Raw genomic sequence first — 57,671 nt, 5'->3', positions numbered from 1 at the left:
AAAAACGGCGCGGCGCAGATCGGGAAAATAACCGATAGCCAGATCGACCCGTCCGCTTTCCAGCGCCTCTTCCAATTGCGCCGGGGCCAGCTCATGGCTGACCACCGCCATCCCTGGGGCCACCTTAGCCAGGTGGTTAATCAGGGGAGGTAAAAAATACTGCTCGCCGATGTCCGGCATACAGAGCGTCAACGTTCTGCGGCTAGCCGCAGGATCAAATCCCACCGGTTGCAAAACATCATCGCGGATCATCGACAGCACCCGTTCGACGGACGGCATCAGTTCGCTGGCCCGGTCAGTCGGGCACATTTCGTTATTAATCCGCACAAACATCGGATCGTCAAACAGCTGCCGCAGGCGAGCCAGCGCATGGCTCACCGCTGGCTGGCTGATGCCCAGCAACTGCCCCGCCAGGCCGACGCTCCGCTGGCGAAAGATAGCGTCAAACACCACCAATAAATTTAAATCGACGTTCTTCAAATTCATTTTTCTTATTCGCCCAATAAATCACATTCGATTGATTGATTGTAGGCAGCAGATATTCTCCCAGTACATAGGAATTTTCATTTCATTAACAAAAATGCATCACAGGAGCGGTTATGCAGACAGGTGACCAGACCCACTCAGCCAGGCCAAAAGCACTGCACTGGATCGATGGCCAATGGCAGGATTCGACCAAACAAGGCATCAGTATCAGCCCGACGGATGGCTCCGAACTGGGAGAATTTGCCGACGGCGGCACCGAGGAAGCCGCGATGGCGATTGCCGCAGCCCAACGCGCATTTGTGCCGGCATGGAGCCGCGACCGACAGCTGCGGGCCCGCTGCCTGAATCAAATGGCCGATCGATTTGAACAGCATGCGGAAACCCTGGCCCGGATCCTGGCGCAAGACAACGGTAAACCACTGAGCGAAGCCCGCTTTGAGGTTCAGTTCATTCCCAGCAAACTGCGCTACGCCGCCGCACTGGCGCTGACCACTTATGGGCGTGCCATGGAGATCCAACCCGGCGCCTTATCCCGGGTACTGTACGAACCGCTGGGCGTGGTCGGGGTGATCACTCCGTGGAATTCACCGGCCATTCTTACCATCAGATCGCTGGCCCCGGCGTTGGCCGCGGGCAATACCGTCGTGATCAAACTGCCGGCTCAGACCGCTCAGGTTAACGCCGCATTCGCCCGCATTCTGGCCGAAGTCGACAGCCTGCCGCAGGGGGTGGTGAACCTGTTCACCGAAAGCGGCAGTGACGGCGCCATGTTACTGGTCAGCAGCCCGGCAGTCCCGGGCATCAGTTTTACCGGCAGCACCCGCACCGGACGTACATTGGCGGCCAACGCCATGCAGCGGGTCAAACGCATCTCGCTGGAATTGGGTGGGAAAACGCCGCACCTGCTGTTCGAAGACGCCGACCTGGATCGCGCCTTGCCGATGATCGTGCGTTCACTCACCACCTTCAGCGGTCAATTCTGCGTTACCGGCAGCCGTTTACTGGTACAGCGCGCGATCTATCCGCAGGTTAAAGCCCGCATGGCCGCCTTGCTGGAGGCGGTAAAAATCGGGCCGTCGCTGGAGCCAGGCGTTGAGCTGGGGCCGTTGATCGACCAACAAAGCGTCCTGCGGGTCGATGCCATGGTCACTGCCGCGCTGGCCCAAGGGGCCAAATCTGTAGTTCGCGGTGGGCCGGTCGTGGAAGGTCCATTAGCCAAAGGCGCGTTCTACCGACCTACTCTACTGGAAGTGCCCAACAGCGATATGGACATTGTGCAGCAGGAGGTTTTCGGGCCGGTGCTCACGCTGGAGGTCTTTGACGACGAAGCGCAAGCGATCGCCTCCGCCAATCATAGCGACTACGGACTGGCCGCCAGTATCTGGTCGATGGATGCCAACCGCCCGCATCGGGTAGCGCGGGAAATTCAGGCCGGTAGCGTGTGGATTAACGACTGGGCGCAAATTCACGATGAGTTCGAAGAGGGTGGGTACAAACAGAGCGGCCTCGGGCGTTTGAACGGTATCGCCTCGCTGGACAGCTTTATGGAATACAAACACGTCTATCAAAATGTGGGGGTTACCGACCCGCAGGGGAATGAATAAATGAACATCGATATTCAGCAACTGCAAAAGAAACACCTGTTCCCACTATGGGAGTCGCTGCATGGCCTGGTCCCCAATCAGCCGGAACCTCAGGCTACGCCTTATCAATGGCATTACGCTGAGGTCAAAGACGCGCTGTTGGATATCGGCTCAAAGATCGACATCGAACGTGCCGAACGTCGCGTGCTGGTCATGGAAAACCCGTCGTTGCCACCGGGTTCGTCACGCATCACCGACACGCTGTATGCCGGGATGCAAATGGTGCTGCCGGGTGAAATTGCCCCCTTACATCGCCACACCCCCACCGCCCTGCGCTTTATTCTGGAGGCCGAAGGCGGTAACACAACGGTGGACGGCGAAAAGACTACGCTGCATCCGGGGGATTTTATCATTACCCCTTCATGGCGTTGGCACCAGCACCAAAATGACACCGATAAACCGATATTCTGGCTCGATGGCCTGGATGCCCCGCTGCTGCACTTTCTCAAGGCCGGGTTTCGGCAAGATCGCCTGCCCGCAGGCCAAACGCTGGAGCCACGTCCGGAGGGCGATGCCCTAGCCCGCTACGGTGCCGGCCTGATGCCGCTGGAGTACCATCCAACGGGGCAGAGCCAGCCCTCGCCGATATTTAACTATCCGTATCAACGCACCCGCGAAGCGCTGGAACAGTTACAGCGCCATAGTGAAATAGACCCGGCCAGCGCCATCAGCCTGCGTTACATCAACCCGGCCAACGGCGATTGGGCCATTCCCACCCTCGGCACCGTCATCACGCTGCTGCCCAAGGGGTTTACCAGCCTCTACCAGCGTGGCAATGCCAGCCAGGTGCTGGTGGTGATGGAGGGAGAGCTGGAGGTCCGGCTAACCGGGGGGATCCGCTTCAGGCTAAAACCGAAAGACATCTTTGCGCTGCCTTCATGGATCAGCTACCAGCTGTCGGCACCTGACGGCGATGCGGTCTGCTTTAGCTTTTCCGATCGTCCGGTGCTGGAAAAACTGGGGATCTGGCGGCATGAGATCACGCCAGAAGGCTGATATCCCCCGTTCAACCGGCCCATTCAGCGGCCAACGCCATCCTATTTTTGCTTTCAGAGGACCTATATCATGAAGATCTGCCGCTTCAATCACGACCGGATAGGGATCATCCGGCAGCAGCGGGTGTACGACATCACGCCGATGTTTCACGACCTCCCTCCCGCCCATTGGCCCGCACCGCCCGCCGACTGGATGATTAGCCATTTCCCCTTCATTGCGAAGGCACTGGGCGAAAATTGGGAACGGCTGGAGAACTACCCGCTGGAGCAGGTAAGCCTGAACGCACCGGTGGCCAATCCAGGTAAAATTGTCGCCGCGCCAATTAATTACCGCGATCACATCGCCGAAGCCAATGCCGACCAGCAAATCAACCATGGCAAGGTCTATACCGATATCAGCGAATACGGCCTGTTTCTCAAAGCCAACAGCTCGCTGTGCGGGCCGAACGAAGTCATACCTCTGCCCATCCCCGGGCGACGTACCGATCCAGAGGTCGAACTGGCAGTGGTCATTGGTCAACGCGCCCGCAACCTGCCTGTCGAGCGGGCGCTGGAGGCAGTATTCGGCTACGCTATCGGCATAGACATGACCGTACGCGGCTCGGAATTTCCCTCTTTCCGTAAATCGGCCGATAACTTTTCGGTATTGGGCCCGTGGATTGTCACCCCCGACGAAATCGGCGACCCGAACACACTGGATCTCAGCATTCGGGTCAACGGCCAGCTCAGGCAGCAGTCCAACACCCGCCACCTGATTTATAACGTACAACGCCTGATCGCCTATGCCTCGGCGATGTTTACCCTGTGGCCGGGGGACGTGATTTATACCGGTACGCCATCAGGGGTCTCCGCGATACAGGCAGGCGACCGCATCGACGTCAGTATCGAGCGCATAGGTGCGATGTCGGTCACGATCGCCGACAGCGTCCCCTGACTGGCCCTATTTTCGATGCCTCTGGCCCCGTATCTGTCGTACACTTCGCGCTATAGGTTCCACTATTGCCACGGTAACAAGGTTGTATGAGAACACCGCTTATTACCCGCGAAGGGTACGAAAAACTGAAACAAGAGCTGGACTACCTCTGGCGTGAAGATCGGCCAGAGGTCACCAAAAAAGTGACCTGGGCGGCCAGTCTCGGTGACAGAAGTGAAAATGCCGACTATCAGTACAACAAAAAACGGCTGCGAGAGATCGATCGCCGGGTGCGTTATCTGACCAAATGCCTCGAACAGTTGAAGGTCGTCGACCACTCGCCGCAGCAGGAAGGTAAAGTGTTCTTCGGCGCCTGGGTGGTGGTGGAAAACGAAGATGGCGAGACCAAACGCTTTCGTATCGTCGGCTATGACGAGATTTTTGGCCGCCGGGACTATATCTCCATCGACTCACCGATGGCCCGCGCCCTGCTGAAAAAAGAAGTGGGAGATGCCGCCACCGTCAACACCCCGGCAGGCGATGCGCTGTGGTATGTGAATGAGATCGAGTACGTTAAATAAGATTTCAGTTTTTTCCGAGCGGCCGCCCACCGCCGCGGTACAGGCCGCTTTGCGCATCATGGCTGCCGAGAGGCGGCCCGCTTCACTGGCATTTTCCGCGCGCAATCCGTATAACTGTCCCCCTGTTTACTAACCATTCTCAACAGATACCAGACCTATGAATGACCCACTGAGCCGCATTATTGCAACAGAACTGCAGGCCCGGCCGGAGCAAGTTGACTCCGCCATCCGTCTGCTGGATGAAGGTAATACCGTGCCCTTTATTGCACGCTATCGTAAGGAAGTCACCGGGGGTTTGGACGATACCCAACTGCGCCAGCTGGAAACCCGCCTGGGTTATCTGCGTGAACTGGAAGACCGCCGTCAGACCATCCTTAAATCGATCGACGAGCAGGGCAAACTGACCGAACAGCTGGCGGGGGCGATCACCGCCACGCAAAGCAAAACCGAACTCGAAGACCTCTACCTGCCGTACAAACCCAAGCGCCGCACCCGTGGGCAGATCGCGATTGAAGCCGGTCTGGAGCCGCTGGCAAACACCCTGTGGCAGGATCCTCAGCAGCAACCTGAACAGTTGGCCGAAGGCTACGTTAACGCCGACAAAGGCGTGGCGGACGTTAAAGCCGCCCTCGACGGCGCGCGTTACATCCTGATGGAGCGCTTCGCCGAAGACGCCGCACTGCTGGCCAAGGTTCGTAATTACCTGTGGAAGCACGCGCATCTGGTATCCAAAGTGGTGGAAGGCAAAGAAGAAGCCGGCGCGAAATTCCGTGACTACTTCGATCACCATGAGCCTATTGCCCAGGTGCCTTCACACCGTGCGCTGGCCATGTTCCGTGGCCGCAACGAAGGCGTGCTGCAACTGGCGCTGAACGCCGACCCGCAGTTTGAAGAAGCCCCGCGCGAAAGCCAGGCGGAACAGATCATCATCAGCCATCTCGATCTGCGCCTGAATAACGCCCCGGCAGATGCCTGGCGCAAAGCGGTGGTCAACTGGACCTGGCGTATCAAGGTGCTGCTGCACCTGGAAACCGAACTGATGAGTACCCTGCGTGAGCGTGCAGAAGACGAAGCAATCAACGTCTTCGCCCGTAACATGCACGATCTGCTGATGGCCGCACCGGCCGGTATGCGTGCAACCATGGGGCTGGATCCGGGCTTGCGTACCGGGGTGAAAGTGGCGGTGGTGGATGCCACCGGCAAGCTGGTCGCCACCGATACCGTCTATCCGCACACCGGCCAGGCCGCCAAAGCCGCCGCCATCGTTGCGGCCCTGTGCATCAAACATAAAGTGGAACTGGTCGCCATCGGCAACGGTACCGCATCGCGTGAGACCGAGCGTTTTTACCTTGATTTGCAACAGCAGTTCGGCGAAGTCAAAGCGCAGAAAGTGATCGTCAGCGAAGCCGGTGCCTCGGTGTATTCCGCCTCTGAACTGGCGGCGCTGGAGTTCCCGAACCTCGACGTCTCGCTGCGTGGCGCCGTCTCCATCGCCCGCCGCCTGCAGGATCCGCTGGCCGAGCTGGTAAAAATCGATCCGAAATCCATCGGTGTCGGTCAGTACCAACACGATGTCAGCCAAAGCCAACTGGCGAAAAAGCTGGATTCAGTGGTTGAAGACTGCGTAAACGCCGTCGGGGTCGATCTGAACACCGCCTCGGTGCCGCTGCTGACCCGCGTGGCCGGCCTGACGCGCATGATGGCGCAGAACATCGTCACCTGGCGTGACGAGAACGGCCGTTTCAGCAACCGCGAGCAACTGTTGAAAGTCAGCCGCCTGGGGCCAAAAGCCTTTGAACAGTGCGCCGGCTTCCTGCGTATCAACCACGGCGACAACCCGCTGGACGCTTCGACCGTTCACCCGGAAACCTACCCGGTGGTCGAACGCATTCTGGCGGCCACCCGCCAGGCACTGCAGGACCTGATGGGTAACCCGGCAACCGTACGCAGCCTGAAGGCCAGCGATTTCACCGACGATAAGTTCGGTGTGCCAACGGTGACCGACATCCTGAAGGAGCTGGAGAAACCGGGCCGCGATCCACGTCCGGAATTCAAAACTGCCACCTTCGCCGACGGCGTTGAAACTCTCAATGACCTGCAGCCGGGGATGATCCTGGAAGGTTCGGTGACCAACGTCACCAACTTCGGGGCCTTTGTCGATATCGGCGTGCATCAGGACGGACTGGTACATATCTCCTCGTTGGCGGACAAGTTTGTCGAAGATCCGCACACCGTGGTGAAAGCCGGCGACATCGTCAAAGTGAAGGTGATGGAAGTTGACCTGCAGCGCAAACGCATCGCGCTGAGTATGCGTCTGGACGAGCAACCGGGTGAAGGTTCACCACGCCGCGGCGGTAACGCCACCCCGGCCAGGGACAACGCCAACCGGGCTCCGGCTAATAAGAGCAAACCGCGCGGCGGCAACAACAACACCTCGGCGGGTAACAGCGCCATGGGTGATGCGCTGGCAGCGGCATTCGGCAAAAAATCCTAACCAGCAGTTATGCCTGGGTACACAGGGCGGAATGAATTCCGCCCTTTCCCAATAAAATATCCCCGCGATTTTTTGACCCGCCTCAATAAACCTGCATTTTTCTCCAATCTTGCCGCCGGCCATAATCCCGCCCTATTTCAGGTCTGAAAATAGCGCCACACCGCCATCGATTAACACCGTTATTAACATCAGGTTCTCATTTTGGTATTTCTCAGAGAAACACAAATAGTTACCGCTCGTATTCAGCCGATGAGATGTTGCCAAATAAAGACCAATCGTGACGCTGCCGGATCATAGCTGTCGAATTTGTCGCTAATTTTTTCAATCTGGAAAAAGTTACTACAATCACGCAACTGATTTAACTCACCATTCTCATTTGCACCGGGCCTGGCCGGGTGATAAAAGTAGTCCCGTCAGGCAATCTCGATCGTTAAATGTGATCGCCACAACCTTTGGTTACCAATACCCCTATTTCTTGTATTGAATACGATAATGATTCTCACTATTATTATTTTGCGTGTTCACTACATTACTTCATGGATTGAAAACGTCGGTGGCGCGTCATGTTTACCACGGCGCTTCCTTTGGAACGTTCTTTTATCATCATCAGCCCAATCAACTGGGCTCAGGGAAGGTTACATGCATCTTCTGCCTAAACGGTCGTATAAGATCGCCGGCTTCGCCAATGAAATCGGCCCAGCCTACCGCCAGAAACTTTTATCGCTCGGCATGCTGCCGGGTTCATCGTTTGAAGTGGTGCGCGTAGCGCCGCTGGGCGATCCCATAGAAATTAAAACCCGCCGCGTCAGCCTGGTGCTGCGCAGGAAAGATCTGGCCCTGATCCTGCTCGACGGCCAATCCTGACGCTGAGCCGCCTTGCCTTGGCCACGCACATTGCCTGGCCCAATTTCCCTTGACTGATATCACGCAAAATTATGAAAAAACTCACTATTGGCTTAATAGGAAATCCTAATTCCGGTAAGACGACGCTGTTTAATCAGCTTACCGGCGCGCGCCAGCGGGTCGGTAACTGGGCGGGGGTGACGGTAGAGCGTAAAGAAGGCCAGTTCACCACGCCGCAATCCCAGGTCAAACTGGTCGATCTGCCCGGCACCTACTCCCTGACCACCATCTCGGAACAAACCTCGCTCGACGAACAAATCGCCTGCCACTACATCCTGAGCGGCGACGCCGACCTGTTGATCAACGTGGTCGACGCTTCCAATCTGGAGCGCAATCTGTACCTGACGCTGCAGCTGTTAGAACTGGGCATTCCCTGCATCGTTGCGCTGAACATGCTGGATATCGCCAGAAGCCAGAAAATTGATATTGATATCGCCGCACTGTCCGCACGCCTCGGCTGCCCGGTGGTACCACTGGTCTCCACCAAGGCCGACGGTATTGGCGTGCTAAAGCAGATGATCGACAATCATCAGTTCAACGAATTGAAAGCGCTGGTGCTCTACCCGCCGGTGCTGCTGAAAGAAATGACCACGCTGAGCGACGCGATGCCGCAAAGCCTGCCGAGCGAACAGCGTCGCTGGTTGGCACTGCAGATGCTGGAAGGCGATATCTACAGTCATACTTTGGCCGGCCCGGCGGCGGCTCTGCTACCGGCAGCCAAAGAGGCGCTGCGACAGCAGCAACAGGAAGACCCGGCACTGGTGATCGCCGATGCGCGCTATCAGTCGATCGCCACCCTCTGTGACGCCGTCAGTAATTCTCAGCAGGCGATGCCAAATCGCCTGACCGAGGCATTGGATAAAGTGATCCTCAATCGCTGGCTGGGGGTGCCGATCTTCCTGCTGGTGATGTATCTGATGTTCCTGCTGGCGATCAACATCGGCGGCGCGCTACAGCCGATTTTCGATATTGGCTCGGCAGCCATCTTTATCCAGGGCATTCAATGGGTGGGCTATAACCTGCATTTCCCGGAATGGCTGACCATTTTCCTGGCGCAAGGGGTCGGTGGCGGTATCAACACCGTGCTGCCGCTGGTGCCACAAATCGGCATGATGTATCTGTTCCTGTCATTCCTTGAAGACTCCGGCTACATGGCGCGAGCAGCCTTCGTGATGGATCGCCTGATGCAGGCGCTCGGCCTGCCGGGTAAATCTTTCGTGCCGTTGATTGTCGGTTTCGGCTGCAACGTGCCTTCGATCATGGGTGCACGCACGCTGGATGCCCAGCGCGAACGCCTGATTACCATCATGATGGCGCCCTTCATGTCCTGCGGTGCCCGGCTGGCAATCTTCGCCGTCTTTGCCGCCGCCTTCTTCGGCCAGGATGGAGCAGGCGTGGTGTTCTCCCTGTATATGCTCGGCATTGTGGTGGCGATCCTCACCGGGCTGGTGCTGAAGTACACCATCATGCGCGGCGAAGCCTCTCCCTTTGTTATGGAGCTGCCGGTCTACCACGTGCCGCACCTGAAAAGCCTGCTGCTGCAAACCTGGCAGCGACTGAAAGGCTTCGTCCTGCGTGCCGGTAAAGTGATCGTGATTGCCAGCATCTTCATTGGCGGTCTGAACAGCTTTTCGTTCAGCGGCAAGCCGGTGGATAACATCAATGACTCCGCTCTGGCATCGGTGTCCAAAGTGCTGACGCCGCTGCTGCAGCCGATGGGCGTACACAATGATAACTGGCAGGCCACCGTCGGCCTGGTCACCGGGGCCATGGCGAAAGAAGTGGTGGTCGGTACGCTGAACACGCTGTACACCGCCGAACACATCAACAACACCGAGTTTGATGCCGCCAACTTTAACCTGCTGGACGAACTGGGCGGCGCCCTGGATACCACCTGGCAGGGTTTGAAAGACACCTTCAGCCTGAGCGTGCTGTCCAACCCGATTGAGGCCAGCAAGGGCGACGGCGAAATGGACGTCGGTTCGATGGGCATGATGAGCAGTAAATTCGGTTCAGGAGTCTCCGCCTACAGCTACCTGATTTTCGTGTTGCTGTACGTCCCCTGCGTCTCGGTCATGGGGGCCATCGCCCGTGAATCCAGCCGCGGCTGGATGACCTTCTCCATTCTCTGGGGGCTGAATGTCGCTTACTCGTTGGCCACGCTGTTTTATCAGGTCGCCACCTTCAGCCAGCACCCGCAGTACAGCCTGACGGCGATAACCATCGTGGTGCTGTTCAATGTATTGATCCTGTTCGGCCTGCGCCGGGCGCGCAGCCGAGTCACGGTGCGTCTGGGCAACGCCACACCCGCAGCCTGCTGTCAGGGTGCCAAGGGCAACTGTCACTGATGGCCGGTCTGTTGCAGATCCGCGATGCCATAGCGCTGCACGGCGACGTGCAGGCGCTTCAGCTCAGCCGTCAGTTGGCGGCCCCGCTGCCGTTAGTGCAGGCAATGCTGGAGCGTTTAATCGCGATGGGGAAAGTGGAACGGATCGAGCAGGATAACAGCGCCTGCCTGAGCGGCAGTTGCAAAAGCTGCCCTGAGGGCCAGGGATGCAGTACGGTAGTCTATCGTTTGAAGTCGTAAGGAAGGATCGGGGCGCGGCACAGGCGCGCCCCTGTTTAATCAGTCGTTATTTCTTGTCTTTATACACGTCAGCAATAGCGCTGAACTTACCGTGTTCACGACCTGCCAGAATAACGTAATATTGGCCGCCTTTTTCATCAGCCAGTTTGGACAGCTCATCTTTTGCGTCCATTGGCGACGTGGTCTGTGCGGTAGTGGTTACTGTCCCCACTTTCTCGTATTTACCCGGATTCTTGTCCAGATCTTCCTTGGTCAGCAGGGTCGCTGCCATGGTGCTGAAAGACACTGAACCTACAACTAACGCGGCAATAATCATTTTCAAAGATTTCATTACAATACCTCTCAATGGATAATTTATTTATTATGAAAACTGTCCAGGGTAAATGCGTCATAACACCGGCTGCCGTGACATCTTCTGACCTCGTTGCTTTCCCTGACGAGAGCCGTTTTCCCAGAGACGAAACGCCAAAGTAAAAAAACCATCAACGGTTTTTTCATTTCCCAGCCAACGCAGTTACCCCCCTAAGTATCGGACAGGTTTATTTTTTATCCACTAAGCGGCTATTTTTTTAACGCTTTATTGTGCGTTTTCGCGGCGGATCCCACTTTCGGCCACAAAGGTGCAGATAATTTCAGCGAATTCATCAGGCTGAGAAATAAATGGCGCGTGGGCTGCTTTCGCAATGATGATTGACGGTGAGTGTGGCCAACTGACGTCGAGTAATTGGGCGACCTTACGCGGCACTAATCCGTCCAGATAACCGTAAACCCGCAACAAGGGTAGCGACAGCTGTGCCAACGGCTGGCGGAGGTCGGCAGTCCGCAATATTTCAAGACCGCCGTTCAGGACTTCAACGCTCGGCGTCGGCTGGTTAAGCACCACCGATTTCAGCAGGCGGGCGTCCTGTCGTGCGCTTTCCGTTCCCAGCGTCTGTAATGCCAGAAAACGCTCTACGGTGCGCTGAAAATCCTGGCTCAGCTGATGCTGAAAACCGCTCAGCACTTCCGGGCGGATCCCTGGCCAGTCATCATTCTGTGCCGCAAAGCATGGCGAAGAAGCCACGGTGATCAACCCATGCACTCGTTGCGGCTGCATCAACGCAATCTGGCTGGCCACCAGCCCACCGAGTGACCAACCCAACCACCAGGCCTGCGCCGGCGCGGCGTCCAACACAATTTCCGCCATTTGCTCGAGCGACATGGCAGCAAACCCCTGGCTGCGGCCATAACCCGGCAGATCGACCAGATGCAGGCGAAAATGCGGCGTCAGCCGCTCAAGCATGCAACTCCACACTTCCGCGTTCAGCCCCCAGCCGTGCAGCAGCACAAGATCGCGATCGCCTTCACCTATTGTTTGCCAGTACAACGCTGTCATCGGTTATTGTCCTTTCATTCTCATCCGTCAGGGAGGACGGCTATGCTATCAATCTACAGCCGCTGTTGGCTATGCCGACAGCCATTACGCCTCAGCCATCATGGCATCTGCAGCTATTGCCTGCGCCACCTGCCGGCCAAACCCTTATGTTGCCCCCGCTGCGGCCTGCCCGCCGGCGATACCGCATTACCCTGTGGCCGCTGTCTGCAGCAACCGCCCCCCTGGCAGGCGCTGGTGTTCGTCAGCGACTACCAGGCCCCGTTGCGTCAGCTAATCAAAAAATTCAAATTTCAGCATACGCCGGAGCTGGCACCGCTGCTGGCTCGGCTAATTTTGCTACACTGGCAACAAGCGCATCGGGAGCAGCATTTGAACAGACCTGATGTGATTTTAGCGGTACCCTTGCAGGCAAAACGTTGCTGGCGACGCGGTTATAACCAGAGCAACCTGCTGGCACGGCCACTGGCTTACTGGCTGGGCTGCGACTACCGCCCCGCGGCCCTGAGCCGGGTACGCAAAACCGCCCCGCAGCAAGGGTTGCCGGCCCGCATGCGGCGGCGTAATCTGCGCGGAGCATTTCGTTGCCATGAGTCCCTCGAGGGCCGACACGTCGCTCTGTTGGACGATGTGGTAACGACAGGCAGTACGGTGGCGGAAATTGCCAGGTTGTTGCAGCGGCAGGGTGTGGCATCAATACAGATCTGGTGCGTTTGCCGCACGTTGTAGTGCCACGGCAATGGGCGTATTATAACCTAGTATAGAAGTCAACTATTTGAACTAACGAGCTAATGCCATGATTCGTATAACAGATACTGCACAGGAACACTTTGCCAAACTGCTGGCAAATCAAGAGGAAGGCACCCAAATCCGCGTATTCGTGATCAACCCGGGTACGCCTACGGCCGAATGCGGTGTCTCTTATTGCCCGCCGGACGCGGTTGAAGCGACAGACACCGAGCTGAAGTTCGAAAAGCTGTCCGCCTATATCGACGAACTGAGCAAGCCTTATCTGGATGATGCCGAAATTGATTTCGTCACCGACCAACTGGGCTCACAGCTGACGCTGAAAGCGCCAAACGCCAAAATGCGCAAAGTAGACGACAATGCCCCGCTGATGGAGCGTGTTGAATACGTACTGCAGTCACAGATCAACCCACAGCTGGCAGGCCACGGCGGCCGTGTGACGCTGATGGAAATCACTGATGACAGCCTGGCGATCCTGCAGTTTGGTGGCGGCTGTAACGGGTGTTCCATGGTCGATGTGACCCTGAAGGAAGGCATCGAGAAAGAGCTGCTGCAGAAGTTCCCTGAACTGAAAGGCGTGCGCGATTTGACCGAGCACCAGCGCGGTGAGCACTCCTACTATTAATCCTCTGTTTTAGGGCCAGATGCCCCACAGCGGATAAAAAAATGCCGGATTCGGTTTACCCAATCCGGCATTTTTACCTCAATTAGCCTACCGATACCTTACGCCGCCGCTTGTCCAAATCCTTCAGTAACCGGTTAACCTGCTGATCGGCAAACATCTCCTCCAGCGTTTGGGTCAATTTACGCCGCCAGTTAGGGTACTGACTGCTGGTACCTGGAATATTGACCGGATCCGCCATGTCCAGCCAGTCTTCCGGCTGCAGACCCAGCAAGGCGCTGGCACTGTCGGCGACATAACGCTGTAAACCCCGGTTAAGCAACGGGCTCATCTGTAACAACGCCGCCTTTTTTCCTACCTTTTGTGGCACACAACCATAGTGGTGCAGCCCGTCAAGCAGGCCCTGCTTGGCTCGTTCACGGTCGGCAAACAGCCCTTTGAGGATCTCCGCATCCGGGTACAGCCCCAGTTGGTTACCCAACTGCAGGTCACCACTTTGCCAATAGCCGCGCAGCGTCGGCAGATCGTGCGTGGTGATGGTCGCCATGGCCTGTACCGGATAGGCCTGCGGTGCACGGAAGTGGTTCTCACCGTCACGTTCGAAGTACAGCACCTTATAGGAATAAACCCCGCTGTCGCGCAGCTTACCGACAATCTCAACCGGCACGGTCCCGAGGTCTTCGCCAATCACCATGCAACGGTGGCGTTGGCTTTCCAGCGCCAGCACCGCCAGCAGATCGTCCACCGGGTATTTCACATAGGCACCGTGAACCGCGGTTTCACCGTAGGGGATCCACCACAGGCGCAGTAACGCCATCACGTGATCAATGCGCAGCGCGCCGCAGCTGGTCATATTGGCACGCAGCAGATCGATAAACGGCTGATAGCCGCGCGCCGCCATCACATGCGGGTCCATCGGTGGCAGGCCCCAGTTTTGCCCGAGCGGCCCAAGAATATCCGGCGGTGCGCCCACCGAGGCTTTCAGACAGTAAAGCTCGCGATCGCACCAGGTTTCCGCCCCCCCTTCCGCCACCCCGACCGCCAAATCGCGATACAGGCCAATTGGCATCTGCTGTTGCTGGCTCTGGCGGAAACAATCGGCGAACTGGCTGGCGGCCAGCCACTGCAGCCACAGGTAAAACTGCACCTGATCCTGCTGTTGCTGACAAAATTGCTGCACCGCAGCGCTATCGCCCTGTTGATATTGCTCCGGCCAGGCCGGCCAGCCCCACAGGCTGCTGTCTTTGGCGGCCAGATGGGCATGCAGCGCATCAAAGGCCGCCTGTTGATACAGGCTGTCACCGCCTTCGAGAACAAACTGCTCAAATGCCTGACGCTGCTCGTCACCCGCTTTACGCGCCTGGAACTGCGGGAATGCCAGCTTCAGCGCCGCCAGCTTCAGCTGCGTCACCGTGCTGTAATCCACCTGTTCAGTGCTACGCGCTGCGGCCAGTTTTTTCTGCGTGGTCGGTTTCAACCACCATTGCTGTGCGGCGTCGTTGCGCTGGAAATCTTCCACCGCGTTCACATCGATATAAATCACGTTCAGCCAGCGGCGCGATGACGGGCTGTACGGGCTGGCGCTTTCCGGATTGGCCGGATACAGCGCGTGGATCGGGTTCAGTCCGACAAAAGCACCGCCCCGTTCGCCGACCTGCTCTACCATCTGGCGCAGATCGCCAAAGTCACCGATGCCCCAGTTACGGTCTGAACGCAGAGTATAAAGCTGGACGCAAGCGCCCCACAGCTTCTTTCCGGTCAACAAAGCGTCCGGTTCAAAGCAGCGTTTCGGTGCCACGATCAGCCGACATTGCCACTGCTGCTCGCCCTGCTTGAGTGTCAGCTGGTGGTAACCCGGCGGTAATTCGCCCGGTAGGGTAAAGGTTTTACGCGCGCTGGCACGTCCCTGTAGCTGGCCACCGTCTTCGCGCTGCAGCGTCCACAGATACTCGCCGCTGCCTGCCGGCAGCAATGCCACCGGTGCCCCCTGATAGAAGACCTTCACCGCCGGTAGTGGCAGCACTGCGGCCTCCAATGGGGTCGTACTGCGCCCCATAGCGTCCAGCAGTCGGCGCTTGGTGTCCTCAGCGATCGCCTGCTGTTGGCCGTGGGCATTAATATAATCGGCAGCGATACCCGCCTGAGCTGCCGCCTGATCGATGACCTTGTGCTCCATTCGTTCTCCTTAACGCTTGGCTTGCCAGATACGCTGCTGGTAGTCACGAATCGAACGATCCGAACTGAACATACCGACACGCGCGGTGTTAAGAATAGTACGACGCGTCCACTCATCACGGTCACGGTAGAGTTCATCTACCTGCTGTTGAGCTTTGCAATAAGAAGCAAAGTCCGCCAGCACCAAATAAGGGTCGCCGCCTTCCAGCAGGCTGTGCAGCATCATGTCGAAAGCATGCTTGTCGCCGTGGCTGAACGCTCCGCTCGCCAGTTCATCCAGGATCGCCTTCAGGTGTTTGTCTTTCTTGCGGTAGCTAAGCGGATCATAGCCTTTTGCCAGCAGCGCCTTCACCTGATCCACGGTGTTACCAAAGATAAAGATATTGTCTTCACCCACCTGCTCGGCGATTTCCACGTTGGCGCCATCCAGGGTGCCGACGGTCAGCGCGCCGTTCAATGCCAGCTTCATGTTGCCGGTGCCGGAAGCTTCTTTGCCGGCAGTGGAGATCTGCTCGGAAATATCCGCCGCCGGGATCATCAGTTCGGCCACAGACACGCGGTAGTCAGGAATAAACGCCACTTTCAGTCGATCCTTCACCAGCGGATCGTTGTTGATCTTTTCCGCCGCCTGGTTGATCGCGTAAATGATGTTTTTCGCCAGGTAGTAGCCCGGGGCCGCTTTGGCGCCGAACAGGAATACCCGCGGCACGATATCGAGTTGCGGGTTATCGCGCAGTTGGCGATACAGCGACAGAATGTGCAGCAGGTTCAAATGCTGGCGTTTGTATTCGTGCAGACGTTTGATTTGTACGTCGAAAATCGCGTCCGGATTGAGCGTCAACCCCATCACGTCGTGCACATAGTTGGCCAATACGACTTTGTTATCGCGTTTGATTTGCTGATAACGCTGGCGGAACGCCGCATCATCGGCGTATTTCTCCAGCCCTTTCAGAGCGTCGAGATCGTTCGCCCACTCCACCTTCAGCGTTTCATCAATCAGCCCTGACAGCGCCGGGTTACACTGCTTCAGCCAGCGGCGTGGCGTAATGCCATTGGTGACGTTATGGAATTTGTTTGGCCACAGCTGGTGATATTCCGGGAACAGGTCCTTCACCACCAGATCGGAGTGCAACTGGGCCACGCCGTTAACCGCAAAGCCGCTGACCACGCACAGGTTAGCCATGCGCACCTGTTTATCATGGTGCACCGCCAGCTTGGCCCACACCGCCTCGTCGCCCGGCCAGTGTTTATCCACCAGCTTTTTGAAGTTGGCATTGATCTGCTTGATGATGGAGAAATGACGCGGCAGCAGGCTTCGCACCAGCTTCTCATCCCAGCACTCCAGCGCTTCCGGCATCAGGGTATGATTGGTGTAGGCGAAAGTTTTGCTGGTAATCGCCCAGGCGGCATCCCAGTCCAACTGATGCTCATCGAGCAGAATGCGCAGCATTTCCGGAATGGCGATGGTCGGGTGGGTATCATTGAGCTGGATCACTTCGTACTTCGGCAGGTCTTCAATCTTGCGGCCCGCCAGATGGTGTTTACGCAGAATATCGGCCACCGAACAGGCACACTGGAAGTATTGCTGCATCAGGCGCAGGCGCTTGCCCGCCTGGTGGTTATCATTCGGGTACAGCACCTTGGTCAGCTTGGCCGCTTCCACGCCCTGTTTCTCCGCCTGCAAGAATTTGCCGTCGTTGAAATCGCTCAGATCAAACGGATGCTGATGGGTGGCCTGCCACAGGCGCAGCGGCTGGGTCACACCATTACGGAAGCCCAACACCGGCAGATCCCAGGCTTCACCGCGCAGGGTAAACTCAGGGCGCCACAGTTCGCGGCCATCGGCCAGTTTCTCCAGTTTCCCACCGATACCGACATCCACCGACAGCGCCGCATTGTGGCGGAACCACGGGTAGCTTTCACGCTGCCAGTTGTCCGGAGCCTCTTGCTGCTGGCCGCCGCTAAATGACTGACGGAACAGCCCATACTGATAATTCAGCCCGTAGCCGGTGGCCGGTTGCTCCACCGTCGCCATCGAGTCCAGGAAACAGGCTGCCAGGCGCCCCAGCCCGCCATTACCCAGCGCCGGATCGGTTTCCTGCTCCAGCAGATCCGCCAGCTTGATATCCTGCTCCGCCAATGCCTGCTCGACGGTATCGTACCAGCCCAGGTTAATCAGATTGTTAGCCGTCAGGCGGCCAATCAGAAACTCCATCGAAATGTAGTTCACATGGCGCAGCGACTTATTGCTTTTACGCGGAGCCGGTTGTGCAGCAAGCTGCTCGGCCAGTGCGCGGCTGACCGCTTCCCACCATTGGTGCTGGGTCATCTGTTGTGCAGAACTGAGGCCAAACTGTTGCCACTGACGGGTCAGTGCCGCCAGAAAAGCATCCTTTTTAAGCGTAGGCTGTGACATAAGGAAAACTCTCTATCCAGTAAGTGGGTCAAATTACCGTTATCGTGCCGGGGAGAAACAGTGAAGGCATCATCCCGCCTGGGGATTAGCTGGGGAGGAGGATTGGGGCGTAGCTAAAATTGTGATCTCAGGCACTTTTTGACTCCCTTGCATCATGCAAAAAAGCCCACCGACGAAGGCAGCGAGCACCGAGAATAAGGTGAAAACTTGTTCAATGACGTTAGCATAGTTATTGCAGCGGCTATAGTGTTGCACACAGCCGGAAATGCTTTTCTGCCTCTGTGTCACCAAACCGCACCACCACGCCGCTATTCCACAGGGATTTGCCTGCAAACGTAAAAAAGTGTGATCAATAGCAATTTAACTCCAAGCCAATGCTGAACCTTGTTGCAATACGTTTAACGTTGTCAGAACTTAGGAGGGGGATTAATTACGAGCCATAAAATAATTAGTCGCACTCCGATCCCGGCAGGCGTCGCGATGAAAAAAACGCCATCGGGCAGGCCTACGGCGGCGGGAACCGCGCTTTTCACTCTGGAATACTATGCTGATCCCATCAAAACTGAGCCGTCCGGTACGGCTGCAAAATACCGTGATCCGCGATCGCCTGTTGGCCAAACTCGCCAGCACGGCCAACTATCGCCTGACATTGGTCAATTGCCCTGCGGGATACGGAAAAACGACGCTGGTCGCCCAATGGGCGGCCGGAAAATCAGATCTGGGCTGGTACTCGCTGGATGAAAGCGACAACCAGCCAGAGCGTTTCGCCAGCTATCTGATCGCCGCCCTGCAACTCGCCAGCGGCGGCCACTGCGTGAAGAGCGAGGCGCTGAGCCAAAAACATCAGTACGCCAGCCTGTCGGCGCTGTTTGCCCAGCTGTTTATCGAACTTTCCGAATGGCACCAACCGCTGTATCTGGTGATTGATGACTACCACCTGATCACCAATGATGTCATTCATGAAGCCATGCGCTTTTTCCTGCGCCACCAGCCGGAAAACCTGACGCTGATCCTGCTGTCCCGCACCCTGCCACCGCTGGGCATTGCCAACTTGCGCGTGCGCGACCAACTGCTGGAAATGGGCACGCAACAGCTGGCCTTTACCCATCAGGAAGCCAAACAGTTCTTCGACTGCCGTCTGGTGGCACCAATGGAATCGCAAGACAGCAGCCGCCTGTGCGATGAGGTCGAAGGTTGGGCCACCGCGCTGCAGCTGATCGCGCTGTCCGCCCGGCAGTCCACCTCTTCCGCCCAACAGTCTGCCAAGCGCCTGGCCGGGCTGAACGCCAGCCATCTGTCGGATTATTTGGTGGACGAAGTGCTGGATCACGTCGACGCCGAGGCGCGCGCCTTCCTGCTACGCTGTTCGGTGCTGCGCTCGATGAATGATGCATTGATCGTACGTCTGACCGGCGAAGACAACGGCCAGCAACGGCTGGAAGAGCTGGAACGTCAGGGATTATTTATCCACCGCATGGACGATAGCGGCGAATGGTTCTGCTTCCATCCGCTATTCGCCACTTTCCTGCGTCAACGCTGCCAGTGGGAACTGGCGCTGGAACTGCCGGGCTTGCACCGTGCCGCCGCCGAAGGCTGGCTGGCGCTGGGTTATCCGGCAGAGGCCATTCACCACGCGCTGGCCGCCAGCGACGTCAGCATGCTGCGCGACATCCTGCTGCAGCACGCCTGGTCGCTGTTTCATCACAGCGAATTGGCCTTGCTGGAAGAGTGTTTGAATGCGCTGCCGTATGAACGGCTGATCCAAAATCCCAAGCTGGCGCTGCTGCAAGCCTGGTTGGCACAAAGCCAACACCGCTACAGCGAAGTGAACACCCTGCTGGAACGCGCCGAACAGGCGATGCGCGAGCAAAAAATTGAGGTCGATCGCACCCTGGAGGCTGAATTTGACGCCCTGCGCGCCCAGGTGGCGATCAACGCCGGTAAGCCGGAAGAAGCCGAACGCCTGGCTACCGAAGCGCTGAAGTTCCTGCCACTTTCCAGTTATTACAGCCGTATTGTCGCCACCTCGGTGACCGGCGAAGTCCATCACTGCAAGGGCGAACTGGCCCGTGCACTGCCGATGATGCAGCAAACCGAGCAGATGGCGCGACGCCATCAGGCTTACCACTACGCGCTGTGGGCACTGTTGCAGCAGAGCGAAATTCTGATCGCTCAGGGTTTCCTGCAGGCCGCCTTTGAGACCCAGGACAAAGCGTTTGAACTGGTACGTGAACAGCACCTGGAACAATTGCCGATGCATGAGTTCCTGCTGCGCATCCGTTCACAAATCCTGTGGTCATGGTCGCGGCTGGACGAAGCGGAAGATGCAGCCCGTGAAGGTCTTAAAATCCTGGCCAACTACCAGCCCCAGCAACAGTTGCAATGCATCGCGCTGCTGGCCAAGTGTTCGTTGGCCCGTGGTGACCTGGATAACGCCAATGCGCACATGCAACGTTGCGAAGTGCTGCTGCACGGTACCCAGTATCATCGCGACTGGCTGACCAACGCCGACAAACCGCGGGTGATCCACTGGCAGATGACCGGCGATACTGCCGCCGCGGCCCAATGGCTGCGCCAGACTGAAAAGCCCGGCATGGCGCATAACCACTTTATGCAGGGCCAGTGGCGCAACATTGCCCGGGTGCAAATCATGCTGGGCCAGTATGAAGAGGCCGAAGTGGTGTTGGATGAACTCAACGAAAACGCCCGACGCCTGCGGCTGGTCAGCGATCTGAACCGTAACCTGTTGCTCAGCAACCAACTTTACTGGCAGATGGAACGCAAAAGCGACGCGCAAAAGGTGCTGATGGAGGCTTTATCACTGGCCAGCCGCACCGGATTTATCAGCCACTTCGTCATTGAAGGTGAAGCGATGGCGCAGCAGCTGCGCCAACTGATCCAGCTCAATACGCTGCCGGAGCTGGAAAACCACCGCGCCCAACGTATCCTGCGCGACATCAACCAGCATCATCGGCATAAGTTTGCGCATTTTGACGAGAACTTCGTCGATAAGCTGCTAACCCACCCACAGGTGCCGGAGCTGATCCGCACCAGTCCGCTGACACAGCGCGAATGGCAGGTGCTGGGGCTGATTTATTCCGGTTACAGCAACGACCAGATCGCCGGCGAACTGGCGGTGGCCGCCACCACCATCAAAACCCATATCCGTAACCTGTACCAGAAGCTGGGCGTAGCCCACCGCCAGGAAGCGGTGCAGCAGGCACAACAGCTGCTGAAGATGATGGGGTATGGTGCTTAACGGAAGTACTTTTGATGTAAAAAGATGGCCGCCAAGCGGCCATTAGGTTGCTGACAAAGCAGGAAAAAGCGTGGTTTTTCCTGCTTTGTAGTGATCAGCCGAAAATCAATAAATTGATTTTCCTGATTTTTATTTATCGACCACTACTCGCTCTGGTCAGGAATGAGGTTTGTCATCAGTTAAGTGGCCGCAAAGCGGCCATCTGGCTTACTTGCTCTGGTGATAGATTGTTACTGAAATAACGTTGTCGGAGAGATTCCAACTTCCCTTTCCAGACGACAACATCGCACCAGATACAACGAGCACAACACAAAAGTATCGTTTCATTGTGCGGTCCATGCTCAAACCGCTTCACGGTAGCACCACCGGTGATACTGCCGTGAAAGACAAGCACCGGGTCGTGCTTGCATTTACGGCTATTGGAATCCTTTCCCCAAAACCGATGCCCACTTGCTTAAGGTGGCGGAAAAGCCCACAAATACTATATGCCTTTTATACCGGTCTGACACTTGACACTTCATGTTAAGCAGAACAAAATATGAACACCGGATCGTGCTTGCACTATATTAGTACCGAACCTGCTGGAATGGCCGCTTACCGGACTAGCACGAAAACACCGCCACCTCGGCGGTTTTTTTGTTTCTGTCCCTCAAGACATGCCTGTCAGCCCACAGGGTAAATTTAAAAAATATACGCCCCCAAAAACCACAACGTCGCTCTGGTCTTAATTGCCTCGGAGTTGGTTACAATAGCGACATTATCTAATTACGAGGCAGTCGGAAGTCATGGAACAGTTTGAAGCGATCAACGTTGAGCAGGCATACAGCCGTTGGAAAGACGGCAGCGCCGCCCTGGTTGATATCCGCGATCCACAAAGTTTTGAAGCCGGGCACACGCCGGGCGCTTTCCATCTCACCAACGCCAGCCTGCAGACTTTTATGCAGCAGAATGATTTTGAACGGCCGGTGATGGTGATGTGCTACCACGGCAACAGCAGCCGCAGCGCGGCGCAATACCTGCTGCATCAGGGGTTTGACGCGGTGTACAGCATCGACGGCGGCTTTGAGGCCTGGGCGCGCCAGTATCCGCAGGACGTTGAAACCTCCGCATAATCCTCTCCCCGCCTCCTGCGGCGGGTTCCTTTCTCGCGCCGTTAGTGAGTGTTTTTACTGGTTTTTCGCAGATCCTTTGCCTGCGCTCAGGATTTCGACGCTATAATCGGCCGTCAACGCCATCGGGTCACCGGCGGCTAAAATCATTCACTTAGACGGAAGAGCAATGGTTAGAGTAATCGCCGTATCCAATCCCCGCCTGGCGCAGGCCTTTGTCGACTACATGACGACACAGGGCATTGAGCTTAGGGTGCACAATACCGGCGAGGCGGCGGAAATCTGGTTGGCGGACGACAGCCATCTTGAGCAGGTACAACACGAACTGCAGCAATTTCTGATCGACCCGCTCAACAGTCGCTATCGCGCTGCCAGTTGGCAGGCCGGCAATACCGAAGCCGATCTGCACTATCAGGGTTTTTCTTATCTGCAAACCCTGCGCAGCAAGGCCGGGCCGCTGACGTTAAGCGTGATGGTACTGTGCATTGCGGTGTATATCCTGATGCAGGCGCTGGGCGATAATACGGTGATGTATTGGCTCTCCTGGCCGCAAGACAGCAGCCAGTACCTGCAGCTGTGGCGCTGGGTCAGCCACGCTTTCCTCCATTTCTCACTGCTGCACATCACCTTCAACCTGCTGTGGTGGTGGTATCTCGGCGGCCCGCTGGAAAAACGCCTCGGCAGCGGAAAACTGTTCGTGCTGGCCGTGGTCTCGGCCTTCTTCAGCGGCTGGGCGCAGTCACTGTTTAGCGGTGCCCTGTTCGGCGGCCTGTCCGGCGTAGTCTACGCGCTGATGGGTTACTGCTGGCTCAGCGGCGAGCGAGCGCCGGAACGCGGTCTGATGCTACCGCGCGGCCTGATGGTGTTTTCCGTCCTGTGGCTGGTGGCCGGATATTTCGATATTTTAGGAATGTCGATCGCTAACGCGGCACACGTGGCCGGTTTAGTGTTAGGGTTATTGATGGCATTTTGGGACACGCGTCATCGCGCGCATAACGAACAATAACAGCCAGGTACAAGCCAGGCGTTTTAGGGGATTACCGTGAAGCAAACACAGCGTCATGACGCTATTATCGAGCTGGTGCGCCTGCAGGGTTATGTCAGTACCGAAGAGCTGGTCGAACATTTTGACGTTAGCCCGCAAACGATTCGCCGTGATTTGAATGACCTGGCCGATCAGAACAAAATCCAACGCCACCACGGTGGGGCAGCCCTGCCTTCCAGTTCGGTCAATGCCGCCTACAACGATCGCAAAGTGATGTGGTCGGAACAAAAAGCGCGTATCGCCCAACGCGTCGCCAGCCAGATCCCGGACGGCGCCACGCTGTTTATCGACATCGGCACCACGCCGGAAGCGGTCGCCCATGCGCTGATGAATCACAAGAACCTGCGTGTAGTGACTAATAATCTGAACGTCGCGACTTTGCTGACCGCCAAGGAAGATTTTCGTCTGATCCTGGCCGGTGGCGAGGTACGTACCCGCGACGGCGGCATCATGGGTGAGGCCACGCTGGACTTTATCTCCCAGTTCCGCCTCGATTACGGCATTCTCGGTATCAGCGGCATCGATATGGACGGCTCGCTGCTCGAATTCGACTATCACGAAGTACGTACCAAACGCGCAATTATCGAAAACTCACGCTGCGTGATGTTGGTCACCGACCATTCCAAATTCGGCCGCAACGCGATGGTTAACCTCGGTAATATGAACCTGATCGACTACCTGTTTACCGATCAGCTGCCGCCGCCAAGCGTGATGAAAATCATCGAGCAGTACGACGTACAACTCGAGCTTTGCTAAGTCTTTTTCACCACACCTATCCCCAGCGGTGCTGCCTGTCGCGCCCGTAGTGCCTACCGTTTTATACAGGGTTCAGTCTACTGGACCCTGTAATTCCTGACTGAAATACCCCTCCTTTTTGTATAACTACTATCATCAAACTGTTACCTCTATCACGCCTAAATGTTTTTGTTTGGTTAAGTCTTGGCTTGTTTGTTGGTTTTTGATTACAATCATGAGCGAAAACGAACATGAAAGAGCTATTTCGAACATCTGGAGGAAGTTGACGTGGAAACCAAAGACTTGATCGTTATCGGTGGCGGCATCAACGGTGCCGGCATCGCGGCCGATGCTGCCGGGCGCGGGCTGTCCGTTCTGCTACTGGAAGCGCAAGACTTGGCCTGTGCTACGTCTTCCGCCAGTTCCAAACTGATCCACGGTGGCCTGCGCTACCTGGAACACTACGAATTCCGTTTGGTGAGCGAAGCGCTGGCCGAGCGTGAAGTGTTGCTGCGGCTGGCACCGCACATCGCCTTCCCGATGCGTTTTCGCCTGCCGCATCAGCCGCACCTGCGCCCGGCCTGGATGATCCGTATCGGCCTGTTCCTGTACGATCACCTGGGTAAACGCACCAGTCTGCCAGGCAGCAAGGGTTTGCGCTTTGGACCAGAATCGGTGCTGAAGCCTGAATTGAAGCGCAGTTTCGAATATTCTGACTGCTGGGTCGACGATGCTCGCCTGGTAGTACTCAATGCCCAGGAAGTGGAAAAGCACGGCGGTGAAGTTCGCACCCGCACTAAAGTGACCCGTGCATGGCGTGAAAACGGCCTGTGGATGGTGGAAGCGGTCGACGTCGACAGTGGCAAAACCTTTACCTGGCGCGCCAAGGGCCTGGTGAACGCCACCGGCCCATGGGTGAAACACTTCTTCGACGATGGTCTGAAGCTGAAATCCCCTTATGGTATTCGTCTGATCAAAGGCAGCCATATCGTGGTGCCGCGCGTACACGATCAGCCACAGTCCTATATTCTGCAAAACGAAGACCACCGTATCGTCTTCGTGATCCCATGGAATGACGAATTCTCGATCATCGGTACCACCGACGTGGAGTATCACGGCGATCCGAAAGACGTGAAGATCGACGATAACGAAATCAACTATCTGCTTAAAGTGTATAACGACCACTTCAAGAAGCAGTTGGGCCGTGACGATATCGTCTGGACCTACTCTGGCGTGCGTCCGCTGTGCGACGACGAGTCAGATTCGCCGCAGGCGGTGACCCGTGATTACACGCTGGACGTGCATGACGAGCAGGGCAAAGCGCCGCTGCTGTCCGTGTTCGGCGGCAAGCTGACTACCTACCGCAAGCTGGCTGAGCATGCGATGGAAAAACTGGCGCACTACTACCCTGGCTGCGGCCCGGCGTGGACCAAAAACGGTTCGCTGCCCGGTGGTGATATCGGTGGCGATCGCGACAGCTACGCCGCAAAACTACGCCGTGAGCACAGCTGGTTGCCGGAATCCCTGGCACGCCGCTTTGCACGCACCTACGGCAGCCACAGCGAGCTGATCCTGGCCAATGCCAATAGCCTCAGCGACCTGGGCGAAGATTTCGGCCATGGCCTGCATGAAGCTGAGTTACGCTACCTGATCGACAAAGAATGGGTGGTGGAACTCGATGACGCTATCTGGCGCCGTACCAAGCTGGGTATGTGGCTGGACGAAGCGCAGCAGGCACGGGTGAAAGCCTGGCTGGCAGAACACGCGAAAGCGAAAACGCTGTCTCTGGCATCGTAACTCGCCAAAGATAAAAAGGGCCGGATATCCGGCCCTCTTCTTTTACAGCTTGATAGGCTTGATGTGCCAGATTTCGTCCGCATACTCCTGAATGGTGCGGTCGGAAGAGAAGTAGCCCATGTTGGCGATATTCAATATTGCCCGCCGCGTCCAGTCATCCTGATTACGATACACCTCATCCACCTTGTCCTGCGTATCCACATAGCTGCGGTAATCGGCCAGCAGTTGGTAGTGATCGCCCAGGTTAACCAGTGAATCAAACAGGTTAGTGTAACGCTTTGGTTCCTCAGGGCTGAAAGTACCGGTGGCGATCTGGGTCAGCGCCTGATGCAGCTCGGGATCCTGCTCATAGTAAAGATGCGGGTTGTAACCGTTGCGCCGCAGCTCTTCTACCTGCTCGGCGGTATTGCCGAAGATAAAGATGTTCTCCTCACCCACGTGTTCCAGCATTTCTACGTTGGCACCGTCCAGCGTGCCGATAGTCAGCGCACCATTAAGAGCAAACTTCATATTACTGGTGCCGGACGCCTCGGTGCCCGCCAGTGAGATCTGCTCGGAAAGATCCGCCGCCGGAATGATCATCTGCGCCAGACTGACGCCATAGTTCGGGATAAACACCACTTTCAACTGCGTATGCACGCGCGGATCGTTGTTGATCACCTTGGCTACGTCGTTGATCAAGCGAATGATCTGCTTGGCGGCGTAATAAGCCGAAGCCGCCTTGCCGGCAAAGATCACCACCCGCGGCACCCGCTCGGTTTCCGGATCCTGCAGCAGACGGTTATACAAGGTGATCACGTGCAGTACGTTGAGCAACTGCCGTTTGTATTCGTGGATACGCTTGATCTGTACGTCGAACAACGCGTCCGGGTTGACCACCACATTCAGCGTCTTGGCGATGTAGGTGGCCAGTCGTTCCTTGTTCTGTCGTTTGGCGGCCTGTACCGCCCGCAGGAAGCTCGGATAGTCGACATTGGCCTTGATCTCGCTCAGTTGGCTGAGATCGGTGCGCCAGGTCTGGCCGATGCTGTCATCCAGCACGGCGGAAAGCGGCCGGTTAGCCAGCCCCAGCCAGCGGCGTGGCGTAACACCGTTGGTCTTATTGCAGAAGCGATCGGGGAAGATATGGGCGAAATCGGCAAACAGCGATTGCACCATCAGCTCGGAATGCAGTGCGGAAACGCCGTTAACCTTGTGGCTGGCCACCACCGCCAACCAGGCCATACGCACCCGACGGCCATTGGTTTCATCAATGATCGACACTCGCGCCAGCAGATCATTATCACCCGGCGCGACCTCCTGTACGTGTTTGAGGAAGTGATCGTTAATCTCGAAAATCAGCTGCAAGTGACGCGGCAGGATCCGGCCGATCATATCCAGCGGCCAGGTTTCCAGCGCTTCGCTCATCAGCGTGTGGTTGGTATAGGAGAACACCTTTTCCACCACGGCCCAGGCATCCAGCCAGCTGAATTTATGCTCGTCGATTAATCGGTGCATCAGCTCCGGGATCGACAGTACCGGATGAGTGTCATTCAGGTGGATGGCAATTTTGTCTGCCAGGTTGGCGAAGCTTTTATGCATCGTCCAGTGGCGGTTGAGGATATCCTGCACCGTGGCCGACACCAGGAAATACTCCTGCCGCAGGCGAAGTTCACGCCCGGAATAGGTGGAATCATCCGGGTACAGTACGCGTGACACGTTCTCCGAGTGGTTTTTATCCTCAACGGCCGCGAAGTAATCGCCCTGGTTGAATTTCCCCAGGTTGATTTCATTACTGGCCTGGGCGCTCCACAGCCGTAGGGTATTAGTCGCATCGGTATCAAAACCGGGGATCACCTGATCATAAGCGGTGGCAATAATCTCTTCGGTTTCGACCCAACGTGCCTTGGCGCCTTCCTGTTGGATACGGCCGCCAAAACGCACCTTATAGCGCGTGTTGTGACGTGGGAATTCCCATGGGTTGCCATATTCCAGCCAGTAGTCGGGTGATTCCATCTGCTGACCGTTGACGATATTCTGTTTGAACATGCCGTATTCGTAGCGGATACCGTAGCCACGCCCCGGCAGCGCCAGCGTCGCCAGCGAATCAAGGAAACAGGCGGCCAGTCGCCCCAGGCCGCCGTTGCCAAGGCCCGGATCGTTCTCTTCCTCCAGCAGTTCACTCAGGTTCATCCCCATCTCATTCAACGCATCGTCGATATCCTGATAAATGCCCATCGACAACAGGGCGTTAGACAAGGTGCGGCCGATCAGGAACTCCATCGACAGGTAATACACCTGGCGCACATCCTGTGAAAGTTGCGCACGGTTAGAACGCAGCCAGCGTTCCACCATACGGTCGCGAACCGCAAACAGCACGGCATTCAGCCAGTCATGCTCGGTAGCGATAGCCGGATCCTTGCCGACAATAAACATCAACTTATAGGCGATGGAGTGTTTCAGCGCTTCAACACTGACCGTGGGTGAGGTGTAACTAATCGGTGAAGTCATAGCATTTCGATCCCCTGAAGGGGGCGCATATATTCGCCCCGGAATACATGCGCCCCACTAAACATGGGCGCAGCATGCTGCGCCCCTACAACCTGCAATCGTGGGTGCCGCTGTATGTCATAACGCTTAGGATAAGCGTTGATAAAGCGACAGGTATTCCTGTGCCGCAACTTGCCAGCCAAAATCCACGCTCATGGCGTGGCGCTGGACGTGACGCCAATGCTTGGGTCGGCTCCACAGCACCATGGCACGCCGAATGGCGTTAGCCAGTGCGGCAGCATCACAATCATCAAAGACAAATCCGCTGGCGCTACCGTCGGCCAGATTCTCCAGCGCGCAGTCCACTACCGTATCCGCCAACCCACCGGTGCGGCGCACCAGCGGCAGCGTGCCGTATTTCAGGCCATAGAGTTGGGTCAGCCCGCAGGGCTCGAAACGGCTCGGCACCATAATCACATCGGCTCCGCCGATAATCCGGTGCGAGAAGGCCTCGTGGTAACCAATCTGCACGCCAACCTGTTCAGGGTAGTCGGCGGCCGCAGCCAGAAATGCCTGCTGCAACACCGCATCACCGGCCCCTAACAGCGCCAGTTGCCCGCCCTGCTCCAGCAGCGCCGGCAGCGCTTCCAGGACTAAATCCAAACCTTTCTGGCTGGTCAGACGGCTGACGACCGCAAACACCGGCAGCGATTCGTCCACTTTCAGCCCCATGGCTTTTTGCAGGTGCAGTTTATTCTTGGCCTTGTTCTTCAGATTGTCGGCGTCATAGCGCGCGGTCAGGCGCGGATCGTGGGACGGATCCCAAATCTTGTCATCCACGCCGTTAAGAATGCCGCTAAGACGCCCCTGTCGCTGGCGTTCCTGCAACAACCCTTCCATGCCATAACCGAATTCCGGCCGAGTGATCTCACGCGCATAGGTCGGGCTGACGGCGGTGATATGGTCGGCGTAGAACAAACCGGCTTTCAGGAATGACATCTGACCGTAAAACTCCAGGCCATAGATGTTGAAAAACGAAGGCGGCAACCACAGCTCCGGTACGTGATGGGCGGAGAACAACCCCTGGTAGGCCAGGTTGTGCACGGTGAAAACAGAACGCGCCGGATGGCCGTTAGCCGCCAGATAGGCGCAGGCCAGCCCGGCGTGCCAGTCATGGGCATGCACCACCTGTGGCCGCCAGTAGCGGTCCAGCCCCTTGGCCAGTTCGCAGGCCATCCAACCCAACAGGGCAAAGCGTCGGTGGTTGTCGGAATAGGCATTCATCGATTGGTCGTGATAAGGGCTACCGGGGCGTTCGTACAACCAGGGTGCGTCGATCAGGTAGATGCCCACACCGTGATAGGTACCGTAACGCAGGCCGACCCGGCCGGCGAAGGAATCGATTTCCGCCACCAGCACGGAGTCCGGTATACCGTTACGAACGTCAGGGAAAGCGGGCAATAACACCCGAACATCGCCGCCCTCGGCGATTTGAGCCGCCGGCAATGCGCCAACCACGTCTGCGAGCCCCCCGGTTTTCAACAGGGGGAACATTTCAGAACATACGTGTAAAACCTGCATTATCACTCCTGAGAGTCGGCAAAAAATGCCTCTGGATAAGAAATAAAGCAGGCTTGCCGCTGTTGTTAATCCGCGTTTTGCAAGCCATCAGTCAATCCGTTTACATGGCGGCAGGCTATCGTTCTGCCGGATACCTTAACTCACAATTTTGACAACATTTCGCGCGTGACCAACACAATGCCGCCTTCCGAGCGATAAAAGCGTTTGCTGTCCTCATCGGCGTTTTCGCCAATCACCATGCCCTCGGGGATATGGCAGGCGCGGTCAATGATGCAGCGTCGCAGACGGCAGGAACGGCCGACGTTAACGTCCGGCAGCAATACAGTAGAGTCGATGGTGCAGAACGAGTTCACCCGCACCCGCGGGAACAGCACCGAATGCACCACCACTGAACCGGAGACAATACAGCCGCCGGACACCAGCGAGTTCATGGTCATGCCGTGGCTGCCGGAACGGTCTTGCACGAACTTGGCCGGCGGCAGCGGCTCCATATGGGTACGGATCGGCCAGGCGCGGTCATACATATCCAACTCCGGCGTCACCGAGGCCAGATCGAGGTTGGCGCGCCAGTAGGCTTCCAGCGTCCCCACGTCGCGCCAATACGGCGGCAGCTCGGGGTTGGAGGTCACGCACGACAGCGTGAACGGGTGCGCCCACGCCGCTTTCTGGGCGGTGATTTTCGGGATCAGATCCTTGCCGAAGTCATGGGTTGACCCCGGTGTCGACATGTCCTCTTCGAGCAGTTGGAACAGGTAGTCGGCGTTAAAGATGTAGATCCCCATGCTGGCCAGCGACATATCCGGGTTGCCTGGCATCGGTGGTGGATTGCTGGGTTTCTCCAGGAACTCGAGGATCAGATCGTTCTCGTCCACTTCCATCACGCCGAACTCGCTGGCCTCATCGCGCGGCACCGGCAGGCAGGCAACGGTACACTGCGCGCCCTTCTCCACGTGGTCGATCAGCATGCGCGAGTAATCCATCTTGTAGATGTGATCGCCCGCCAGGATCACCACATATTCGGCCTCGTAGCGGCGAATGATGTCCAGGTTCTGGTACACCGCATCCGCCGTGCCCTTGTACCAGTGTTCGGTACTGAGGCGTTGCTGGGCCGGCAGCAGATCGACAAACTCATTCATCTCTTCATTGAGGAACGACCAGCCGCGCTGAATATGCTGCACCAGGGTATGAGACTGGTATTGGGTGATCACACCGATACGGCGGATCCCCGAGTTCAGGCAGTTCGACAGGGCGAAATCAATGATGCGGAATTTACCGCCAAAGTGGACGGCCGGCTTGGCACGGGTTGAGGTTAAATCTTTCAAACGCGAACCGCGGCCACCGGCCAAAATCAGGGCAACGGACTTAATCGGCAGTTGGCGTGCCAACATCAGGGGGTCTTTATTTTCAAACCTAACCATAGCTGACTCCTTTTATTTTTTCTTGACCAGCACGCAAATCGAGTGCGCAGCCTGGTTCCAGGCGGGTAAGACCGCCCGCGAATCTTCCTGAGTAAAGGGGGCGACAAGCTGCCAATCGCCGGCGGGCAACGTCATCTCCACCGCCTGCTGCGTGGCGTTCACCACCACCAGCCAGCGTTGTGACAGACAGATCTGCAACTGCAGTTCACCCTGCTCCCACTGTTGCGCGCTGAGCGATTGCCCCTGCGCGTTCAGCCACTGCACGTTACCGTCGCCCTCCAGCCACCAGCGGTCATGCTGCAGGGCAGGAATTTGTTGGCGCAGGTGGATCAGTGCGGCGGTGTAAGCGGTGAGTGAGTCATCCGCCTTGGCCCAGTCGAGCCAGGTGATAGCGTTGTCCTGACAATAGGCATTGTTGTTGCCCTGCTGGCTGTGTCCATGTTCGTCGCCGGCCAGCAGCATCGGCGTTCCCTGGGACAGCAATAACGTGGCAAGCAGTGCCTGCCGGCTGGCCCTACGGCGTTGCACAATGGCATCGTCGGCTATCGGGCCTTCAACACCGTGGTTGTTGCTAAAGTTACGGTCGCTGCCGTCGCGGTTACCTTCGCCGTTCAGTTGGTTGTGCTTACGGTTAAAGCTGACCAGATCCTGCAGGGTAAAACCGTCATGAGCGGTCAGCATGTTGATGCTGGCGTACGGCGCACGTCCGCGTCGATTGAACAGGTCACTGGAAGCGGCAAAACGCTGGGCGAACTGGCCGAGCGAAATATCTCCCTGCAGCCAGAAGCGACGCATATCGTCCCGGTAGTGGTCGTTCCACTCGGCAAAACGCCCGGGAAATTCCCCCACCTGATAGCCGCCGGGGCCAATATCCCAGGGTTCGGCGATCAGCTTGCAGCGCGACAGCAGGTCATCCGCCAGCATCGCCTGGAACAGCGGTGCATCACGGTCGAACGCCGGCGTACGGCCGAGCACGCTTCCCAGATCAAAGCGGAAGCCGTCAACGTGACACTCCCCCACCCAGAAACGTAGGCAGTCCATTACCCAGGCGACGCCCGGTGGCTGATCCAGCCGCAGCGTGTTGCCGCAGCCGGTATCGTTCACATAACCGCCATCGGGAGTGAGCCAGTAATAACCCGGGTTATCGATGCCGCGCAGCGACAGCATTGGCCCGTCCATATCCAGCTCGGCGCTGTGGTTGAACACCACGTCGAGGATCACTTCAATCCCGGCCTTATGCAGTGCCTTCACCGCGTCGCGAAATTCCCGCAGCGGCGTCATATCGGTACGCAGGCTGGAGTAGCGGTTATCCGGCGCATAGGGCGCCAGCACGTTATAACCCCAGTAGTTAATCAACCCGAGGCGTTGCAGGCGCGGCTCGGAACTGTGTTGCTGCACCGGCAGCAGTTCCAGCGCGGTAATGCCAAGGCGCTTGAAGTAGGCGATCATCACCGGATGTCCGAGCGCGGCAAAACTGCCACGCAGCACCTGCGGGATATCCGGGTGTTGCAGGGTCAATCCGCGCACATGCGCTTCGTAGATCACCGTTTTGCCCCACGGCGTCGCCGGTGGGCAATCATCCTGCCAGTCGTAGGCTTCGTCGATCACCACGCACTTTGGCATCAGCTCCGCGCTGTCTTGCGGATCCGGTTGGTCATAGCCACCATGCAAATAAGGATCATCGGCCACCGGCCCTTCAACCGCACGGGCTGCGGGATCCAACAGCAGCTTGTTGGGGTTAAAACGCAGCCCCTGCGCAGGATCAAACGGGCCATGTACCCGGTAGCCATAACGCTGGCCCGGTTTGCCGCCCGGCAGATAACCGTGCCAAATATCCCCGCTGCGCGTCGCCAGAGGCAGGCGCACTTCACGCTGTTGTTCGTCAAACAGGCACAGCTCCACCCCCGTCGCATGGGCGGAGTACAGGCTAAAGTTGATGCCGTTACCGTCATAGTGCGCCCCGAGAGGCGCGGCGATGCCGGGCGTCAGCTCAGTCATTGCGCCTCCCGCAGCAGGTAGATGGTCGCCAGCGGCGGCACGGTGACGCTAATCGAATGTTCGCGGCCGTGGTTGCCTATCTGCTCGGACACCACGCGGCCCTGGTTGCCGGTATTGCTACCGTGATAATGGTGCGAATCGGTATTGAGGATTTCCCGGTACTCACCGGGGCGGGAAATTCCGATGCGATAATGATGGCGCGGCACCGGGGTAAAGTTGCTGACAGCAATCAGCTCATTGCCATGCGCATCATAGCGGGCGAAGGCAAACACCGAGTTGTCATGGTCGTCCACCACCAGCCACTCAAAACCGTCCGGCCGGTAGTCACGCTCATACAACGGCGCCTGCTGTTGATAGCAATGGTTAAGATCGCGCACCAGCCGCTGCACGCCGTGATGCCAGTTATCCAGCCCCTCGAGCAGATGCCAGTCGAGGCTGCTGTCGAAGTTCCATTCGCGCCCCTGGGCAAACTCACACCCCATAAACAGCAGCTTCTTGCCTGGGTGCGCCCACATAAAGCCGTAGTAGGCACGCAGGTTGGCGAATTTTTGCCAGGCGTCGCCGGGCATACGGTCGAGAATCGATTTCTTGCCGTGCACCACTTCGTCATGGGAAATCGGCAGCACGAAGTTTTCGGTGTAGGCGTACAGCATGCCAAAGGTCATCTGATTGTGATGATACTTGCGGTGTACCGGGTCGCATTGCATGTAGTTAAGCGTGTCGTGCATCCAACCCAGGTTCCATTTGTAGTGGAACCCCAGCCCGTTAGATTCTGGTGGCAGCGTCACCCCCGGGTAATCGGTGGACTCTTCCGCCAGCGTCACCGCACCGGGCCGCTCCTTGCCGACGCTCTGATTGGTGTAACGCAGGAAGGCAATGGCCTCCAGATTTTCGTTGCCGCCGTAGTGGTTCGGCACCCATTCGCCTTCGGCACGGCTGTAGTCGCGGTAGATCATCGAGGCCACCGCATCGACACGCAATGCGTCAATGCCATAGCGTTCCAGCCAGTAAAGGGCGTTGCCCGCCAGATAGTTACGCACCTCATGGCGACCATAGTTGTAAATCAGGGTATTCCAGTCCTGATGGAAGCCTTCGCGCGGATCGGCATATTCATACAGCGCGGTACCGTCGAAATTCGCCAGGCCATAGGCATCGCTGGGGAAATGCCCCGGCACCCAGTCCAGGATCACGTTGATGCCCGCCCGGTGCGCCGCCGCGACAAAATCTTTAAAGTCGGCCGGGGTACCGAAGCGCCGGGTCGGGGCGTACAACCCTAACGGCTGATAACCCCAACTGCCGTCAAACGGGTGCTCGTTAATCGGCAACAGTTCGATATGGGTGAACCCCATGTCTTTAACGTAGCCAATTAACTGTTCCGCCAGTTCGCCATAGCTGAGCCAGAAATTATCATCGGTGTGACGTCGCCACGAGCCAAGATGCACCTCGTAGATTGAAATCGGTCGGTCAAAGTCATTGGCTCGCCGACGTTCCGGGGTGTTTTCCACCACCTCCGGCAGCGGCGTCACCAGCGACGCGGTATCCGGCCGCATTTGCGCCTCGAAGGCGTAAGGATCGGCCTTCAACTGGGTATTGCCGTAGCAGTCGATAATTTCGTACTTGTACAACTGTCCGGCTTTCACTCCCGGCAAGAACAACTCCCAAATCCCGTTTTCACGGCGCAAGCGCATCGGGTGGCGGCGGCCGTCCCAGAAGTTGAACTCGCCAACCACCGAGACGCGTTGGGCATTCGGTGCCCAGACGGCAAAGCTGACGCCTTCAACCTCATCCAGCGTGGTGAGATGGGCCCCCAGGCGTTCATAAGGACGCAAATGGGTGCCTTCTGCCAGCAACCAACTGTCAATATCCTGCAGCAAGGTGCCAAAACGGTAGGGATCTTCGACAATCTGCTGGTTATCTTGCCAGCGGACCTCGAATTGATAACGGAACGGGGTTTTGCGACGCGGTACCGTCGCGCTGAAAAAGCCGCGCGCATCGTCGCAGTTCAGTTGCACCAGGCGGCGACCGGTTTGCTGCTCCAGCAACCAGACTTCGCTGGCGTCAGGCAATAGCGCTCGCACCTGCAGGCCGTTATCGGCCGCATGCATACCCAGCAGAGAAAAGGGGTCGGCAGAATTGCCGGAGAAAAGCTGATCAATCACGTCACGATCGGGAAGTACAGGCATAGTCTTCTTCCTAAGATTAAGAGCATGATTTATAAGGGGCCGCGTAAGCTCATCGTCTTTCAGGTTGCAGCGAAATGGCTGCACCTTGAGATCCACAGGGCGTAACGCTTAATCCATAGCCGTTTTGGTTATCATGCAATTCATTCGGTATCTAAAGCGTGATTGCGGTCGGTTATTGATCAATTCTCACCTTCCCGACCCGAATTCCGCTCTTTATGCTTATTTTTAGCGCTGGTGAAAATGTATCCGCCAGCCCTTTAAGCATAGCCAATGCCGGTTAAAAACATTGCCCATTAGCAAGGAAAAATCTTCATTAAGAAAACTGCCAGCCTGACAGCGTCTTTGCGCTGCTGCCCGCGTGGAGAAATGCTGATGACTTGTGTGCTTTTCCCCCTTTGCAGCGACTTGGTCCATAGCGCGCCGAAACGAAGAAAAAGGAAGAAAATAAGGCTTTTGGGGGCTGAAAGAGGCCAGCCCCCGGGAAGTACAGTTCAGGTTACAGCAGGATGCGCAGCATGCGGCGCAGCGGCTCGGCCGCGCCCCACAGCAACTGGTCACCCACGGTGAACGCAGACAGGTATTCCGGCCCCATGTTCAGCTTGCGCAGACGACCCACCGGAGTGTTCAGCGTCCCGGTGACCGCGGCCGGCGTCAGTTCACGCATGGTCAGTTCACGGTCGTTCGGGATCACCCGCACCCAGTCATTATGAGTCGCCAACATTTGTTCGATTTCCGGCAGCGAAACGTCTTTTTTCAGCTTCAGGGTAAACGCCTGGCTATGGCAGCGCAGCGCGCCAACGCGCACGCACAGACCGTCGACCGGGATCACCAGGCCGCTATTAAGGATTTTGTTGGTCTCCGCCTGGCCTTTCCACTCTTCACGGCTCTGGCCGTTATCGAGCTGCTTGTCAATCCAGGGGATCAGGCTGCCGGCCAGCGGTACGCCAAAGTTATCGGTCGGCAGTTTGCCGCTGCGGGTGGCCTCAGTGACTTTACGTTCGATGTCCAGGATCGCCGAAGCCGGGTCCTGCAGCTCTTTCGCCACGTCGGCGTGCAGCATGCCCATTTGGGTCAGCAGTTCACGCATGTGACGTGCACCACCACCGGAGGCCGCCTGATAAGTCGCAACGGACGCCCACTCCACCAGATCATTGGCGAACAGGCCGCCCAACGACATCAGCATCAGGCTGACGGTGCAGTTACCACCGACAAAGGTCTTGATGCCTTTATCCAGACCCTGCTGGATCAGCGCACGGTTGACCGGATCCAGGATGATAATCGCGTCATCCTGCATGCGCAGAGAAGAAGCCGCGTCGATCCAGTACCCTTGCCAGCCGGTTGCCCGCAGCTTTGGATAAATTTCGTTGGTATAATCGCCGCCCTGGCAGGTAATAATAATGTCGAGTGCACTCAGTGCATCAACATCGTAAGCATCCTGCAGCGAGCCCTGCTGGCCGCCGAAGGTGGGCGCCGCCTGGCCGTGTTGCGAGGTAGAGAAAAAGACCGGGCGAATGGCGTCAAAATCGCGCTCTTGTGTCATGCGTTGCATGAGTACGGAGCCGACCATGCCGCGCCAACCGATGAAACCAACGTTTTTCATAATGACTGTCCTGCCTTGGAGGATGACTGCTATAAGTTGTGTGTAATATCTCTCCACCTTACAAAATGTCGGCGCAGGCGCAAAGTGAATTTATTCGATGGGTGAGCGATTCTCAGCAATCCTTCTTATATAGCTGGGAGATGGGCTGGCTGGTCGCCTGACCGTAACTTGAAAGCCATAGGCTATAGGCCATTAAGCGGTCGGGATGACCGACGCACTTTTCAGATTCAGAGGTAGTGATGACAGAGATGATTTCGGTCACGGTGTTGCTGTTTTTAATCATGGATCCGCTGGGCAATTTGCCGATTTTTATGTCGGTACTCAAGCACCTGGAGCCGCGCCGTCGCCGGGTGGTGTTGATCCGCGAACTGCTGATCGCCCTGCTGTTGATGCTGATTTTCCTGTTTGCCGGTGAAAAAATTCTGGCGTTCCTTAACCTGCGCACCGAAACCGTGTCCATTTCCGGCGGGATTATTCTGTTCCTGATCGCTATCAAGATGATCTTCCCCTCACAGGAGGGTGACAGCAGCGGGCTTTCCGCCGGTGAAGAGCCTTTCCTGGTGCCATTGGCCATCCCGCTGGTCGCCGGCCCTTCGATTCTGGCTTCGCTGATGCTGCTGTCGCACCAGTATCCGAACCATATTTCGTATCTGGTGGTGGCGCTGCTGATTGCCTGGGGCATTTCCGCCGCCATTTTGCTGATGTCGAACCTGTTCCTGCGCCTGCTGGGTAGCAAAGGGGTGAGCGCGCTGGAAAGGCTGATGGGGCTGATTCTGGTGATGCTGTCGACCCAGATGTTCCTGGACGGCGTGAGAGCCTACATGAAGTTGTAGTGAAGATACTGGCGCCAGTGCGGCGCCGAGAAGTGACGGCAGCCCGGATTACTGGGCTGCAACACGACGAATATAGGCCAGGGTATCGGCCACCACGCCGTCCAGCGGCTGGTCAATCTCAATCGCTTGCACGTCTTGTTCTTGCTCGTTCGGCTCTTCCAAAGTGGCGAATTGGGAAACCAACATCTGCGGCTTGAAGAAGTGGCCCTTGCGCTGTTTCAAACGCTCTTCAATCACCGCCTTGTCACCCTTCAGATAGATGAAATGCAGGTTGCGGTTACCTTCGCGCAGACGGTCACGATAGCTTTTTTTCAACGCCGAACACACCAGCAGCGAGACATCGTTGGTGCGCTCCATGGCAAAAATCGCGTCATTCAACGCCGCCAGCCACGGGGCGCGATCGTTATCGTCCAATGCATGCCCTGCAGCCATTTTATTGATGTTGGCACGAGGATGCAGATAGTCGCCGTCCAGCATGGCGGCATTGGCCTCATGGGCTACGGCGTTGGCCACGGCGGATTTACCGCTGCCGGAAACGCCCATCAAAATAAATACGTGGTGCTGTGGATTGCTCATATGTCATGCCCTTATGGAGTCAGATGACGCTGGCAGCGTCATCAAATGCGCCCCAAACTCAAAATAGTTTCCGGCACCGCCGGGGCACCAGAAACCTCAGTATATTAGACGACCGTCGCCAGCAATAGGCAGCCTACCAACCCACAGACTGAAATGATGGTTTCCAGCACCGACCAGGATTTAATGGTTTCCATGATGCTCAGGTTGAAGTACTCCTTGAACAGCCAGAAACCCGGGTCATTAACGTGAGAGAAAATCACGCTGCCTGAACCGACCGCGATCACCATCAGTTCCGGACTGGCACCGGTAGTGGCGATCAGCGGGGCAACGATACCCCCGGCGGTGATTGCCGCCACGGTAGCCGAACCCAGTGCCAAACGCAGCGCGGCGGCAATAGACCAGGCCAACAGAATCGGCGATACGTTACTGCCTTCCATCAGCGCGGCAATATATTTCTCTACGCCGCTGTCGACCAGTACCTGTTTGAACGCGCCGCCACCGCCGATAATTAACAGCATCATGGCGATAATCTTGATGGAGTCGGTGATGGTACCCATCACTTCATCCATGGTGCGGCCACGGTTCAGGCCAAAGGTGAAGATAGCAATCAGCACTGCAATCAGCGTTGCCATTACCGGATCGCCGAAGAACTCGGCAAAGCGCAGCAGAGTATGGCCCTTCGGCAGTACCATTTCGGCTACCGCGCGCATCGCCATCAGGATCACCGGCACCAAAGAGGTCGCAACGCTGATGCCAAAGCTTGGCATTTCTGCTTCGGTAAAGATTTTTGGGTTATACAGGCCTTCAGGTACCGGCTTGTCGATGCCTTTCAGGAAGCGGGCATACACCGGACCGGCCAGGATCACCGTCGGGATAGCCAGCAGCGTACCGTACAGCAGGGTTTTACCCATATCGGCATGGAAGATGGTGGCGATTGCCGTTGGGCCGGGGTGCGGCGGCAGGAAACCGTGGGTTACCGACAGCGCAGCCGCCATTGGCACACCAACATACAGCAAAGGAACGCGCGCAGAAGCGGCGATGCTGAATACCAGCGGCAGCAACAGCACGAAACCCACTTCATAGAACAGCGCGAAGCCGACGGTAAAACCGGTCAACACCACTGCCCACTGAATGTGTTTCTTGCCGAACTTTTCTATAAGCGTTGTGGCGATACGCTGAGCACCACCGCAGTCCGCCAGCAGCTTGCCGAGCATGGCACCGAAGCCCATGATCAGCGCCAGACTGCCCAACGTGCCGCCAACGCCGGCCTTGATAGAACCGATCACTTTATCGACCGGCATCCCCTGGGTGATCCCGACCGCCAGAGCAACCAGAATCAAAGAGATAAAGCCGTTCAGCTTAAAACGAATCATCAGCAGCAGCAGCAGCGCTACGCCGCCTGCAACAATCACTAATGGCATAATTTTTCTCCAACCTTTTTATCGCAGACCCTCTTTACGATAGATCGTAAAGCGCGCGTTTGTTGTATTTTTAGGCTCTTCCCGGTGTTAGAAGACGAGCTGTAGGTAGTGCTGAGGCAAAGGTTCTATCTCATACAAGATAACCGCACACTCATTGTTACCGGTATCATGATACCGGTAACAACCTGATCGCCGGAACCGGGTAAGCGGCTAAAATTCGCGTTATGGGACAGAGATCAAACTTATGGGGTTAACAGGAGGCGAGCTTACAACGGGGATAAAAAACGCGCCGGGCGGCGCGGTTTCAGAATTAAAATGGCTCAAACAACGACTTAAAAGCGATCAGATACTGCCACCGGGGATCACGGTGAAGCCGACGTCCACCATCCGCGGGCTGACCGTTTCACCCCGCAGTCGAGCCAACAGCCGTTCGGCGCCGATTTGCCCCATGCGTTCACGCGGGGTCAACACGCTGGCCAGCTTCGGCACCATCACCTGGCCGATATCGTGGCCGTGGAAACCGGCAATCGCCATATCGTTGGGGATCGACAATCCTTGCCGCTGGCACTCGAAGGTCGCGCCAATCGCCAGGTCATCGTTGGTGCAGAAAATACTGTCAATCTGCGGGTAGTCACGTTGCGCCTGGCGCAGCAGTTCACCACCAGCGGAATAAGACGACGAACGCGCAGTCATCACGCTGTACGGCTGCAGGCCGGATTCACGCATCGCCTGTTCATAGCCCTGCTGTTTGATAATGGTACGTTCATCCTGACGCGCGCCAAAATACACCACGTGGCGATGGCCGTGCGCGATGATTTGCTGGGTCATCTGACGTGCGGCCTCAAAGTTATTGAAACCTACCGCCAGATCGATACAGGGCGAAACGCAGTCCATCAGCTCGACGACCGGGATACCCGCCACCTCGATCATTTTCATGGTGCGTGGCGTATGGTGACGTTCAGACAGGATCAATCCGTCAATATTGTAAGACAGCAGCGAAGTCAAGCGCTGTTCTTCACGCTCCGGCAAATAGCCGTAGTGCGCCAGCATGGTCTGGTAATTGTGCGCATCGGTGACGCTCTCGATGCCGCGCAACACTTCGGCAAACACCTGGTTGGTCAACGACGGCAGCAAGACGCCAATGGCGCGGCTGGTGGAGTTGGAAAGGATATCCGGCGCACGGTTGGGAATGTAGCCCAGCTCATCAAGCGCGACGGCAATTTTTTGCTGCAAGACGGCAGAAACCTGATCGGGATTACGCAGATAACGGCTCACCGTCATCTTGGTCACGCCAACCTTGTCTGCAACATCTTGGAGTACCGGCCGTTTTTTCTTCATTATCAATGAACTGGCTAACCGTGAATGGGCGCTCATTTTAGCAAAAAAAAACCGGGGCCGATATTGTTGGTTATGGGAAGACCAAACGCAAAAAGGGCTCACCCTGTGAGCCCTTGATATTTACCGCTTAATCAGACTGGCGGCAGATCGAACAGCAAGATTTCGCTGTCTTCATCGGCCTTAATCGACAGTGCGGTTTCATCCCACACCGCGAAAGCATCGCTGGTGCCGGCTTGTTGACCATTAACCAGCACCTTGCCGCGCACCACCTGGATCCACACGCGACGTCCGGCTTCAATCGGGCACTCTGCCAGTTCGTCTTTACCCAATGCCCAACGGGACAGCGTCATGTCCTGGAACACCTTCAGTGAACCTTCACGTGCATCCGGCGACAGCACCAGTTGACGGCCCTGTGGCGCATCGAACATGCGTTGCTCATAACGCGGCTCCAGCCCCACCCGATCGGGAATGATCCAAATCTGATACAGGTGCAACGGACGATCGTTATTGCCGTTGTACTCAGAGTGACGCACCCCGGTGCCCGCACTCATGATCTGGAACTCACCGGCCTGAATTTGCTCTTTGTTGCCCATGCTGTCCTGATGTTCTACCGTGCCGCTCAGCACGTAGGTCAGGATTTCCATATCTTTATGCGGATGGGTACCGAACCCCTGCCCTGCGTCAATCATATCTTCGTTGATCACCCGCAGCGCCGAGAAGCCCATAAAATCAGGATCGTGATAGTTGGCAAATGAGAAGGTGTGCCAGCTATCCAGCCAACCATGATTGGCATGACCGCGATCTTCTGCCTTACGTAAATAAATCATATTCAACTCTCCTCAATGTTTTTTACAGTCTAGTCCTGACAGCAGAATAAGAAAGCGCAAAAAACTCTTCCCTCTGTTCAAAAAATTAGATGGAGTTTTGAAGCGATGGGCAGTGGATTTGTTGAAGACTGGCAGGAGCGGAAAACAGGCAAAAAAAAAGCCAGCACCCGAGCTGGCTAAGTAATACTTGGAAGCAATGTGAGCAATGTCGTGCCTTCACAGCGAGGGTACCAAAGGTTGATACTCTCCCGAGAACGCATCGCAATAATAATCATTATCATTCGCACCTGTAAAGCGTTTTTTTAACCAATACGTAATAATATTGACTCGACACATTAAACGGATAAATTCAGAGGTTATTCAAACGGTAAGCCAAAGGAGCAGCGCAATGAGCGAAATAGTGGTTCGTCACGTGGAAACGGCAGATGCACAGGCCCTACATCAGCTTTACTCTCAGCCAAAGGCTTACCGTGACACGCTACATCTACCACTACCTTCAATCGAGCTGTGGCACAAGCGCCTCGCCAATCTGGAGCCGGGTACCCATAACCTGGTGGCCTGTATCGACGGGCAGATCGTCGGCCAACTGAGCCTGATGCTCAATCAACGCGTGCGCCGCCGTCATGTGGCAACCTTTGGCATTGGTGTCGATGACCGCCATCACGGCAAAGGCGTCGGCAGCAGCCTGATGAAGGCGATGATTGACCTTTGCGACAATTGGGCAGCCATAGAACGCATTGAACTGACGGTGTTTACCGACAATCAGGCCGCTATTGCGCTCTACCGCAAGTTCGGTTTTGAAATTGAAGGCACCAGCCGCGCCTACGCGATACGCGACGGCGAACTGGTCGATTCCCATCACATGGCGCGCTTTCGCAGCGAACAGCAGAAAAAACCCTCATATGAGTGATAGCAACAGTGGATCAGGGGCGGAAAACCGCCCCTTAACCGTCAGCCGCCGTACCTTTGTGCAAACGCTGGCCTGCGTAACGGGTGCCATCGGCATCCTTTCTCCCACCACCTTCCTGGGGGCCGCGATGCCAACTTCTCCTGCCGTACGTACCGGCACCCGTAACCTGATTACCGACGTACCCGGCCTGCGGGTCGGTATCGCCCAGGACAGTCGGGTGCGCACCGGCACCACGGTGATCCTGCCGGATCGCCCAGCGACAGCCGCAGTCGACGTGCGTGGCGGCGGCCCGGCAACCCGGGAAACCGACGCGCTGGGGGAAGATAACCTGGTGCAGACCGTCGATGCACTGGTGCTGAGCGGCGGCTCGGTGTATGGCCTGGCCGCAGCCGACGGCGTGGCCGCCTGGCTGGGGCAACAGGGCAAAGGCTATGCCCTGCGCCCGGCTGCGGGTGTGCCCGTCTCCCCGATAGTCCCCACGGCCTGCCTGTACGATCTCAGTAACGCGGGTGATAAAGACTGGCAGCTCAATCCACCTTATCGTCAACTGGGGATCGAGGCTGCGAGCAAAGCAGGTCACGACTTCCCGCTCGGCACCGTGGGTGCAGGCTATGGCGCAATGACCGGTATGGGCAAGCTGAAAGGCGGCCTCGGGTCGGCTTCAATCGTGGCGGCTAATGGCGCCACCGTCGGCGCACTGGTGGCAGTCAATAGCCTGGGTTCTGTGGTGGCTCCCGGCACCCGTGCCTTCTGGGCCACGCCCTATGAAATCAACGGCGAGTTTGGTAACGGCGGCACCGCTGCGCTGGCGCAACTGCACGGCCAGGGCGAAGACTGGATGCCCGAAGAACCAACGGGTGGCAGGAAGAACACTACCCTGGCCTGTATCGCCACCGATTTGGCTTTGACCCGGGTAGAACTGAAACGCGTGGCGATCATGGCGCAGGACGGCATGGCCCGCGCCATTCGCCCACTGCATAGCCCGTTCGACGGCGACGTAGTGTTTGCCCTGTCCACCGGTCAACGTGAAGTCGAAGGCAGCCGAGAGTTAGCGGTGCTGCAGATTGGCGCGCTGGCGGCGGACACCCTGGCGCGAGCGATCGCCCGTGGCGTTTACGCGGCGACCCCATGGCCCGGCGGAGAGGTCACCACCTGGAAAACCCTCGCCTGACAGCTGGAATAAAAAGGGGCGCATTGATCACTCAAGCGCCCCTTGCAGATCTCTGCCGGCTTAAATGCCGGCGGTTTCTTTGAGGTAATGAAGAACTATATAATGGACTAAATAGAAAAGAGGATTGGCTATTAACCCTTGCAATAATAAAGACACACCGCTTTATATCCCACAAGGATATAAAGTCGCGTTATAAATAAACGCACACATCTTTACCCGTTAATCAATAAACCAACCATAAATGTACCTTCAAAACTACAACCCGCCTCAAAGCCAATTAAAATCACTGCCATACATGAAATAACGCAACCACCATGGCTGTTAGATAGCAATATTTTGATATGTATTTTTAATGAAGTCTAAACGGTATTGATTTGAAATTCCTGGATAAGAACTCAGGTTAATAACGGCTGTCTTTACATTGGGACAGACAACAATACACAGACGGAGTAACTATCAAATGACAATGCGTTTTTGTACTTTATTATTAGGGACTGCACTTATTTTATCGGGTTGCGCAGTAAAGAATGACAATACCCGGGTCGGATTTATTGGTTTATCTTATCATAGCAACATAGAGAAACTGCCGAACGGAGATTATACGGCGGCAGTGGAAGCTTCACCTGGCCGTGGCAGAGTGACTGGCGCCGAGTCGCTGGTGGCAAAGGATGCTGCAGATTATTGCAAACTGCAGAACAAGGCGATGAAAGAAGTTAAATCAGAAACCGATTCGCACCTTTTGATTAATGGCGTCGCAAAGCTCGTTTTCCAATGCGTATAATTTTAAGAGCGAACGCCAAAAGGCCTTCGTTCGTGACTGGCGGGCTGGTTACCACCTGGAAAACCCTCGTCTGACAGACAGAATAAAAAGGGGCGCATTGATTAATCAAGCGCCCCTTGCCGATCTCTGCCGGATTAAATGCCGGCAGTCTCTTTGATATAACGCCGTGCCTTCACCGCATATTCAAACGGGTTGGCCAACGCCGGATCCTGCTCGGCCTCCACCACCATCCAACCTTTGTAACCGCGCTCTTCCAGCAGTTTAAAGACTGGCAGGAAGTCGATCACTCCGTCACCCGGCACGGTGAAGGTGCCTTTCTTCACACCGTCGAGGAAGCTCAGTTTATTGGCCTTCACCTCTGCTACCACCTCGTCGCGCACGTCCTTCAAATGCACATGGTTGATGCGCGGCAGGTATTTTTCCAGGATTGCCATCATCGCCTGCTGGCTGCCTTCGGAGTAATAGGCGTGGCCGGTATCAAACAGCAGGTAGACGTCGTCGTTCACCATGCTCATGTAGCGGTCAATCTCCGCAGTAGTCTGGATGCCGGTGCCCATATGGTGGTGCAGGCAGACCTGCATCCCTTTGCCTTTGGCAATACCCGCCAGCTCATTGTAGCCATCGGCCACCCGCTGCCACTCTTCGTCGGTGAAATACGGCTTCTCTTCGAACACCCCTTTGGTGGTGCCCTGAATGCTCTTGCTCTGCTCGGAGCAGCCAATCACTTTGGCCCCCATTGCATGCAGGAAATTCATATGGTTAATAAACTCATCGATGGTTTTTTCTTTCAGGCCATCGGCAAAGAAAGTGCTGAACCAGGCATTGCAGATCTTAATGCCGCGGATATCCAGCATCGGTTTCAGCACCGCCGGATCGCGCGGGTACTTGCTGCCCACTTCGCTACCGGTGAACCCGGCCAGCGCCATTTCACTGACGCACTGTTGGAAAGTGTTCTCTTTGCCCAGTTCAGGCATGTCATCATTGGTCCAGCCAATCGGGGCGATGGCCAGTTTTACGTTGTCTTTATTCATTGTCACCCTCAATCATCAGATCGGCCTGGCGGTGATTTTCACCCGCGCAGCCGAGAAATTTATTTACCCAACAGCTCTTTTTCGATGCGCTCGCGGGTCGCTACCGCCTGGGTTTTCATTCTTTCCGGATAACCAAACAGCGAGGTGCAGATAATCGACTCGCCGCCGACCTTAAAGTTACGATTGGCAAACTCCATATCGCGCAGGGTCTGGAACAGGGTATCGAAGTCCACTTCCCCTTCGCCGATGCCCATATGCTGGTGCACGGCGGCATCGACACCCGGCGGATTGACGATATAGCGACAGTGTTTGGTATGGTTCATGGTGTCGGCGATCAACACATGCGAGAGATCGTCACCGGCATATTTCAGCATGCCGGCCACGTCGCCCTGGCCTTTGTCGTAGTAGAAAGTGTGCGGCACGCTGTAGAGGTACTTAACGTGATCGCTACGTAGCGATTTGACGATATCGGCGGTTTCGTTGCTCAACTCGCAGAAGTCCCACGGATGAGACTGAATCTCCATGCGAATCCCTTCGCGCTCGATAATCGGCAATAGCTCTTCCATGGAGCGATACCACAGCTCTTCACAGATCTCCGGCTCATTAGGGTTGCCTGCCAGTTCGGTGTTAATCACCTGCACGCCCATTTCCACCGCGATTTCTATCATCCGACGCCAGTTTTTGACCGCCGCCTGGCGACGATCTTCTCCCGGGCCGGACCAGCGATACACCACGATAAATGAGGAAATCTCCACGCCGGTGGCCTTCAGCGCGTTTTTATATTCCGCCATCACTTCACGCCCGGCTTTCGGGTGCTTGTAGAACGGATTGATCTGCGGATGCGGCGACTGCTCAATATATTGATAGCCCCAGTCCGCCACCTGCTGAACCATTTTAGTGATGCCCAGGTCCCTGATGACATCAACATCAAAAGCGATCTTCATGGTGATTCCCCTTTAAACGTGAGTACCGCGTTCAGCACACTACTTGTTGTAGAACGCCGGGCGCGGCGGCAGAGTCACAGGTACGATCTCGCCGCTGAGCTGCGCAGCCACACAGGCATCGGCCGTCACGGCGGCTGCGTAGCCGTCCCAGGCGGAAGGCCCGGTCAACTTGCCCGCCAACACGTCGTTGATAAAGCCTTGCAGCTCGACGTCATAAGCATCGATAAAGCGATCTTTCCAGTCGGTCAGAATTTCGGTAGAGAGTTTGGCCCCGCTGCGCGTCTGCACTGAAGATGGCTCCGGCAGTTTGGCAATGCCGGTTTCACCCACCACTTCACACTGGATGTCATAGCCGTACTGGCAGTTAACGAAGATTTCGACGTCGATACGCGTGCCCTTAACGGTTTCAAACAGCACAATCTGCGGATCTTTCAGGTGCGGGAAGGCCTTGGTACTTTTGCGCGGGAACACCACCTGAACCGAGACGTAGTCGTCATCCAGCAGCCAGCGCAGCACGTCGATCTCGTGGATCAGGGTGTCGGTGATCGCCATATCCGTGGTGTAAGCTTCACCCACTGTTGGGTTGCGGTGCGCGCAGTGCAGCATCAGCGGTTCGCCGATTTGCCCGCTGGTCAGCACCTGCTTCAGCGCACGGTAGCCCTGATCGTAAGGGCGCATAAAGCCTACCTGCACCAGGCGTTTACCGTGTTTGGCTTCGGCCTCAACGATGTTTTTACAACCTTGCGCAGTAACCGCCAGCGGCTTTTCGCAGAATACCGGCTTGCCGGCGGCAATCGCCGCCAACACAAACTCTTCATGGCTCGGGCCCCAGGAGGTGACCAGCACCGCCTGAACGTCCGCTGCCTTGACCAGATCGTGGCCATTGTCATACACCTTGGCGTCCAGCTTCAGGTCGCTCACCACCTTGGCGGCGTTGTCACGGTTAATATCGTTGACCGCCACGATGCGGCTGCCCTGCAACACTTTGCTGCAGCGACGAATGTGATCCCGACCGATTGCGCCGGTGCCAATAACCCCAATGTTCAATGTCATTTTCGTTATCCTCTTCAAATAGTTGCGGCAGACGCAAGGTCTGGGTAATCAGGCAATGTGTTAATCAGTAGTCGCGGGCCTTGTCGATGTTCTCTTGCAGCTTGCGAGCCACGGCGACAATTTTTTCGCTGTCGGCCACCTGAGCACCGCCCACGCGCCACCAGCTGAGATATTTGTGCACCATGGTTTTTGGCAGCACTTTGATGTCCAGCAGGGTAGAAACGCTTTGCAGGCGAGCATCGGCCAGCGCCTCAATCAGTTGTTGTTCGGTCGTCACGCTGTAGGTTTTGCAACCGTAAGCCGCCGCCAGCATGGCGAAATTGACCGGCACCAGCTTGCCGTCGAGTTGGCCGCCCTGTGGGTTGCGGAAGCGGAATTCGGTGGTGTAGCTGTCCATGCCGTGTTCCATCTGCAGGTTATTGATGCAGCCGTTGGTCATGTTGTCGAACAGCACCACGTTGATTTTGCAGCCTTCCTGAATTGAGGTGACCAGTTCGGAGTGCAGCATCATAAAGGCACCGTCGCCGACCATCGCGTACACCTCGCGCTGCGGCTCGGCCAGCTTGACCCCCAGCGCGGCGTTGACCTCATAGCCCATGCAGGAATAACCGTATTCCACGTGGTAGCCATGCTCGCCATGGTTCTGCCACACGCGCTGTAAATCCCCCGGCAGGCTGCCGGCAGCGGCGACGATCACGCTATCCTGCGGCAGATGCTGGTTCAGCACCCCCAGTACCCGGCTTTGGGTTAGCAGTGAATCGGTCTTTTCTATAAATTCGGCAAACACGCTGTCGCGATCGAGGTGGTCGTCAATTTCCGGTACAAAACCTTCGCCGGTGTATTCCACCGCATAAACACGGGCGGTTTCGTACTGTTGCGCGCTACGCGCCTCGGCAATGGCGTTGCCCCAGCCGGCACGGTAATCGGCCTGTGCCAGCAGCGTCCCCAGGGCAGTCAGTGCCTCACGGGCATCGGCCAGTACCTGCAGGCCATCGAGCTTACCGGCGTCAAAGGCGCTGACGTTGACGTTGAGAAAATCAACGTCAGGATTCTGGAACAGCCATTTGGACGAAGTGGTGAAATCGGTATAACGGGTACCCACGCCAATCACCAGATCGGCCTGTCGAGCCAGGGTATTGGCCGCCAGACAGCCGGTTTCACCGATGCCGCCCAGGTTAAACGGGTGGCTGGACGGGACCGTGCCCTTGCCAGCCTGGGTTTCCACAAACGGGATCTGGAAGCGTTCAGCAAACTCGCGCAGCGCCTGACCGGCCTGCGAATATTTCACCCCGCCGCCGCACACCAGCAGCGGTTGACGCTTGGTGGTCAGCAGCGCCAGCGCATCGGCCAACATGCCTTCGGTCGCCGGACGGCGATCCAGACGGTGCACGCGTTTCTGGAAGAAGTAGTCAGGGTAATCATAAGCTTCGCCCTGCACGTCCTGCGGTAAACTCAGCGTCACCGCGCCGGTTTCCGCCGGGTCGGTCAGCACACGCATCGCGTTGATACAGGCGCTCATTAATTGTTCCGGCCGCACAATGCGATCCCAGTACTTGCTCACCGCGCGGAAAGCGTCGTTGGTGCTGATACTGAGGTCATAAGTTTGTTCAATTTGCTGCAATACCGGGTCTGGCTGACGAGAAGCATAAACATCGCCCGGCAGCAGTAATAAAGGAATGCGGTTGGCGGTGGCAGTCGCGGCGGCGGTGATCATATTGGCGGCGCCGGGGCCGACAGAAGAGGTACAGGCGTAAATCTGTTGACGCAGTTTCTGCTTGGCAAAACCGGTCGCTGCGTGGGCCATGCCCTGCTCATTGCGCCCCTGATGCACGATCAGATCACCGCTGTCTTGTTCCAGCGCTTGCCCCAGACCGAGTACGTTGCCGTGGCCGAAAATCGCAAAGATGCCTTTGACGAATTTGGTTTCCACGCCGTCGACTACCAGATACTGGTTATCGAGGAACCTGACGAGTGCCTGTGCCATGGTTAACCGGATCTTGCCCATTTACTCACCCTTTTAGATTAGTCGCGCCCGCTCCGGCAAAATACCTGCATGCCGAGCCTGGAATCTCTGTGGTCCCCGTCGCCTTCAAGCGCGCTGCGCTACTTAAGCCGACAACCTGAAACGTGAAGCGATTATAAACAAATATATTTTTCATAAAATCACATTACAGAAGAAACATTTCATTTTGCGATAAAGATCGCATATTGATGAAAACGGCGTTTCATCCATGCCTTTAGAATTCACTGACTTAGCTCGCCCTCTTCCTACCGCCCTCTCAGTCCACCCACCGCTGACAGTGCCGCAACCCTTGGCGCTGTCGGCTTGTAACGCTAGCTATACCCTTGCCGTTGATCGGTGTTTTCGAATCAGGCAGGACGCGGTTTTTAGTGCTTTCAGCTGGCGTATTCGCGCTGTTTTAAATGCATCACATTTTTGGGGTGTAAATTTCATTCAATCTTGAAATTGAAATTTTTATTCCTCATACTCCAAAAATGCTTCGTAGTCGGGGTTTGGCTTAATACAGAAGGAAACGGGTATGGCTACACAAGAAAAACAGCTTGATGTCATTTGTCTCGGGCGTATTGCCGTCGATTTCTATGCACAACAGATCGGCGCACGTCTGGAAGATGCCAGCACATTCTCCAAATATCTCGGTGGCTCTTCCGGCAACGTGGCTTATGGCACCGCCATTCAGGGTCTGAAGTCCGGCATGCTGGCCCGCGTCGGCGATGAGCATATGGGCCGTTTCCTGCGTGAAGAACTGCAACGCGTCGGTGCCGATACCCAGAGCCTGATCACCGACCCCCAGCGGCTGACCGGCCTGGTGATACTCGGCATCAAGGATCAGGAAACCTTCCCACTGATTTTCTACCGTGAGAACTGTGCCGATATGGCGCTGACGCCGGACGATATCGATGAGTCCTACATCGCGTCATCGCGCGCGCTGGCTATAACCGGTACTCACCTTTCACACCCAAATACCCGCGCCGCGGTATTGAAAGCGCTGGAATACGCCCGCCGCCATGGCCTGCGCACCGCGCTGGATATCGACTACCGACCGGTGCTGTGGGGCCTGACGTCGCTGGGTGACGGTGAAACGCGCTTTGTCGAGTCAGAGAAAGTGACCCGCGAACTGCAGGAGGTGCTGCATCACTTTGATCTGATCGTCGGCACCGAAGAAGAGTTTCATATTGCCGGTGGCAGTACCGATACCCTGACCGCGCTGAAAAACGTCCGTAAAGCAACGCAGGCCACGCTGGTCTGTAAGCGCGGCGCACAGGGCTGTTCGGTATTTGAAGGCGAGATCGCCGCCGACTGGCAGCAGGTAAAACTGCATTCCGGCGTGCGGGTTGAAGTGCTGAACGTGCTGGGCGCGGGCGATGCCTTTATGTCCGGCCTGCTGCGTGGCTATCTGAACGATGAAGGTTGGGATCAAGCCTGCCGCTATGCCAATGCCTGCGGTGCATTGGTGGTTTCGCGCCATGGTTGCGCACCGGCGATGCCCAGCAAGCAGGAGCTGGATGACTATCTGCAGCGTGAACAGGAAGTGAAACGTCCGGACCGCGATGAACGGCTTAACCATCTGCATCGGGTTACCACCCGTAAACAGCAATGGCCCGAACTCTGCGTGTTCGCCTTCGATCACCGCAAGCAGCTGGCAGATATGGCGCGAGAAGCCAACGTCAGTGAAGAACGTATTCCAAAACTGAAAACGCTGCTGCTGACGGCGGCGCAACAGGCCGCCGAGGTCGCCGGACTGAAGGGTAACAGCGGCATTCTGGCCGATACCACCTATGGCCAGGCGGCGCTTAACCAAATCACCGGCCAGGGTTGGTGGATCGGCCGGCCGGTCGAACTGCCCGGCTCGCGTCCGCTGCGGCTGGAGCACGGTAATATTGGCTCGCAGCTGATCGACTGGCCACAGGAGCACGTGGTGAAATGTCTGGTGTTTTACCACCCACATGACGCCGTCGAACTGCGCCGCGAGCAAGATGAACTGATTGACGATGTGTACCGCGGTTGCTGCAAATCAGGCCATGAACTGCTGCTGGAAGTGATCCTGCCGGAAAGCAACGCCGACAAGGATGAAAGCCACTATCTGGAGATGCTGCAGCACTTTTATCAACTGGGTATTAAACCGGACTGGTGGAAGTTGCCGCCGTTAAGTGCTGAAAACTGGCAGCGGGTCGGGGCGTTGATCGATGCTAACGATCCACAGTGTCGCGGGGTGTTGATCCTGGGGCTGGATTCGCCGGAAGAAACGCTGAAGGCGGGTTTTGCTGCGGCGGCGGATGCACGCTGGGTAAAAGGTTTTGCCGTCGGACGCACCATTTTTGGCCAGCCTTCACGCCGCTGGCTGCAGGGGGAGCTGGATGACGCCGCGTTAATCGAACAGGTGAAACAAAAATACCTGACGCTGATTGGTTTCTGGCGTCAATACCGCCCAACCTCTCACCAGCATTAATTGCTGAACCCTCCCCTTAAACGGATTTTCGCCGCTTTAAGGGGATTTTTTTGCCTGTTTTCTGTGAAGTAACGCAACTTGCAATCGAATAAATCGCTTTTTGGTGAAATGAAATTTCCAATCCATCTGTTAGAATAACCCGTCAATAACTCAGGCGTCAGGCCGATACGCCTTAGCCCCCACTGCGAGCCGAATGGATGAACAACCCAACTCAACTTTCGCTGTTACAGGACGAGATCCGTCACCGCTATGAAACGCTGAGCAAGCGTTTGAAACAGGTGGCGCGTTACATTTTGGATAACAGTAACAGCATTGCTTTCGATACCGTCGCCTCCATCGCCGCACAGGCCAGCGTCCCCCCCTCTACCCTGATCCGCTTTGCCAACGCCTTTGGCTTTAGCGGTTTCAACGAAATGAAACAGGTTTTCCGCCAACACCTGATGGAGGAAACGGTCAACTACACCGAACGGGCACGCCTGTTCCGACAAACCTCTACCGACGGTAACGTGGCCCCGGAAAAGCCAGCGGAAATCCTTAACGTTTTCACCATGGTCAATGCCCAGGCGCTGCAACAATTGGCGATGCAAACCAGCTCCGAGCAGTTGGATCGGGCGGTTGAACTGCTGAACAACGCCGAGAATATCTACGTGATTGGCCTGCGTCGCTCATTCAGCGTCGCATCCTATCTCACCTACGCATTACGCCATCTGGAGCGCCGGGCGTTCCTGATCGACGGACTGGGCGGCATGTTTACCGAACAGCTCAGCATGGTGAAACCAAATGACGTGGTGATTGCCATCAGCTATTCGCCGTATGCGCAGGAAGCCCTGGAGCTGGTTGAATTGGGGGCCAAGAACGGAGCGCAGCAGATCGCCATTACCGATAGCCAGGTCAGCCCGCTGGCTGCCTTCAGCGACGTGTGCTTTGTGGTACGAGAAGCGCAGGTGGATGGCTTCCGATCTCAGGTCGCTTCAATGTGTCTGGCGCAGACCCTGGCGGTATCGCTGGCGCTGAATAACGCCAAAGAAGAGTAACGAAGAATTACCCTTTCCCTTGGGAAAGGGTAGGCATAGTGGCGTGAAATTCCCTCACCCCGCCCCTCTCCCCCTGGAGAGGGTGACGCTCATCTTGGCAACGTGGTAAATATGCAATTATTTAGCTGCGGGATAGCCGTCGGTATTAATCCAGGCGTGGTCTTTTTCCCAGGTGAATTTCCATAGCCGTACCGGCCCGGCCATCACGTTGAGATAGTAGTTGTCGTAACCGGCCATCGTCGCCACCGGGTGGTAGCCACGTGGTACCTTGACCACGTCACGGTTATACACCGGCATGCACTCGTCCAGTGAGCGATCGTCGGTATATACCCGCTGCATGCAAAAACCCTGCTCCGGCTGAATGCGGTGATAATAGGTCTCTTCCAGATAGGTTTCATCCGGCGAGTCTTCCTGGTCATGTTTGTGGCTGGGGTACGAACTGGTATTGCCCTCATCCGTATACACCTCTACCACCAGCAGGCTGTCGGCCGGTTCGCTGTCCGGCAGAATATTATGCACCAGACGCTGGTTACGCCCTTTACCACGACGTTCGACGCCGACCTCCGCCGGGGTGATCAAACGTGAAGGCAGGTGCCCATGGCCCGGAGCACTGCAGACCGCCAATTCCAGAGCGCTTTCCGCCCGCACTTCAATCTTGTCGTGATGTGGCACGTATACCGCATAAGGCGGTGTGCGTTCAAATGGGCTCATGCGTTTGCCGATGCTCGGGTATTCCGCACGCAGAGTGGCAACGGAAGCAATGCCGGCGACCAGCACCAGGCACAGCTCTTTGTCACCGCTTTCCAACTGCAAGGACTGACCGGCCTCAAGGCGATAAACATCAAACCCGACAAAGCGCCAGTCGGCATTCTCTGGGGTGACATGCTGAATACGGCCCTGACCATCAGGCTGCTGACATTTGGCAAGTAATGAAGACATATTCTCCTCCTGTAACCTGGCGATTCGGTAAAACGACAACGGCCGCTACCCCATTGGAATAACGGCCCCTGTTGCCTAAATGGACTTAACCCAACGTCGGCATACTGTATTCAGACACCGTTTGCTGTCCGGTTGGCCAGCGGGCAGTGGCGGTTTTCATGCGGGTATAGAAACGTACCCCGTCGGTACCATGCACATTTAGCGCACCGAACACCGAACGTTTCCAGCCGCCAAAGCTGTGGAATGCCATAGGAACCGGCACCGGCACGTTAACCCCCACCATACCGGCCTGTACTTCCTGCACGAACTGACGTGCGTAGTGGCCGTTGCTGGTAAAGATGGCGCTGCCGTTGCCAAACTCATGGCTGTTTACCGTGTCGATGGCAGTCTGGTAGTCCGGCACGCGGACAATCCCCAACACCGGCCCGAAAATCTCTTCGCGATAAATACGCATGTTCGGTTTGACGTGGTCAAACAGGGTGCCGCCGACATAGTAGCCATCCGGGTAGCCCGCCACCTGATAATTGCGGCCATCGGCCACCAGGGTTGCGCCTTCTTCCACGCCAAGATCGATATAGCCCAATACTTTTTTCTGGTGCGCCGAGGAAACCAGCGGCCCCATTTCGTTCTCTTCGCCGCCCTGCTGAATGCCCGGGCCAACACGCAGCTGCGCGATCAGCGGTTTCAGTCTGGCGATCAATTTATCGGCCGTGTCGTCACCGACTACCACCGCTACCGGCAGCGCCATACAGCGTTCGCCGGCAGAGCCGAAAGCACCGCCCATCAGGGCATTTACCGTCGCGTCCAGATCGGCATCCGGCATAATGATCGCCTGATTTTTCGCCGCGCCGAAGGCCTGTACCCGCTTGCCGTGGGCACTGGCAGTAGTATAGATATGTTCCGCCACGGCGGACGAGCCAACAAAGCTCACTGCCTGAATATGCGGGTCGGTGCACAGCTGCGCAGCATCTTCGTTAGCGCAGTGCACCACGTTGAATACGCCATCCGGCAGGCCGGCTTCTTTCAGTAATTCCGCCATCCGCACCGAAGCCGAAGGCACCAGCGCCGGTGGCTTAAGCACGAAGGTGTTACCGCAGGCCAACGCGATAGGGAACATCCACATCGGCACCATCGCCGGGAAGTTGAATGGGGTGATACCTGCGACCACCCCCAGCGGCTGCATCAGCGAGAAGCTGTCAACGCCGCTGCCGACGTCCGCCGAATACTCGCCCTTGATCAAATGCGGAATACCGCAGGCAAATTCGACCACTTCAATGCCGCGGGTCAGTTCGCCCAGTGCATCGGAGTAAACCTTGCCGTGCTCACTGACAATCAGCGCCGCCAGCTCGTCGCGATGCTGTTCCAGCAGCGCCTTAAAATTGAACATGATGCGCGCCCGGCGCAGCGGCGTGGTTCGCGACCAGTCGGCAAAGGCCTGGTGAGCCACATCAATGGCCTGTTTCACCTCGGCGGCAGTGCTCTGCGTAACGCGGCGTTCAACCTGCCCGGTAGCCGGGTTATGCACGTCGACGGTTTGATTGCTGCTGCTCAGGCACACTTGCCCACCAATAAAGTTACCCACGGTTTTCATGTCTCACCCTCTTTTAAGTCCGCTGTCGCCTGACCGCCTGCGGCACCGCCGCACGCCGTAGCGTTTTCATCACACCGCCTGCCGGAAACGGCCCACAAGCAGGCTAAATCCTGACCGGATGAAGCAAACTCTATTTCATTGAAAAAAAAGTTTCAAATAAATTATTTTAGAAAATTTGTTTTTAGTGCGGAAGGTCGCAGTTTTGCCATGCCCTTGTGCAAAGCCATTTCATGCCGGAAAAAACTCGTCATACCCCTTATCCGTCGAGCGGCGGGAATTAGCCCTGACTTTTATACAGAAATAGGCAGCCCACCGGACAATATAGCGAAACCTGAAGCAACAGGATCGCCCGGCAACGCTTGTCGGCTGTTTGCGGTTTTTTTTGAACTGGATCTAAAAATCAATATTTCATTATTCACTAATTATGAAATAAATGTTCTTGTTTAGCGAAGATTCTTTCGAATATCACCGCCTTGATGACAGGCACGGTTCACACCCTTCCGCCTCCCTCTTCCCTACGACCTACTGCGCGGGTGGAAGCCAGGAAAAAAATCGGAGCAACACATGTCACATCAGCGTAAGCACAACACCGGGTACATACTGCGAATTTGCGGCATTGCGGCACTCGGCGGCATTCTGTTTGGTTATGACACCGCCGTGATTTCCGGCGCTATCGATGCCCTAAAAACCTATTTTGATCTCAGCCCGGCAGAAACCGGCTGGGCAGTCTCTAACGTGGTGATCGGTTGTGTGGTGGGTGCCTTTGGTGCCGGGCCGTTGGCTGCGCGTTACGGCCGCAAAAAGGCCCTGATGCTGGCCGCCGTATTGTTCACTATCTCGGCGATTGGCGCAGCCCTGGCGGCCACCTTCACCTGGTTTGTGATTTACCGCATTATCGGCGGTCTGGCCGTGGGCATCGCCGCCACCGTCTCACCAATGTATATGTCGGAAGTCTCACCTAAAGACATGCGTGGTCGCGCGCTCAGCATGCAGCAGTTCGCCATCGTGTTCGGCCAAATCGTGATTTTCTATGTTAACTTCAAAATCGCCAGCATCGCCAGCGAAGCCTGGTTGGTAGAAATGGGCTGGCGCTGGATGATAGGGTCGGAAGTGATCCCGTGCATACTGTTCCTGATGCTGGTGTTTATCATTCCGGAATCGCCACGCTGGAGCGTCATGGTCGGCCGTGACAGCCAGGCTTTGGCGATGTTGACCAAAGTCTCCAACGCTGCCCATGCGCAAAGCGTACTGCAGGAAATCAAAGACTCATTGCAGCAGGACCAACAAAAAAGCCAGCAGAAGCTGAACTTCGGCGACGTACGGGTACGCTTTATTCTGTTTGTCGGCTGTATGATCGCCATGCTGCAACAGGTCACCGGCGTCAACGTAATGATGTACTACGCGCCAATGGTGCTGAAAACCGTTACCGAAAATGCCCAGGAGGCGCTGTTCCAGACCATTTGGATCGGCGTGCTGCAGTTGGTTGGTTCAGTGATCGGCGCCATGCTGATGGATCGCATGGGCCGCATTCCGCTGATGCGTTACGGCACCCTGGGTGCCATCGCCGGGCTGCTGATCACCTCTTATGCGCTCTACACCCAGGCCACCGGCTACTTTGCCCTGTT

Annotated in this window: 43 protein-coding genes (2 of these 43 cut by a window edge); 22 read left to right on the top strand and 21 right to left on the bottom strand. The window is 56.6% G+C overall.

The annotated features are described in order from the left end of the window. Positions 1 to 486, bottom strand: the 5' portion of a protein-coding gene (locus FCL49_RS21895; RefSeq protein WP_174355130.1) for a LysR family transcriptional regulator. 459 nt of this gene lie to the left of the window's left edge; the window shows 486 of its 945 coding nt (coding positions 1-486); the start codon lies at positions 484 to 486; the stop codon falls past the left edge of the window. 113 nt (positions 487 to 599) lie between these two features. Between FCL49_RS21895 and FCL49_RS21890 the strand changes: the two genes are divergently transcribed. The 8 genes from FCL49_RS21890 (at position 600) to FCL49_RS21855 (ending at position 10,602) form a co-directional block, all read left to right on the top strand. Next, positions 600 to 2,090, top strand: a complete 1,491-nt coding sequence (locus FCL49_RS21890; RefSeq protein WP_174355129.1) for an aldehyde dehydrogenase family protein — start codon at positions 600 to 602, stop codon at positions 2,088 to 2,090. Beyond that, positions 2,091 to 3,125, top strand: a complete 1,035-nt coding sequence (locus tag FCL49_RS21885) for a cupin domain-containing protein (protein ID WP_174355128.1) — start codon at positions 2,091 to 2,093, stop codon at positions 3,123 to 3,125. A 69-nt stretch (positions 3,126 to 3,194) separates the two neighbouring features. Further along, entirely contained in the window at positions 3,195 to 4,058 is an 864-nt protein-coding gene (locus FCL49_RS21880; protein ID WP_174355127.1) for a fumarylacetoacetate hydrolase family protein, read from the top strand. Between the two features lie 86 nt (positions 4,059 to 4,144). Next, complete coding sequence (gene greB / locus FCL49_RS21875; RefSeq protein WP_174355126.1) at positions 4,145 to 4,618, top strand: transcription elongation factor GreB; 474 nt, start codon at positions 4,145 to 4,147, stop codon at positions 4,616 to 4,618. 157 nt (positions 4,619 to 4,775) lie between these two features. Next, the gene (locus tag FCL49_RS21870) at positions 4,776 to 7,112 is read left to right on the top strand and encodes a Tex family protein (RefSeq protein WP_174355125.1); all 2,337 of its coding nucleotides are present in this window, start codon (positions 4,776 to 4,778) and stop codon (positions 7,110 to 7,112) included. Positions 7,113 to 7,751: 639 nt separating this feature from the next. Beyond that, positions 7,752 to 7,976, top strand: coding sequence for a ferrous iron transporter A (gene feoA / locus FCL49_RS21865; RefSeq protein ID WP_037426593.1), 225 nt, complete (start codon positions 7,752 to 7,754; stop codon positions 7,974 to 7,976). A gap of 71 nt (positions 7,977 to 8,047) precedes the next feature. Next, entirely contained in the window at positions 8,048 to 10,363 is a 2,316-nt protein-coding gene (feoB, locus tag FCL49_RS21860) for a Fe(2+) transporter permease subunit FeoB (RefSeq protein ID WP_174355124.1), read from the top strand. Next, a complete protein-coding gene (locus FCL49_RS21855; protein ID WP_135318375.1) occupies positions 10,363 to 10,602 on the top strand; it encodes a FeoC-like transcriptional regulator in 240 nt (79 codons plus the stop codon). The genes feoB and FCL49_RS21855 overlap by 1 nt, the downstream gene beginning before the upstream one ends. A 46-nt stretch (positions 10,603 to 10,648) precedes the next feature. Here FCL49_RS21855 and FCL49_RS21850 read toward each other — a convergent pair whose 3' ends face one another. Beyond that, complete coding sequence (locus FCL49_RS21850) at positions 10,649 to 10,933, bottom strand: YdgH/BhsA/McbA-like domain containing protein (RefSeq protein WP_135318376.1); 285 nt, start codon at positions 10,931 to 10,933, stop codon at positions 10,649 to 10,651. 246 nt (positions 10,934 to 11,179) lie between these two features. Beyond that, entirely contained in the window at positions 11,180 to 11,977 is a 798-nt protein-coding gene (bioH, locus tag FCL49_RS21845; protein ID WP_174355123.1) for a pimeloyl-ACP methyl ester esterase BioH, read from the bottom strand. A gap of 42 nt (positions 11,978 to 12,019) precedes the next feature. Here bioH and gntX point away from each other — a divergent pair, with 42 nt between their 5' ends. Both gntX and nfuA read left to right on the top strand, forming a co-directional pair. Continuing rightward, positions 12,020 to 12,703, top strand: a complete 684-nt coding sequence (gene gntX, locus FCL49_RS21840) for a DNA utilization protein GntX (RefSeq protein WP_174355122.1) — start codon at positions 12,020 to 12,022, stop codon at positions 12,701 to 12,703. A 67-nt stretch (positions 12,704 to 12,770) separates the two neighbouring features. After that, entirely contained in the window at positions 12,771 to 13,346 is a 576-nt protein-coding gene (gene nfuA, locus FCL49_RS21835) for a Fe-S biogenesis protein NfuA (RefSeq protein WP_012147309.1), read from the top strand. An 82-nt stretch (positions 13,347 to 13,428) separates the two neighbouring features. Here nfuA and malQ read toward each other — a convergent pair whose 3' ends face one another. Together malQ and malP are read right to left on the bottom strand one after the other, a co-directional pair. Continuing rightward, positions 13,429 to 15,519, bottom strand: a complete 2,091-nt coding sequence (gene malQ, locus FCL49_RS21830; protein WP_174355121.1) for a 4-alpha-glucanotransferase — start codon at positions 15,517 to 15,519, stop codon at positions 13,429 to 13,431. 9 nt (positions 15,520 to 15,528) lie between these two features. Further along, a complete protein-coding gene (gene malP / locus FCL49_RS21825) occupies positions 15,529 to 17,934 on the bottom strand; it encodes a maltodextrin phosphorylase (protein ID WP_174355120.1) in 2,406 nt (801 codons plus the stop codon). 544 nt (positions 17,935 to 18,478) lie between these two features. On the opposite strand from malP, the gene malT reads away from it, so the two are divergent. From malT to glpD, 5 genes are all read left to right on the top strand, one after another. Then, entirely contained in the window at positions 18,479 to 21,193 is a 2,715-nt protein-coding gene (malT, locus tag FCL49_RS21820) for an HTH-type transcriptional regulator MalT (protein ID WP_174355119.1), read from the top strand. A 785-nt stretch (positions 21,194 to 21,978) separates the two neighbouring features. Further along, the gene (gene glpE, locus FCL49_RS21815) at positions 21,979 to 22,305 is read left to right on the top strand and encodes a thiosulfate sulfurtransferase GlpE (protein ID WP_012147313.1); all 327 of its coding nucleotides are present in this window, start codon (positions 21,979 to 21,981) and stop codon (positions 22,303 to 22,305) included. A gap of 166 nt (positions 22,306 to 22,471) precedes the next feature. Continuing rightward, positions 22,472 to 23,308, top strand: a complete 837-nt coding sequence (gene glpG / locus FCL49_RS21810) for a rhomboid family intramembrane serine protease GlpG (RefSeq protein WP_174355118.1) — start codon at positions 22,472 to 22,474, stop codon at positions 23,306 to 23,308. Positions 23,309 to 23,344: 36 nt separating this feature from the next. Next, a complete protein-coding gene (locus FCL49_RS21805; RefSeq protein ID WP_020837378.1) occupies positions 23,345 to 24,103 on the top strand; it encodes a DeoR/GlpR family transcriptional regulator in 759 nt (252 codons plus the stop codon). A gap of 267 nt (positions 24,104 to 24,370) precedes the next feature. After that, the gene (gene glpD / locus FCL49_RS21800; protein WP_174355117.1) at positions 24,371 to 25,879 is read left to right on the top strand and encodes a glycerol-3-phosphate dehydrogenase; all 1,509 of its coding nucleotides are present in this window, start codon (positions 24,371 to 24,373) and stop codon (positions 25,877 to 25,879) included. A gap of 42 nt (positions 25,880 to 25,921) precedes the next feature. Here the strand turns inward: glpD and glgP are convergent, their stop codons facing one another. From glgP to asd, 6 genes are all read right to left on the bottom strand, one after another. Next, a complete protein-coding gene (gene glgP / locus FCL49_RS21795) occupies positions 25,922 to 28,369 on the bottom strand; it encodes a glycogen phosphorylase (RefSeq protein ID WP_174355116.1) in 2,448 nt (815 codons plus the stop codon). A 126-nt stretch (positions 28,370 to 28,495) separates the two neighbouring features. Further along, complete coding sequence (gene glgA / locus FCL49_RS21790; protein WP_174355115.1) at positions 28,496 to 29,929, bottom strand: glycogen synthase GlgA; 1,434 nt, start codon at positions 29,927 to 29,929, stop codon at positions 28,496 to 28,498. Positions 29,930 to 30,069: 140 nt separating this feature from the next. Then, entirely contained in the window at positions 30,070 to 31,347 is a 1,278-nt protein-coding gene (glgC, locus tag FCL49_RS21785; protein WP_135318386.1) for a glucose-1-phosphate adenylyltransferase, read from the bottom strand. Between the two features lie 12 nt (positions 31,348 to 31,359). Continuing rightward, positions 31,360 to 33,345: a glycogen debranching protein GlgX gene (glgX, locus tag FCL49_RS21780; protein WP_174355114.1), complete on the bottom strand. Its 1,986-nt coding sequence runs from the start codon at positions 33,343 to 33,345 to the stop codon at positions 31,360 to 31,362. After that, positions 33,342 to 35,528, bottom strand: coding sequence for a 1,4-alpha-glucan branching enzyme (gene glgB, locus FCL49_RS21775; RefSeq protein WP_174355113.1), 2,187 nt, complete (start codon positions 35,526 to 35,528; stop codon positions 33,342 to 33,344). Before glgB ends, glgX begins: the two co-directional genes overlap by 4 nt. Before the next feature lie 496 nt (positions 35,529 to 36,024). After that, positions 36,025 to 37,128 (bottom strand): aspartate-semialdehyde dehydrogenase, encoded by a 1,104-nt coding sequence (asd, locus tag FCL49_RS21770; RefSeq protein WP_174355112.1) that lies wholly within the window; start codon positions 37,126 to 37,128, stop codon positions 36,025 to 36,027. A 239-nt stretch (positions 37,129 to 37,367) separates the two neighbouring features. On the opposite strand from asd, the gene FCL49_RS21765 reads away from it, so the two are divergent. Then, positions 37,368 to 37,961 carry a YhgN family NAAT transporter gene (locus FCL49_RS21765; RefSeq protein WP_153858385.1) on the top strand — a complete coding sequence of 198 codons (594 nt, stop codon included), beginning with the start codon at positions 37,368 to 37,370 and terminating at the stop codon, positions 37,959 to 37,961. A gap of 48 nt (positions 37,962 to 38,009) precedes the next feature. On the opposite strand, the gene gntK is transcribed toward FCL49_RS21765, so the two are convergent. The 4 genes from gntK to FCL49_RS21745 all read right to left on the bottom strand — a co-directional run bounded on the left by gntK (position 38,010) and on the right by FCL49_RS21745 (position 42,123). Then, entirely contained in the window at positions 38,010 to 38,537 is a 528-nt protein-coding gene (gene gntK, locus FCL49_RS21760) for a gluconokinase (protein ID WP_012147325.1), read from the bottom strand. Positions 38,538 to 38,641: 104 nt separating this feature from the next. Then, the gene (gene gntT / locus FCL49_RS21755; RefSeq protein ID WP_135318391.1) at positions 38,642 to 39,958 is read right to left on the bottom strand and encodes a gluconate transporter; all 1,317 of its coding nucleotides are present in this window, start codon (positions 39,956 to 39,958) and stop codon (positions 38,642 to 38,644) included. Between the two features lie 342 nt (positions 39,959 to 40,300). Beyond that, positions 40,301 to 41,296 (bottom strand): gluconate operon transcriptional repressor GntR, encoded by a 996-nt coding sequence (gene gntR / locus FCL49_RS21750; protein WP_017894317.1) that lies wholly within the window; start codon positions 41,294 to 41,296, stop codon positions 40,301 to 40,303. Between the two features lie 131 nt (positions 41,297 to 41,427). Next, positions 41,428 to 42,123 (bottom strand): pirin family protein, encoded by a 696-nt coding sequence (locus tag FCL49_RS21745; RefSeq protein ID WP_174355111.1) that lies wholly within the window; start codon positions 42,121 to 42,123, stop codon positions 41,428 to 41,430. A gap of 388 nt (positions 42,124 to 42,511) precedes the next feature. Here FCL49_RS21745 and FCL49_RS21740 point away from each other — a divergent pair, with 388 nt between their 5' ends. The 3 genes from FCL49_RS21740 (at position 42,512) to FCL49_RS21730 (ending at position 44,985) form a co-directional block, all read left to right on the top strand. After that, positions 42,512 to 43,033 (top strand): GNAT family N-acetyltransferase, encoded by a 522-nt coding sequence (locus tag FCL49_RS21740; RefSeq protein ID WP_174355110.1) that lies wholly within the window; start codon positions 42,512 to 42,514, stop codon positions 43,031 to 43,033. After that, positions 43,026 to 44,204, top strand: a complete 1,179-nt coding sequence (locus FCL49_RS21735; protein ID WP_174355109.1) for a P1 family peptidase — start codon at positions 43,026 to 43,028, stop codon at positions 44,202 to 44,204. The genes FCL49_RS21740 and FCL49_RS21735 overlap by 8 nt, the downstream gene beginning before the upstream one ends. A 460-nt stretch (positions 44,205 to 44,664) precedes the next feature. Continuing rightward, positions 44,665 to 44,985, top strand: a complete 321-nt coding sequence (locus tag FCL49_RS21730) for a hypothetical protein (RefSeq protein ID WP_174355108.1) — start codon at positions 44,665 to 44,667, stop codon at positions 44,983 to 44,985. A gap of 134 nt (positions 44,986 to 45,119) precedes the next feature. Here FCL49_RS21730 and iolE read toward each other — a convergent pair whose 3' ends face one another. The 4 genes from iolE to iolD form a co-directional block, all read right to left on the bottom strand. Then, positions 45,120 to 46,016 (bottom strand): myo-inosose-2 dehydratase, encoded by an 897-nt coding sequence (iolE, locus tag FCL49_RS21725; protein WP_174355107.1) that lies wholly within the window; start codon positions 46,014 to 46,016, stop codon positions 45,120 to 45,122. Positions 46,017 to 46,075: 59 nt separating this feature from the next. Continuing rightward, positions 46,076 to 46,960 (bottom strand): sugar phosphate isomerase/epimerase family protein, encoded by an 885-nt coding sequence (locus FCL49_RS21720; RefSeq protein ID WP_135318397.1) that lies wholly within the window; start codon positions 46,958 to 46,960, stop codon positions 46,076 to 46,078. A 39-nt stretch (positions 46,961 to 46,999) separates the two neighbouring features. Next, positions 47,000 to 48,013 (bottom strand): Gfo/Idh/MocA family protein, encoded by a 1,014-nt coding sequence (locus FCL49_RS21715; protein WP_174355106.1) that lies wholly within the window; start codon positions 48,011 to 48,013, stop codon positions 47,000 to 47,002. Positions 48,014 to 48,077: 64 nt separating this feature from the next. Next, complete coding sequence (gene iolD / locus FCL49_RS21710) at positions 48,078 to 50,018, bottom strand: 3D-(3,5/4)-trihydroxycyclohexane-1,2-dione acylhydrolase (decyclizing) (protein WP_174355105.1); 1,941 nt, start codon at positions 50,016 to 50,018, stop codon at positions 48,078 to 48,080. Positions 50,019 to 50,553: 535 nt separating this feature from the next. On the opposite strand from iolD, the gene FCL49_RS21705 reads away from it, so the two are divergent. Both FCL49_RS21705 and FCL49_RS21700 read left to right on the top strand, forming a co-directional pair. Next, on the top strand, positions 50,554 to 52,482 hold the full coding sequence (locus tag FCL49_RS21705; protein WP_174355104.1) for a bifunctional 5-dehydro-2-deoxygluconokinase/5-dehydro-2-deoxyphosphogluconate aldolase: 1,929 nt from the start codon (positions 50,554 to 50,556) through the stop codon (positions 52,480 to 52,482). Positions 52,483 to 52,679: 197 nt separating this feature from the next. Then, positions 52,680 to 53,516: a MurR/RpiR family transcriptional regulator gene (locus FCL49_RS21700; protein ID WP_012147336.1), complete on the top strand. Its 837-nt coding sequence runs from the start codon at positions 52,680 to 52,682 to the stop codon at positions 53,514 to 53,516. Between the two features lie 117 nt (positions 53,517 to 53,633). Here FCL49_RS21700 and iolB read toward each other — a convergent pair whose 3' ends face one another. Continuing rightward, positions 53,634 to 54,455 (bottom strand): 5-deoxy-glucuronate isomerase, encoded by an 822-nt coding sequence (gene iolB, locus FCL49_RS21695; RefSeq protein WP_174355103.1) that lies wholly within the window; start codon positions 54,453 to 54,455, stop codon positions 53,634 to 53,636. An 85-nt stretch (positions 54,456 to 54,540) separates the two neighbouring features. Continuing rightward, a complete protein-coding gene (locus tag FCL49_RS21690) occupies positions 54,541 to 56,046 on the bottom strand; it encodes a CoA-acylating methylmalonate-semialdehyde dehydrogenase (RefSeq protein WP_112364234.1) in 1,506 nt (501 codons plus the stop codon). Positions 56,047 to 56,610: 564 nt separating this feature from the next. Here FCL49_RS21690 and FCL49_RS21685 point away from each other — a divergent pair. Further along, a protein-coding gene (locus tag FCL49_RS21685) for a sugar porter family MFS transporter (protein ID WP_174355102.1) crosses the window boundary here: on the top strand, positions 56,611 to 57,671 show its 5' portion. It continues 367 nt past the right edge of the window; only the first 1,061 of its 1,428 coding nucleotides appear in the window; the start codon lies at positions 56,611 to 56,613; its stop codon lies beyond the right edge, outside the window.

This window comes from Serratia proteamaculans (assembly GCF_013337185.1).
Taxonomy (GTDB): domain Bacteria; phylum Pseudomonadota; class Gammaproteobacteria; order Enterobacterales; family Enterobacteriaceae; genus Serratia; species Serratia proteamaculans_D.
Note: the sequence above shows the minus strand (reverse complement) of the source record. Positions and strands in the feature narration are given on the sequence as shown.

Bases quoted from the DNA above. Each gene is read 5' to 3' on its own strand.
- gntK (WP_012147325.1), bottom strand. From the start codon at position 38,537: ATGAGCAATCCACAGCACCACGTATTTATTTTGATGGGCGTTTCCGGC.
- FCL49_RS21855 (WP_135318375.1), top strand. From the start codon at position 10,363: ATGGCCGGTCTGTTGCAGATCCGCGATGCCATAGCGCTGCACGGCGAC.
- gntR (WP_017894317.1), bottom strand. From the start codon at position 41,296: ATGAAGAAAAAACGGCCGGTACTCCAAGATGTTGCAGACAAGGTTGGC.
- FCL49_RS21880 (WP_174355127.1), top strand. From the start codon at position 3,195: ATGAAGATCTGCCGCTTCAATCACGACCGGATAGGGATCATCCGGCAG.
- feoB (WP_174355124.1), top strand. From the start codon at position 8,048: ATGAAAAAACTCACTATTGGCTTAATAGGAAATCCTAATTCCGGTAAG.
- asd (WP_174355112.1), bottom strand. From the start codon at position 37,128: ATGAAAAACGTTGGTTTCATCGGTTGGCGCGGCATGGTCGGCTCCGTA.
- iolD (WP_174355105.1), bottom strand. From the start codon at position 50,018: ATGGGCAAGATCCGGTTAACCATGGCACAGGCACTCGTCAGGTTCCTC.
- glgX (WP_174355114.1), bottom strand. From the start codon at position 33,345: ATGACTGAGCTGACGCCCGGCATCGCCGCGCCTCTCGGGGCGCACTAT.
- greB (WP_174355126.1), top strand. From the start codon at position 4,145: ATGAGAACACCGCTTATTACCCGCGAAGGGTACGAAAAACTGAAACAA.
- gntT (WP_135318391.1), bottom strand. From the start codon at position 39,958: ATGCCATTAGTGATTGTTGCAGGCGGCGTAGCGCTGCTGCTGCTGCTG.
- malQ (WP_174355121.1), bottom strand. From the start codon at position 15,519: ATGGAGCACAAGGTCATCGATCAGGCGGCAGCTCAGGCGGGTATCGCT.
- feoA (WP_037426593.1), top strand. From the start codon at position 7,752: ATGCATCTTCTGCCTAAACGGTCGTATAAGATCGCCGGCTTCGCCAAT.
- FCL49_RS21765 (WP_153858385.1), top strand. From the start codon at position 37,368: ATGACAGAGATGATTTCGGTCACGGTGTTGCTGTTTTTAATCATGGAT.
- malP (WP_174355120.1), bottom strand. From the start codon at position 17,934: ATGTCACAGCCTACGCTTAAAAAGGATGCTTTTCTGGCGGCACTGACC.
- FCL49_RS21885 (WP_174355128.1), top strand. From the start codon at position 2,091: ATGAACATCGATATTCAGCAACTGCAAAAGAAACACCTGTTCCCACTA.
- glgB (WP_174355113.1), bottom strand. From the start codon at position 35,528: ATGCCTGTACTTCCCGATCGTGACGTGATTGATCAGCTTTTCTCCGGC.
- FCL49_RS21690 (WP_112364234.1), bottom strand. From the start codon at position 56,046: ATGAAAACCGTGGGTAACTTTATTGGTGGGCAAGTGTGCCTGAGCAGC.
- glpE (WP_012147313.1), top strand. From the start codon at position 21,979: ATGGAACAGTTTGAAGCGATCAACGTTGAGCAGGCATACAGCCGTTGG.
- FCL49_RS21745 (WP_174355111.1), bottom strand. From the start codon at position 42,123: ATGATTTATTTACGTAAGGCAGAAGATCGCGGTCATGCCAATCATGGT.
- glgC (WP_135318386.1), bottom strand. From the start codon at position 31,347: ATGGTTAGGTTTGAAAATAAAGACCCCCTGATGTTGGCACGCCAACTG.
- FCL49_RS21850 (WP_135318376.1), bottom strand. From the start codon at position 10,933: ATGAAATCTTTGAAAATGATTATTGCCGCGTTAGTTGTAGGTTCAGTG.
- FCL49_RS21720 (WP_135318397.1), bottom strand. From the start codon at position 46,960: ATGAAGATCGCTTTTGATGTTGATGTCATCAGGGACCTGGGCATCACT.
- FCL49_RS21735 (WP_174355109.1), top strand. From the start codon at position 43,026: ATGAGTGATAGCAACAGTGGATCAGGGGCGGAAAACCGCCCCTTAACC.
- iolE (WP_174355107.1), bottom strand. From the start codon at position 46,016: ATGAATAAAGACAACGTAAAACTGGCCATCGCCCCGATTGGCTGGACC.
- FCL49_RS21730 (WP_174355108.1), top strand. From the start codon at position 44,665: ATGACAATGCGTTTTTGTACTTTATTATTAGGGACTGCACTTATTTTA.
- malT (WP_174355119.1), top strand. From the start codon at position 18,479: ATGCTGATCCCATCAAAACTGAGCCGTCCGGTACGGCTGCAAAATACC.
- bioH (WP_174355123.1), bottom strand. From the start codon at position 11,977: ATGACAGCGTTGTACTGGCAAACAATAGGTGAAGGCGATCGCGATCTT.
- iolB (WP_174355103.1), bottom strand. From the start codon at position 54,455: ATGTCTTCATTACTTGCCAAATGTCAGCAGCCTGATGGTCAGGGCCGT.
- glgP (WP_174355116.1), bottom strand. From the start codon at position 28,369: ATGACTTCACCGATTAGTTACACCTCACCCACGGTCAGTGTTGAAGCG.
- FCL49_RS21740 (WP_174355110.1), top strand. From the start codon at position 42,512: ATGAGCGAAATAGTGGTTCGTCACGTGGAAACGGCAGATGCACAGGCC.
- gntX (WP_174355122.1), top strand. From the start codon at position 12,020: ATGCTATCAATCTACAGCCGCTGTTGGCTATGCCGACAGCCATTACGC.
- glgA (WP_174355115.1), bottom strand. From the start codon at position 29,929: ATGCAGGTTTTACACGTATGTTCTGAAATGTTCCCCCTGTTGAAAACC.
- nfuA (WP_012147309.1), top strand. From the start codon at position 12,771: ATGATTCGTATAACAGATACTGCACAGGAACACTTTGCCAAACTGCTG.
- FCL49_RS21705 (WP_174355104.1), top strand. From the start codon at position 50,554: ATGGCTACACAAGAAAAACAGCTTGATGTCATTTGTCTCGGGCGTATT.
- glpG (WP_174355118.1), top strand. From the start codon at position 22,472: ATGGTTAGAGTAATCGCCGTATCCAATCCCCGCCTGGCGCAGGCCTTT.
- FCL49_RS21715 (WP_174355106.1), bottom strand. From the start codon at position 48,013: ATGACATTGAACATTGGGGTTATTGGCACCGGCGCAATCGGTCGGGAT.
- FCL49_RS21890 (WP_174355129.1), top strand. From the start codon at position 600: ATGCAGACAGGTGACCAGACCCACTCAGCCAGGCCAAAAGCACTGCAC.
- FCL49_RS21700 (WP_012147336.1), top strand. From the start codon at position 52,680: ATGAACAACCCAACTCAACTTTCGCTGTTACAGGACGAGATCCGTCAC.
- FCL49_RS21870 (WP_174355125.1), top strand. From the start codon at position 4,776: ATGAATGACCCACTGAGCCGCATTATTGCAACAGAACTGCAGGCCCGG.